Genomic DNA, 45,220 nt, shown 5'->3' with positions numbered 1-45,220 from the left:
TCGAACAGGGTAAATGGCTGCGGCAGGTCGTCACCGGCTACTTCAACGACCATGCGGTGCCGACCAACAGTCGGGCGCTCAGCGCCTTCCGCTTCTTCGTCATCGAACTCTGGAGACGCACGCTCCGGCGCCGCAGCCAGACCGATGGCATGAGGTGGGAGACGATCAGTCGCCTCGCCTGTGACTGCCTCCCCAGGCCCAACATCCGTCATCCTTGGCCGCGAGCACGCTTCGCCGTCACTCACCCGAGGTGGGAGCCGTATGCGGGAAAGCCGCACGTACGGATCTGTGCGGGGGGCGCTCAGCAATGAGCGTCCCTATCGCGACCGCTGCGCTCGCAATGACGATGTGGGAGCGGCCGCGCATCTAACTCCATTACCATCACCCCCGCGCAACCGCGAAGCGGTTGTCGCTGGAGGTGGCTGCTTCTTTAGCGGCCCTCGAAGGGCGACGGCCCGGCTGCATCGGGGGTTTGCATCCTTCGAGGTTCTCCATGCGGCGCGTTGCGCCCCATGGCTCGCACCTCAGAATGACGGGACTGGTACTGTTTGCGTCGCGAAAAGGCGCTATCCCGCTCCCGTCACGCAGTTCACCCACAGCACGACCGCCTTCGCATCCTGCGCCGGATTGGAAAACCGGTGCGGCCTCCGGCTTGCAAAGCGAAAGCTGTCCCCCATCTTCAGCGACCATGTCTCGCTGTCCACCGTCAGCATCATCTCGCCCTCGAGCACGAGGCCGGCTTCCTCGCCGTCGTGGGTGTAGAGCTCGTCTCCGGTGGAGCCGCCGGGCTCCAGGTGTACCAGGAACAAATTGAGCCGGTTGTCGGCGCCGGCCGGACTGAGCAATTGCTTGGAGACGCCCGTGCGCCAGAGTTTCAGCTCGGGCCGCTGCATGCCGCGCGTCACCACCTGATCGGATGTGCCGTCGCCGCTCGGGCTCGCGCCGAACAGCGCAGCGATGCCGACGCCGAGCACGTCGGCGAGCGTTGCCAGCACGCGGAGCGAGGGTGACGACAGGCCGCGCTCTATCTGGCTGAGGAAGCCGATCGAAAGCGAGGTGCGCTCTGCGACCGTTTCGAGCGAGAACCGCCTGACACGTCTGAGATCGCGGATGCGGCTGCCGACCGCGACGTCCATCGCGGGCTCGGCCGGCTTCGCGCTAGCCTTGGTCTTCGGCTTTCGCGCCGGCTTTGCGGCGGCCGGTTTGCGCATTCTCTTGCCACCGCTCACGTCAAACTGCTTCCTTCATGTGCATGAAAACCGCTTGCGTCAGCCGCCAAAGTGTGACCAAATTTTCATATTGGTGAAAATAGGCCGAAACGGCGTGGCCCGCAACGTCTGAGATCACGACACGCGCGAGTACCGCCACCGGCCGGACCCAAAGGGGGATGCGATGCCGTTGAAGCGTTTTGTTCAGGCCGCGGTCGCGGCGCTTGCGTTGTTCGCCATGGTGCCGGTTTCGGCGCAGCAGGTCCTGAAGGTCGGCTCGACGCCGACCGGCATTCCCTTCACCTTCCTCGATACCAAGACCAACACCATCCAGGGCATCATGGTCGATCTCATCACCGAGATCGGCAAGGATGCCGGTCTCAACGTGCAGATCGAGCCGATGCAGTTCTCGGCGCTGATCCCGTCGCTGACGTCGAGCAAGATCGACATCATTGCCGCCGCGATGTTCATCACGCCGCCGCGCAAAGAGGTCGTCGACTTCTCCGATCCGATCTACACCTACGGTGAAGGCCTGGTGGTGCCAAAGGGCGACACCAAGGCCTACGCCACGCAGGAAGATCTGAAAGGCGAGACCGTCGGCGCCCAGGTCGGCACCGCCTTCGTCGACGCGCTGAAGAAGTCCGGCCTGTTCGCCGACGTCAAGGCTTACGACACCATCCCCGACATCCTGCGCGACGTGAACACCGGCCGCCTCAAGGCCGGCTACGCCGACTACCCGATCGTCGCCTACAATCTGAAGCAAGGCGGCTTCCCCGAGGTGCGTCTGGTCGATGGCTACAAGCCGGTCACCGTCGGCTCGGTCGGCATCGGTGTGCGCAAGGGCGAGGCCGCGCTGCTCGGCAAGATCAACGCCTCGCTCGCCAAGCTCAAGGCCAACGGCACCATCGACAAGATCCTCGATAAATGGGGCCAGAAGGCGCAAGGCTAGTCGAAAGGGCTGATCGGTGAAGGCGGCCCGATGAAAGGCTTCTGGCACGACACCGTCGAGTTTTTCCCGATCCTGATGAACGGCGTCGCGCTGACGATCGTCGTCACCATCGGCTCGCTGCTGCTCTCGACAGTGCTGGGCCTGGTCTGGGCGATGATGCGGGTTTCCGGCATCAGGGTGCTGTCGACGATCAGCGCCAGCGTGATCAACGTCATCCGCGGCATTCCGATCATCGTGCTGCTGTTCTATCTCTATTTCGTGATGCCCGATCTCGGTGTCACGCTGTCGGCGTTGCAGGCCGCCATCCTCGGGCTCGGCATCGCGTACTCGGCCTACCAGGCGGAAAACTTCCGCGCGGGCATCGAGGCGATCGACAAGGGCCAGATCGAGGCGGCGCAGTCGATCGGCATGGGCTGGTGGCTCACCATGCGCCGCGTGGTGCTGCCGCAGGCGGTGCGTATCGTGCTGCCGCCCTATGGCAACGTCATGATCATGATGCTGAAGGATTCCTCGCAGGCCTCGACCATCACGGTGGCCGAGCTCGCGCTCCAGGGCAAGTTGATCGCGTCCTCGACCTTCAAGAACACCAACGTGTTCACGCTGGTGGCGCTGATGTATCTCACCATGAGCATCCCGCTGATCCTGCTGGTCCGCCACTTCGAAAAGCGGGCGGGCAAGAAATGATCGAGCTCACCGACGTCCACAAGAGCTTCGGCGCGAACGAAGTGCTCAAGGGCATCTCGGCCTCGGTGCAGAAGGGCGAGGTGGTCTGCATCGTCGGCCCGTCCGGCTCCGGGAAATCGACGATCCTGCGCTGCATCAACGGGCTAGAGAGCTATGACCGCGGCGCGATCAGCGTCGAGGGCTTGAAGGTCGACCGCGATGCGCCGTCGATCGTGTCGATCCGCACCCAGGTCTCGATGGTGTTCCAGCGCTTCAACCTGTTCCCGCATCGCACTGTCCTCGAAAACGTCGTCGAGGGTCCGCTTTATGTCAAGAAGGAGCCGCGCGGCGTTGCGCTCGAGCGTGGCCGGGCGCTGCTTGCGGAGGTGGGGCTTGCCGAGAAGGCCGACGCGCATCCGCCGCAGCTCTCTGGCGGCCAGCAGCAGCGCGTCGCGATCGCACGCGCGCTGGCGATGCAGCCCAAGGCGATCCTGTTCGACGAGCCGACTTCGGCACTCGATCCCGAGCTCGTCGGCGACGTTCTCGGCGTGATGCGCAAGCTCGCCGATGATGGCATGACCATGGTCGTCGTCACCCACGAGATGGGTTTTGCCCGCGATGTCGCCGACCGCGTGCTGTTTATCGACGGCGGCGTCATCGTCGAGCAGGGACAGGCCAAGGCCGTCCTCAATCAACCCCAGCATCCGCGGACGCAGGACTTTTTGCGCCGCGTGCTGCATCTGCTCTGAACGGTCCTTGCCATGAACGCGCCCGCCCGCCTGCCTCTGCCGCCGTCACTTTATGCCGCCACCGCCGTCGCGCCGGCCGCAACGCCGCCGCTCGATGCTGACAAGAACGTCTCCGTCGCGATCGTCGGCGGAGGCTTCACGGGCCTGTCCACCGCGCTGCATCTGGCCGAGCAGGGCGTCGAGGCCCTGGTGCTGGAGGCGCAGGAGCCGGGCTGGGGCGCATCCGGCAACAATGGCGGTCAGACCAATCCCGGCCTGAAGCACGATCCCGATCAGATCGAGGCCGACTTTGGCACCGATCTCGGCCGTCGCATCATCGATTTCGCCTACGGCACCACGAATTTCACTCACGAGCTGATCCGCCGCTACCAAATTCCCTGCGAGGCGCGGCAGAACGGCACGCTGCGCGCGGCCTATAACGAAGCGAGCGCGGCGGCGATCGACAAGACCACGCAGCAATGCATCCGCCGCGGCATGCCGGTGAAGCTGTTGAACCGCGACCAGTTGCGCGAGATGACCGGCACCGATCGCTATCTCTGCGCGATGTTCGACGCTCGCGGCGGCGATTTGCATCCTCTCAGTTACGCCCGCGGTCTTGCGCGCGCTGCGATCTCGGCAGGCGCGACCGTCCATGGCGAGACGCCGGCGCTGTCGCTTCGCCGCGACGGCAGCCGGTGGCGCATCGAGACGCCGGGTGCGGTCGTGCATGCGGAAAAGGTGCTGCTCGCCACCAACGGTTTTACCGACGATCTCTGGCCCGCGCTCCGCCGCACCATCGTTCCGGTGTTTTCCTCGATCGCCGCCACCGCGCCGCTCTCCGACGAGGTCGCCCGTTCGATCATGCCGACGCGCCCGGTTCTCTACGAGAGTGGTCACATCACGGTCTACTACCGCATCGATCAGCAGAACCGTCTCCTGATGGGCGGCCGCGGCCCGATGCGTTGGATCAGTGCGCCGTCCGACGTTGCCTATCTGATCCGCTACGCCGAGCGGCTATGGCCGCAGCTCAAAGGCGTTTCCTGGACCCACGGCTGGAATAGCCGGCTCGCCATCACCAGTGATCATTATCCGCACCTGCACGAGCCGGCCGAGAACATTTTGATCTCGCTCGGCTGCAACGGCCGCGGGGTTGCGCTCTCGACCGCGATGGGCGCCCAGCTCGCGCGCCGCCTGATCGGCGGTGCCAAGGCCGAGATCGACATGCCCGTCACCGGCATCAAGCCAATTCCGATGCACGCGTTCTGGCCGGTGGGCGTGACGACAGCGGTGTTCGCAGGTCGGGTCCGGGACCGGTTGGGTATCTAAACGCATTGCGCCGCCCTTGTCAGGGGCGGCGCTTTGTCGTTCCGATCCGAGATTTCAGCAGCGGCCCTGCTTCCACAGGCCGGGCGGGCAGCCCATGCCGCGCCAGCCGACTTTGCGCCCGTGGTACCATCCCGGCGGCGTGCCATGATAATGGCCCATCGCGTGGCCGTGACCATGCCCATGACCGCCGTGGCCACCTTTGGCAATAGCTGGGCCGGTAACCGCGAAGCCGGCCGCAATGATCAGCGACGCAGCGAGCGCAAGTTTCTTCATCATGTCCTCCACTGGGCGAGCGCACTTGTCCGTTCAATGAACGAACTGTGGACAGGTAAGTTCACTGCAAATGTGGAGAGAGCGTGACGCTCAGGCTTCCGCGACTGCATCAGCCCATGGCTGGAAGATCTCGACCGCGCCGGAGTTGACGTCGCCCTCGCGCATCACCACGCTCGGGCAGGCGAATTTCATCGGCAGCGCCTGCACCTGCGTCTCCTCATAGTCGAAGCGCGCCGCGAGTGCCTTGCGCGCGTCCGCGGGCAAGCGGCTATCCCCGATCACGACCGCGCCCTCGCTGGCGTCGATGCGCGGCTGGTGGATCGCGGTGTCGAGGTCCATGCCGAAATCCATCGCAAACGACGCCAGCTGCATCACCGCCGGCAGGATGCGGCGGCCGCCAGAGGCGCCGATCGCGAGGCGTCTGCCGTCCTTGGTTTCGGCAATCACGGGCGTGTAGTTGGTGAGACAGCGCTTGCCGGGGGCGAGCGAGTTGGTCGTGCCCGGCGTCGGGTCGAACCACATGATGCCGTTGTTCATGGGGATGCCAGTGTGCGGCGTCACATATTTCGAGCCGAAGGTCGAGAGCAGCGTCTGCGTCACCGCCGCCATGTTGCCGTGGCGGTCGACCATGGAGAAATGCGTGGTGCAGGCCGGCGCCAGATGTTCCGCGCCGAGCGAGCGCTTGCCGTCGGCGTCGCCCATGTCGCCCAGCCGCTGGCGATAGGCCGATTGCAGGGCAAGCGCGTATTCGGCATAGGTCGCCGCGTCCGGCGCGCCCGTGGGCTTCAGGTTCTGCTGCAACAGGCGTAGCGCATGCGCCAGCGTCGGGCCGGCCGTGAGCTCCGGCGTCGCAAACACCGTGCCGCCGCGATAGGGAATCGCCAGCGGCTCGCGCAGATGGGCGCGGAACGCGGCGAGATCCTCCACCGACAGCGACCCGCCGTCGGCGCTGATGTCGGATGCGATGCTTTTGGCGAGGTCGCCCTGGTAAAAATCACGCGGGCCGGCTGCGGCGAGATGCGCCAGCGTCGCTTTCAATTTCTCCTGCGGCAGCCGCGTCTCGGCCTTGATGCCCCACGGCGCGTTCGGAGGCAGGCCGTCCTTCAGGAAGATCTCTGCGCTGGCAGTATAGCGCCTGAGGTCGGCCGCGGTGCTGGCGATCATCAGCGTCGTCCACCAGTCGACCAGCAAGCCTTCGCCGGCGATTGTCGCTGCCGGTGTCAGTAAATCCTTCCACGGCAATTTGGCGTGGCGGCGATGCGCCTCCTCCATGCCGGCAACGACGCCGGGCACCGCGATCGAGCCGGGGCCGTGAATGTTGCGGTCGTCCTTCACCCGCGGCCAGGGAAACAGGTCGGAGGCCGCGCCTTTGCCGGCGAGCGGATAGTCGGCGACGCGCAGGCTCTGCGGCGCGCACATGCCGTAGTCGATCACCTCGTGGCGATTTTCCGTGGCGCGGTAGAGCACCATCGCACCGCCGCCGCCCATGCCGCTCATCCAGGGCTCGAGCGCGTTCAGCGCGAAAGTGGTCGCGACGATCGCGTCGACGCAATCGCCGCCGGCCGCCAGCACCTGCGCGCCGACCTCGGCCGCTCGCCGCGATTGCGCGGCGACGATACCGCTCTTGGCCTTGATTGCGGGTTTGCGGATGTATTGGGCGCGGCTGAACTGGTGGGGCATGATGTCTGTCGTGGCTTCGTTGCGTTGATGTCGGGCTCCGCGATCGGCGAAGCGCGCAGACAATGGCACATTGCGGCCAACGAGAACATCCAGAGGGAGAAGCGACATGGCTGGTGTGAAACAAGCGCGGGATGGCGCGGCTACAGAGCCGTCGAGACGGGCACTTTATCTTCGCGTCGTCATGGCCGGGCTTGTCCCGGCCATCCACGCGCTTTCGCGATTGCCGCGAGACGTGGATGCCCGTGACATCTGGCGCGAAGACGCGCTTCGCGCTTTTGCCCGGGCATGACAAGTTTGCGGGAGCAGTGCTAAAAAAGAGACGAAGCCGCAGCGCTCAGAGCGGGCGGTCCAGGCGGCTGGCCTGATGCTTGGCGCGCCATTTCGGGCCGGGGCCGCGCATGTAGTGAAGTTCGGGACGGTAGGGATTGCCTGCGGTCCGCACCAGCGCCTGCCATTTGGCGGCGACGAAGCTGAGGGGCTGGCGGAGCAGGCTCAATGAAGGGAGCGGCACGGCATCACCTTAATGTGGCTTGCCGAGCATGGCGGTGAAGGGGAGCTCGAAAATCTCTTCGCCATCATCGCCGTTGACATGGATCACCCAGTCGCGCCAGTCCTCGTTGCCCGGCGTCAGGATCATCGAGCGCATGATCTGGTCGGCGCGGTCGCGCGCCTCGGTCAGATTGGCGACAGCGGTGCCGTAGCGATCGACCAGCGTGCCTTCGGTGTTGGAGCAGTGGAAATACATCTGAACCATATACGCCTCCTGTAGAGAGCGGCTTGGACGGCAAACCGATACCATCCGAAACGACCGAAAGACATTCGGGCCAAGCCCGGTAAGGGAATCTACGGAGATTGGTCGGAACGAAGACCCTTGGAGGTTTAATCACAGCGGAGTGATGATCAACTGGACGGCGTCCTTGCAGCGTGGAACTCTGGACTTTCGACGGGAAAGTCCGGGGGACCGCCGTGAATCGCCTCATATTCTGTTGCGAGCGCCCAAGCCTGCGCGCTTGTGTCGCCGCCTTCATTGGAGCCTCGCTCTTTGGGATCCTGATCTGTCTCGCCTCGGTGGCGTCTTCGCAGCCGCTCCGCAAAAGCGGCTATGCGATCGGCACGGAAAGCTGCGGCAGCGGCGATCTCGGCTTTCCCAGGATCCCGATCGACATGAAGGCGGGGTTTTGCGCCGGTCTCGTCGCCAGCGAAGATGACCACCTCAAGTTTCCGCGTTCGATCATCCAGGTGCCCGGCCACGATCTGTTCGTGGTCGCCGACATGGGCGGCTGGGGCCACACCGACGGCCGGCTGCTGCTGCTCGATCCGCATGCCGCCGAGGGCAAGCGGTTCAAGGAGCTGCTGACTGCGATCGAGTATCCATTCGGCCTCGCGATCGGCCCGGACCGGAAGCTCTATGCCGCGACCGCGGAGACGATCTTCCGGTTCGATCCGCTTGCGGACAATCCGCGCGGCACGGTCGAGACCATCATCCGCCATCTGCCCGGCCGGCGGATCACGCTGCCCGATGGCACCAGGCTCGACGAGAGCGCGCATCCGCTCAAGCAATTCGTGTTCGACAGGAACGGGCGGCTGTTCGTCAATGTCGGATCGCACAGCGACGATTGCATCACGCCGGCGCCGATCACCCGCGCTTGCGCGGCGGCTGAAGGTGCCTCCGCGATGGCTGCGATCTGGCTGTTCACACCGCCTTCAGCCGGCGTCTTTGCGGCGTTGAAGCCGAACGATCCCGATCCGCCGCACGCGGTTTACGCGCGCGGCTTGCGCAATTCACTGGCGCTGGCGCTGCACCCGAATTTTCCCGATGCCGGCTACGCCTTCCTGCAAGGCGAGAACGGCCGCGACCTGCCTGATATCTTCAAGCCGAACGAAGAGCTCAACGTGATCGAGCAGGGCAGGCACTACGGCTGGCCCTATTGCTACGATCTGTCGACTTCGAGTCCCGAATTCAAACTCGTGCTGCAATCCGGGATCTACAAATCGCTCTGCACGGCCAATGCGCTGTACAAGGCGCCGTTCTCCCTGATGCCGCCGCACGGCGCGCCGCTGGCGATGCTGTATTATCACGGCGCCAAATTCCCGGAGCTGGAAGGCAAGCTCCTCGTTGGCCTCCACGGCTATCGTCCGACCGGCAGCCGCGTCCTCGTCTACGATGTCGACGATCACGGCTTTCCGAGGCCAAGCCCGGCGCCGGTGCGTTACCATGTCAGCTGCGCGGCCGATCCGACCCACAGTTTTCAGACCAATGCCGGCGAAGTCGCCGCCGCACCGTTCGAGGAGTTGATCGCCGGCTGGCACCGCGTCAACGGCGCGCGGCCGCTGGGCGCGCCGGTCGGCATGACGGTCGCGGAGGACGGCGCGATCTGGCTGGTCGAGGACAAGAACCAGACGGTGATCCGCATTGATCGCGCCGTGGGCGATGCCCCGGAGCCGCTGCCTTGCGACATGCGCAGCCAGGCGCTGATCGACGAGCTCGCGGCGTTCGTCGCAAGGGCCGCGCAGAACCGCATCCGGCTGACCACGCTGCGCAAGGGGCTGGTCGAAAAGCACTGCCTCGGCTGCCATTCCGATTTCGGCCTGAACGCCGGACAATCGGACGCCGAGAAGGACACCACCGTGCTGCGCTTCATGCTGTCGCAGGACGGCTGGATCTATCCGGGCGATCCCGCCTCCGGCAAGCTGCGCACGCGGCTGCGCGGCCTCGGCGCTGAGAAGCTGATGCCGCCCGGCGGCGCAAAATTGCCGAAGACCAAGCCCGGCTATGCCGGCCTGCTCGAGACAGCAGACCTGCTCGTTGCCAAAATGGTTCCGGGCATGCGGATGCGTATCAAGTCCGGCCCGCCGCAGCGAAAATTCTTCAGCAAGGCGAACAAGGAATGCGGCGAAATGCCGGCCGGCAAGGTCGTCGTCGTGACACAAAGGAGCGCTGTAGACAAACGTGGCTTCAGCCGCTTCTTCCGGCCGGCCGATCCCTATTTGAATGGCGAGTGCACCGACGACGATGGCTATTACATCCGGCAGGAATTTCTGGTGCCTGTGCAGTAGCGTCCTTCTCGTTCTTGCGGCGGCACCGGTCCGGGCCGAAACCAGGCTGTTCGAAAGCGTGCAGGTGACGCCGCCCGGCGAATACACCTTCGGCATCGAGGGGCCGGCCGTCGATGTCGAGGGCAACCTCTTCGTGGTCAACCTCGGTAAGCCCGGCACCATCGGCAGGCTGCCTCCGGGCGGCGCGGCTTCGCAGCAATTTTCGGCACTGCCCGAAGGCAGCGTCGGCAACGCCATCCGCTTCGATCGCAACGGCACCATGTTCATCGCCGACTACAAGAAGCACAACATCTTCGCGATCCCGAAGGGCGCCGCCGAGCCGGTCGTCTGGTTTCACTCCGACGAGATGAGCCAGCCCAACGACATCACGCTCGCCCGCGACGGCACGATCTATGCGAGTGATCCGAACTGGAAGGGCCGGGAAGGCCACATCTGGCGCATTGCCAAGGCCGCTGACGGATCGGTGCAGGGGCAGGTCATGGCGGCGCCGCGCGCGATGGGCACCACCAATGGCATTGATCTCAGCCCGGACGGCAAGACGCTCTACGTCGGCGAATCCAGCAGCGGCCAGATCTGGTCCTACGCGCTCAGCGGCAATGCGCTCATTGATGCAAAGCTGGTCAAGGCATTTCAACCCGATACCGTCGATGGTATCCGCACCGACGTCGCCGGCCGCCTCTACGTCGCGCGCATTCTCAAGGGCACGATCGCGCTGATGAAGAACAATGGTGCGGTCGAGCGCGAGATCGCGCTGAAGGGCAAGGAGCCGACCAACCTCGCCTTCGGCGGCAGCGACGGCAAGACTGTCTTCGTTACGCAGCGCCAGGGCGGCTTCATCGAGTCGTTCCGGACCGATCAGCCGGGCCGCGAGCACTGCCTTCAGCGCGAACGCTGCTGAACGCAAAGGACTCGAACTTGGTCTGCTTCCAGCGCGGAGCGGCGTGGCAGCAGCGGCACTCTTCTTGCTTGCATCTGGCCGCCGCGGGGATCAAGACATCCGTGGCACGTCAAAGAGCATGCGACCACGGAGTGTTGAGTGAAAGCCGTCCATACCGAACTGCACCGCAGCCACGATCCGCAATTCTTCCTGGTGCGCGGTGTCGTCAAGCGCACCACCGAGCAGCCCGAGCGCGCCGACCGGCTGCTCCAGGGGCTCAAGGACGGCAAGCATCAGCTGGTCGAGCCGACCAGGTTCGGGCAGGGGCCCCGCGCGCGCATTCACAGCCCGGAATATCTGTCGTTCCTGAGCGAAGCCTGGGACGCCTGGACCGCGCTCGGCGATTCCGGTCCCGAGATGATCGGCAACATTCATCCCGTGCGCCATGCCGCGACCTATCCCACCCACATCGTTGGCAAGCTCGGCTGGCACACCGCCGACACCGCGGCGCCGATCGGCCCGGGCACCTGGGCAGCGGCTTGCGCGGCGACCGACGTCGCCGTCACCGCGGCGCAGATGGTGATGGACGGGGAGGATGCGACCTACGCGCTCTGCCGTCCGCCCGGCCATCATGCCTATCGCGACATGGCCGGTGGCTTCTGCTTTCTCAACAACAGCGCGATCGCCGCTGCTCATCTGCGGACCAGGCATGAGCGCGTCGTGATCCTCGACGTCGACGTCCATCACGGCAACGGCACGCAAGGAATTTTCTACGCGCGATCTGACGTCTACACGGTATCAATCCACGCCGATCCCGTCGCGTATTATCCTTACGTGTGGGGCTATGCCCATGAGCGCGGCGAGGGGCCGGGCCTCGGCACCAATCTCAATATTCCCCTGGCCATCGGCACCGGCGACGACGGCTATATCCAGGCGATGGAGGTCGCGCGCAAGGCGATCGAGTCCTTTGCGCCCGGCGCGCTCGTCATCGCGCTCGGCCTCGATGCCTCCGAGCACGATCCGCTGAAGGGCCTCGCCGTCACCACGCCGGGCTTCCGCCGCATCGGCCAGGCGATTGCCCGGATGGGCTTGCCGACCGTGTTTGTGCAGGAGGGCGGCTATCTCTCGGATATTCTCGGTGCCAATTTAACCTCGGTGCTGGCGGGATTTGAGGAAGCGCGCTGATCTTCGCCTCTTCCCGCGTGCGGCAGGGCAATCGCATATGGGTGCACGATGGCGACATCGGCAGTGGGCTCCCTCTCCCGCTTGCGGGGGAGGGTTGGGGTGGGGGTGTCTCGGCGTCGGGATTGTCGAGATTGGGAAGGATATCCCGCCGTGGCGAGAGCCCTCACCCGCCGCGCTCTACGAGCGCGTCGGCCTCTCCCGCAAGCGGGAGAGGCGGAGCAAGCCCGTGGACAATGCTCGTGAAATCCATATGCGATAGCCCTGCCGCAAGCGGGGAGAGGGGAGACGACCTTCAAAACATCCCGCTCGCCGCGAGCGCCTTGCAGACGTGCTGCATCTCGGCCTCGTCGGCGACCATGTCCAGCATGATCGTGCTCAGGCCCTTCGCCGCGAAATCCTTGAGCCTCGCGCCGATCTCGGCGTAGCTGCCGACGAGGTAGGGGCAGTCCGCCTGGAAGGTCAGGAACGGCAACAGCCAGTAGCCGTTGTCCTGAAGCTCGCCGCCCTGACCGTCATAGAGATGCCGCTTCCAAACGGAGTCGGTGTTCTCCATCGTGAGCGTCAGCAGCTCGCGATCGTCAGGATTGTCGCGGAAGCGGCTCTTCGCCGCCTGCCGTGCAGCGTCGCGGCTCTCGCGGGCAAAGATGCCGAAATTCATTCCGGGCGCATTGAGGCCGCGATCGAGATCGGGCGGCAGCATCTGCATCTTGATGCAGCCGGTTTCCTTCGCCACGCGCTGCGCCGGCTCCGACTGGCCCGCGATCAGGAACTCCGGCATCAGCTCGGCCGGCAGGCGCGGCCGCAGCTGCAGGCTGCTTGCGCGATAGAACCGGCCGTCGAAATCGACCGGCCGCTGGCTCGACAGCAGCTGGCGCATCAGCGCGACGAATTCACCGAGGCGGACATAGCGTTCGGCATGCGACTGGTCGTCGCCCAGTCCCTGCAAGTCACTGACCGCGGTCCCCGTGATCATGTTGAGATAGATCTTGCGGCCGTAGAGCTGCGCGAAAGACGAGACGAACTTCGCCGCCGTGAACGGATGCATGTAGACGGGGTTGACAGCGATCAGCGGCGAGCTCCGCGTCGTCCCTGCCATGATGTGCTGGGCCATCGCCCAGGGCTCGACGAACACGTCGTTGCCTTCGAACAGCAGGATGCCTTCAAAACCGTTGCGGTCGGCAAATTGCGCGACCTGCATCAATTCGCCGACGTATTTTTTGGGGTCGCGGTTGCGCGAAATCGCGGGAAAGACGCGAAGCCGCGGGGGCATCATTCAGCCGCTTGCTGGAGAGGCCAGGCACGACGGCTGATGGGAAGGCCGCCGGCCGCACGCGAGCCGTCCGCGATCGCAAGGCGATGCGAGGGCGACGGCGAGCATAACTGGAAGCGCCAGCCCCGGGGATCGTCAGCGATATCGGGTTTGAAGCTGATCCCGATCGCCTCCTGCGATACCTGCATCGCGAACGCGTCGAGCGGAAGGTTGAGCCCAAAGCCCCGGGCCTTCAAATAGGCCTCCTTGAGCGTCCAGTAGTCGAAGAATCGCTCGATCGCGGCCGGCTCCGGCAGTTCGCGCAGGGTTTCGATCTCCTCCGGCGCAAAGAACCGAAGCGCGGTGGACAGCGGGGCCACCCGCCGCGACACGGTTTCGACGTCGACGCCGACCGCCTCGTGCCTGGATACGACGCAGGCGACGCAGCCGTCGGCGTGGGACAGGCTGAAATGCAGTGCGGTCGAGGTCGCAGGCGCTGCGACAAAGGGCCGCCCGTAGCGGCCGGTTGCGAACGACCAGTCGGCGGGTGCGACGTCCGGCGTAGCCTGCGAGAGCGCGAGGCGCAGCAAGGCGTGTGCGAAGATATATTGCCGCCGATGCCGCTCGAACATGAAAAGTTCGGCCCGCACCCGTTCCTCGATCGAGAGCAAGCGCCGGCACGCATCGACCACGCCGGGCGTGTCGATGCTCTCGATCAGTCCGACAAACAGTTCAATTCCGTCGTCTGCCATCAATAAGGCCCATGACGTCAGTCCGAGGCGCCACCCCCGGCTCTGACGAAAGAAATCAACTGAGCAAGAATCAACTGCGCGGACCAATTCTAGCGGTCCACCCGAGGCAGATTCGTGTCAATTGCTGGACGGTTTACGGACGCAAGCTTGTGCGAGCCCCCCAGCTCGACAGGCGTGCGGCCGTTCTCCGAAGATTCGTGCGGCGTCCCGGCCGACTAGTCTTACTTTTTCTTCTTGGCCTTCTTCTTCCCGCCGAGCATGGCCATGCTGGCATCGACGTCCTTCAGCGCAGACTGAAGCTTCTTCTTCTCGGCGGCGAGCAGCTTCTGGAGGGCCTTGCGGTCCTTGTCGCTCAACGAGGTGCCCTTGGTAAATTTGATGAAACCCATAACAAACTCCCCCGGTTGAAAATAATCGTCCAAATCAAAACGCGAGAATAATCTTGCGCGGCGAACGCCAAATAATCAAGATGCAACTTGTTCATTCACAGCTCTGGCGAGTGAACCAGTATTCGCCCGGTGCGAATTCAGGCTGCTCCAGCCGCCCTGCGATCGAGCAATCGCCCGAGCAACGTATTGGGCTGGGCGACCGCTGCCGCCAGCAGCGTGACGAGGTCCTCCATCCATTCGCCGACCAGCCGGCCGTCGAGCAGCTCGTGCTTGTAGTTGCACGAACCGGTAATTCCGGACGGGCGCTCCTTGAGCATCAGCGACAACCAGGTCTGGTCGATCGGCAGCACCGGCTGGCCCTCGCGCGCGAGATTTCCGATGGACCGCAGGGCGATGTCGGGCAGGTCGAGCGGCCGGCGCAGCGGATTTTGCAGCGTGAAATAGACCTGGAGCAGCGAAGCAGGATCGATCCCTTCTTGCTCCAGATGGTCGGCCAGGACGTTGAACGGCAGCTCTTGCCGCGCATGCGCCTCGAGCACGCTCTGGCGCACTCTGGCCAAGGCCTGCGCGAACGATAGGTCCTGCGTGATTTGGGTGCGGACGATCACCGTATTCTCGAACGGGCCGACGATGCGGTCGGTGTCCGGCTGGCTGCGATTGGCCATGGCGGTGGCGACTGAAATGTCAGTGCGACCGGTTCGCGCCAGCAGCAGTGTCTTCAGACCGGTGAGAAGGCACATGAATAGCGTGCCATTGTGCCGGCCGGCGAATGCCGTCAGCCGCGCGATCAGCTCGCGCTCAAGGCTGACCGGGTGATGCCCGGTGGACGCGCTTGCGCTTGATTCGCCGTCGAAGACGGGGGGCGCGCCGCGCAGGGTCTCCGTCCATTCGGCCGCCTGCCGGCGAGCCGCCTCCGTGCCGCACCACCAGCGCTGCCAGCGCGCGACGTTTGAAAACGCCAGCGGCAGCTTTGGCAGCGGCACCGATGGATATCCGGCCAGCGCAGCATAGCGGTTGGACAATTCCTCGAACATCACGCCGATCGACCAGCCGTCGGCTATCGCGTGGTGCAGCGTTAGCAGCAGCACGTGGTAGTCATCGTGGAGCCGCAACAGCCGGGCGCGCAACAGCGGCGCGCGCGTGGTGTCGATCGGGGTGTAGGTCTCCCGCTCGGTCAGGAGCTTGATTTTCCTGAGTTCGAGGGCCCTGCGCCGCTTGTTGTTGTGGGGGTGACCGTCGCCGATGGTCTCGACGGTCAGCACCCGGCGGAGCGTGCCCGGTGCGGCGATACGGGTGGCAGGCTCCTCGCCGTCCCAGCCGAAACTGGTTCGCAGCGATTCGTGGCGGCGCACGACATCATCGATCGCCTGCGCCAGGGCAGCCTCGTCGAGCGGCCCCTCAAGATGGAAAGCGAAAGGCAGGTTGAACAGCGGGAGGCCTGCCAGGTTCTGCTCGATTCGCAGCATCTGATCCTGCGCGATCGAGAGCGTGGGCGGACCGCCTTCGGCCAGCCGGGCGGCACTTGCCTGTGACGTGTGCGGCTTCGCCGCGACGGCCTCATCGACCCGCCGGGCAAGCTGTTCGATCGTCGGTGCCTCGAAAATGGTCTTGATCGGTAGCGATACGCCGAGTGCGCGAGCGACGCGCGCCATCACCTGACCCGCCAGCAGAGAATGGCCGCCGAGATCGAAGAAATTGTCGGTGACGCCGAGATTGTCGACCTTCAGCAGGTCGATCCAGATGTCGGACAGGACCTTTTCAGTGAAGCGGCGTGCCGGCACGGCGGCATCTGCCGCATAGGTTTCCTGTTGTGCGGGCGCCAGCAACGCCGACCGGTCGATCTTGCCATGGGCATTGAGCGGCATCTGCTCCAGGAACAGGAATGCGGACGGGATCGCATGGCCTGGCAGCCGGCTCTTGAGGAAATCGCGCAGCTCGCTGGCGTTGATCTGGCCACCTGCCTTGGGGACGATATGGGCGATCAGCCTGACATCGCCGCTCGTCTCGCGGCGCGGCTCGACGATTCCGGCGCGCACGGCAGGATGGCCGGCAAGCGCGTTCTCGATCTCCTTGAGCTCGATGCGGTAGCCGCGAACCTTGACCTGGTGGTCGGCGCGGCCGAGGCACTCGATCGTCCCGTCGGCGCGGCGGCGGGCGAGATCACCGGTCCGATACAGCCGGCGACCTGCCTGGCGCGCGAACGGATCGGGCAGGAAGCGCTGCCGGCTTTGCGCGGGATCGTTGATATAGCCGCGGCCGACGCCGGCGCCGGCGATGCAGAGCTCGCCGACCACACCGACCGGCAGCGGCTCCAGGTTCGCATCGAGCACGTAGAGCTGGGTGTTAGGGAGCGCCGCGCCGACCGGGACATTGGCGGTCGCCGCCGCCGGCGGCTTGGTCAGCCGATGCAGGGAGACGTCGTCGGAACATTCCGATGCGCCATAGGCGTTGATCAGCGGCACTTTTGGAAAGCGGACGAACCAGGCGCGGCAGAGGTCGACGGGCAGTGGCTCGCCGGTCGAGATCAGGAGGCGCAGCCCCGCAAAGGCGCGCTGGATGGCCGCCTCGTCGATGCGTTCGAGGATCACACGCAGCAGCGAAGGGACGATTTCGAGCACCGTGATACCCTCGCGTTCAATCTCCGCCGCGAGCAGGATGGGGTCCTGGACGATTGCGTTGCCACAGACATGGACGCGCGCGCCGACCATCGGGCCGGCGAGGAACTGCCAGACCGAGATCACGAAACTCTGCGGCGCGGTCTGCGCGATCACGTCCCTGGCCGAGAGGCGGAGCTCGGAAATGAGCGAGGCCAGATGGTTCGACAGGCCGCGCTGCTCGATCATGACGCCCTTCGGCGCGCCGGACGAGCCAGAGGTATAGATCAGATAGGCAAGGCTCGAGGCCGCGCGCCGTTCAGCATGCGCCGGTTTGGTCGATCCGAGCGCGATGGCGTCTTCGAGCTCGGCCACCGGGATACGTGTGAGCAGAGGCTCGAGCAGCGCGTCGACCATGGCGGACTGCGCGCGTCCGGTCAGTAGCATGCGGGCGCAGCTCGAGCCGAGGATGGTCGCGAGTCGCGCCGGCAGCTGGGCCGGATCGAGATTCAGAAAGGCCGCGCCCACCCGCTGGATCGCGATCATTGCGGCAAGCAGGTCGGGTCCGCGATCCGCAAGCAAGGCGACCACCGTCTCGGCGCCGACGCCCTCGCGCGCAAGCCAGCGCGCGATCGCCTGACTGCGACGGGCCAGTTCGCGATAGCTCAGGCAGGCGCGTCCGTCCGACACCGCCACGGCGTTCGGCGTCCGCTTGGCCTGGCGGTCGAAGCGTTCGCTTAAGTTGCCGCGCATGGTGAAATTGGCGCGAACGCCATGGCCCACAGTCAGCAAGTGCCGGCGTTCGGCCGCCGTCAGGAGTGGCAGGCGCGAGATGCGCTGCTCCGGATTGGCGATGACGGCCTTCAGCAGCGTCTTGAACTGAGCGGCCATGTCCTCGATCGTCGCAGCGTCGAACAAATCGGCGGCGTACTCGAAGAAGCCGGTGAAACGGCCGTCGGGCTCGACCAGCTCGAGCGTGATGTCGAAGCGTGCGACCTTTGGGTCGATTTCCAGCCGACGCGCCGACAGGCCGGGGAAGCGCGCGGCCTCGATCGACGCGTTCTGGAGGATGAACATGATCCGGAACAGCGGATTGCCGTCGCTCCGGCGCGCGACCTGCAACGCGCGCAGCACCTCCTCGATCGGGAGATCCTGGTTGCGGTAGGCATCGAGCGTGACCTGGCGGACCCGCCGCAACAACTCGCCGAAGGTCGGGTCGCCACCAAAATCGTTGCGCAGGATCAGCGTGTTGGCGAACAGCCCGATCAGGGGCTCGCTCTCGATCTGGTTGCGGTTCGCGATCAGCGAGCCCGTCGCCACGTCCTCATGTCCGGTGTGCCGGAACAGGAGGCACTGGAACACCGCGAGCAGCGTCATGAACGGCGTGACGCCCTGATCCTGGCTCAGCGATCTCAGATCGGTTGAGAGGGCCTTCGTAAATTCGAGATAATGACGGGCGCCGCGGCCGCTCCAGACCTCCGGCCTTGTGCGGTCGGTCCGCAGCGGCAGTGTCGTCATTCCGTTGAGTTGTGTCCGCCAGTAATCGAGCTGCTCCTTGGCCGCCGGCGTCTGCGCCCAGCCCTGCTGCCACAAGGCAAAGTCGCGGTACTGGAAGGACGGTGCTGGCAGTGCCGCCGCTCCGTGCTTGCGCGCGAGGGCATAATGGGCGGCAAGCTCCTCCCAGAACAGCCGTTGCGACCAGCCGTCGGTGACGAGGTGATGAACGTTGACCACCAGCGCATGGCTGTTCCTATCAAGCGAGAGCAGCGAGACCTTCAGAGGCGGCTCTCGCGCCAGATCGAACGGGTATTGCGCAAGCTCGAGCGCCTTGCGCCGGATCACCGCTGCCCGCTTGTCCGCTGGGCAAGGCTTGAGCTTGATCCGCTCGAATCGCGCTGCGGATCGAAGCACCCGCTGCACCGGCTCGCCGTGGCGTTCGACGAAGACCGAGCGCAGCACGTCGTGACGTTCGCAGAGTGCTGCGAGGCTCGCTTCAAGCGCGGCGGCGTCGACATGGCCCCTGAGCATGGCGACTTCGACGACATTATAATTGTAGCGCGTCGGATCGAGCCGCGAGAGCACATACATCCGCTGCTGCTGGAATGACAGCGGCGAGTCTGCTTCTGCGGCCTGACGCCAAGCTGGCAACATCGCTTCACGATGGGCCGCGGCAGTCTCGATCCGGGCTGCGAGCGCGGCCACCGTAGCGCAATCGAAAATGTCCTCGAACGAGAAGTCGACGTTGTAGCGCTCGCGCAGGCGCGAGCGCATTTGCGTCACCGCGAGCGAGTCTGCGCCGAGCGCAAAGACGTCTTGCTCGACGCCAACCTGCGACAACTCCAGCAGACTGGCCCAGATGTCCGCGAGCTGGGTCTCCAGCGCGCTACGCGGCAAGTGTGCCTCGTCGTCGTCCCTGGGCGTCGCGATCAGCTCGGCCAGCGCGTTGCGCTTGACCTTGCCGCTCGCGCCCTTGGGCAGCGCGGCCACGCTGCGGATCAGGCTCGGCACCTTGTAGGCCGCGAGCCGCTTTCGCGCGAACTGCCGCAACTGGTCCGAGCTCGCCTCCGAATTCGGCCGCAGCACCACGACGGCCGCGACGTTCTCGCCGAGCTTGTGGTGCGGGATGGCGAACACGCCGGCCTCCAGCACCGCCGGATGGCTGAGCAGGACCTCTTCCACCTCCAGGGGCGAGATCTTCTGCCCGCCGCGGTTGATGACGTCCTTGATGCGACCGACGATGAAGAGATAGCCGTCGGTATCGAGGTAGCCGAGATCGCCGGTCCGGAACCAGCCGTCGCGGAAGGCGATCTCTGTTGCCGCATCGTCATTATAGTAGCCGCGGCTCATGTTCGGCCCGCGCAGCGCGATTTCGCCATGCTGGCCAGCCGCAAGCGCGCGGCCTGCTTCGTCCATGATCGCAATCTCGGGGCCTGCGGGCCGGCCGACCGATCCGACCTTGCGCAGTTCGAACGGATTGGCTGCGATCTGCGAGGCCGCTTCCGTCATGCCGTAGGTCTCGAGCACGGGAACGCCGAACGTCGCCTCCAGCCCTTCGAGGATCGCGGGCGCCAGCGAGGACGAGGCCGAGCGGATCACGCGCAGCGACGATGACCGGACGCGGTCCGGGTCGGCTTCCGCCGCCGTCAGCAGCACGCGATGAATGGTCGGCACCGCCGTGTACCAGGTCGGCTGCAACTCCCGCATCCAGCCGAAGAAGGACGCCGCGTCAAAACCATTGGTGCAGATCACGCTCGAGCCCGCGGCGAGCGCGGTCACAAGGCCGGAGATCAGACCATGGGCGTGGAATAGCGGCAGCACGTTGAGCAGGCGATCGCGGGACGTGAGCGACAGCACGCGGCCGGCATTGGTGGCGGACAGGCAAACGTTGCGATGCGTCAGTGGCACCATTTTCGGCCGCGCGGCCGTGCCCGACGTTAGGAGGATGAACGCGTCGTCGTCGCCGCCCGAGACGCCGCTGGCATTCGCGGGTCCGATCGTTGGGCCAAGGAATTTGCAGCCGCCGAGATCGTTGTTCGGACCCGGCACGAAATCGATCACCGCAAGATCAAGCATCTTGGCGACGTCGCGGCTCGCTGAATTCATACCGGCCCGGGTGACCAGCGCGCTCAGCTTCAATTCGCTGAAATAGCGTTGCTGCTCGTCCGCGGTCAGGTCGGGATTGACGGGAACGCAGGCGCAGGCCGACGCGACCGCGATCAGCGCCATCGCACTGTCGGCCCCGCGTGGCAGCGCAACGGCGATGCGGTCCGCAGGACCGATCCCGAGTCCGCGCAGCGTGCGGACCAGATGCGCGCTCCTGCCACTGAGCTCGCCGTAGTTGAGCGGCGGCCGGCTAGGCGCGAGGAGGGCGGGCGCCGCTGGCGACTTTTGTGCGTAGAAATCGAGAAGGCCGCAGATATGGGCAAAGATCCCCGTTTCGGCGGTCGCGTTTGCCGATCCATCCTGCGACGCGGCTATGAGTTCCGACAAGTCCATTCCCTTTTGATCTGATTGAGCTATTCTTCCAAGAACGTAGGGAACGCGTCCAGTCCGAGGTGAAGTTTGGGCCCCAAAATCTGTGGTTGAGGGGCCTCAGAGCCCTTCGACGGAGTGATGGTCGGGCAGAAATCACCATGCTGGAGACAGAGCCGGGGACGGAAGGCGGGTTGAAGCGCTGGCTCGAAGGCATTGGTCTTGGCCAGTACAACGACCTGTTCGTGCAGCACCGCCTCGATCTCGACGTCGTGGCAGACCTGACCGAAGCCGATCTCGCCGAACTTGGACTGCCGCTTGGCGATCGCAAGCGGCTGCAGCGGGCGACGGCGGCGCTGTTTCAGGCCGAGACGGCGGAAGAGCCGCTTCCGCCGGCCCGTCCGCAAGCCCGGACGGAGGTCGGCGCCGAGCGGCGCCAGCTCACCACCATGTTCTGCGACATGGTGGATTCCACCTCGCTCTCGGTGCAGTTCGATCCGGAAGACGTGCGCGACATGATCGCGAGCTTCCGCGAAACCTGCGTCGGCGTGGTGAAGCATTATGAAGGCTTTGCCGCCCGTTTCGTCGGCGACGGCATTTTGGTCTATTTCGGCTATCCGACCGCGCATGAGGACGATGCCGAGCGCGCGGTGCGCGCCGGGCTCGAGATCGTCCGGGTGCTGTCGACCGCGCGCGCGGTCGAGCCGCGCGGCGCGCTCAGCCACGCGCCCGCCGTCCGCATCGGGATCGCGACCGGTCTCGTCGTGGTCGGCGATCTCGTGGGGCAGGGCACCGAGGAGCGCGACTCCGCAGTGGGCGAGACCGTCAACCTGGCCGCGCGCCTGCAAGGCCTGGCGCCGCCCAACGGGGTCGTGATCTCGTCTTCGACGCAATCGCTGCTGAGGGGCAAGTTCGACTACCGCAATCTCGGCGTCCACGCGCTGAAGGGCATCTCGGAAAAGGCGCAGGCTTGGCACGTGGTGCGCGCCTCGCGGGTGGAGACCCGCTTCGCCGCCGCGGCGGGCACGCGGCTGACACCGCTCGTCAACCGCGAAGAGGAGATCGCCCTGCTGATGGGGCGCTGGCAGCAGGTCAGGGACGGCAACGGCCAGGTCGTGGTCAAGTTCGGCGAGCCCGGCATCGGCAAGTCGCGCATCATCCAGGAAATCTTCGAGCGGATCGCGGGTGATCGGCACGGCCAGGTCTCGTTCCAGTGCTCGCCCTACTACACCTCCACGGCATTCTATCCGTTCGCCGAGCAGCTCAAATTCTCCCTCGGCCTCGACCGTGAGGATATGTCCGCGGTGGCGCTGACCAGCCTGGAGACCGCAGTCGCCGCCGCCCATGGCGACATCGAGCAGGTCACGCCGCTGTTTGCCGCACTGTTGTCGATCCCGACCGGAGATCGCTATCCGCCGCTCGACATGTCGCCGCAGCAGCAGAAGGATGCGACGGTCTCGGCACTTGTCAATCATTTCCTCGGCCTCGCGCGCGAGATGCCGCTGGTGATCGCTTTCGAGGACCTGCACTGGATCGATCCGACCTCCCGCGAGGTCATCGATCTCCTCGTCGACAGGGTGCAGAACCGGCCGATCCTCGTCATCATCACCGCGCGCTCCGAGTTTCAGCCGAGCTGGAACGCACATTCTCACATCACCACGCTGGTGCTGAACCGCCTGAGCCGGCAGTTGCGCACGACGATGGTCGAGCGCGTCGCAGGCAGGGAGCTTCCCAAGGAGGTCGTCGAGGAGATCATCGTCAAGACCGACGGCGTGCCGCTGTTCCTGGAGGAATTGACCAAGACCGTTCTGGAATCCAACCTCCTGACCGAGCGGCACGGGCGCTACGTGCTGTCGGGTCCGTGGCGGCAGCTCGCGATCCCCGCGACGCTGACGGACTCGCTGATGGCGCGGCTGGACCGGATGGGCCCGTTCAAGCGGATCGCTCAGATCGGCGCCACCATCGGCCGCGAGTTCTCCTACGAGACGCTGCACGCGGTTGCCAACACACCGCCGGAGCAGATCGAGGCGGCGCTCAATCATCTGGAGCAGGCGGGACTGATCATGCGCCGCGGCCATCCGCCGGACGCGCTTTATTCCTTCAAGCACGTGATGATCCAGAATGCCGCGCATGCCAGCCTGCTGCACAGCGAGCGGCGCAAGCTGCATTCCCGGATTGCCCAGGTGCTCGCCGAGATGTATCCGGAGAAGACCGAGCGCGAGCCGGAAATGCTCGCCCACCATCTGACCGAGTCGGGCCAGAGCGAGGGCGCCGCCAGCTTTTGGCTCAAGGCCGGCAAGCAGGCGGCCAAGAGCGGCGCCAATCTGGAAGCGATAGGCCATCTGCGGCGCGGCTTGGGCGTGGTGCAGGCCAATGCGCGCATGCAGGGCGCCGACGAGATGGAGCTCGAGCTGCGCATCGCGCTCGGCAACGCGCTGATCGCCGCCAAGGGCTATGCCGTGCAGGAGGTCGAGGAGAACTACATCCGCGCGCTTGAGCTCGGGCAGCAGCTCGACGACGAGGAGAAGGCCTTCGCCGCTACGCGCGGACTCTGGGTGTGTCATTTCATCCGCGCCGACCTGACGCGCGCGCACGATCTCAGCGTCGAGTTGTTGAAGTTCGCCAAGCGCGAGCGGCTGAACGAGCGTGCGCAGCCGGCGCAGCAGACCGGCTATCTGATCGAAGCGCACCGCGCCATCGCGATGACCATGCTTTATCGCGGCCGCTTTGCCGCCTCGCAGCATCATTTGCACCGCTGCATCAACCTCTACAGCCCAGATCTGCACTCCGACCTGATGGAGCGGCACGGCACCGATCCCGGCGTCGTCTCGCTGTCCTATCTCGGCTACCTCCTGTGGTTTCTCGGCCGGCCCGATGCGGCGCGTCAGCACAGCGAGCAGGCGATCGCGAACGCCGAGAAGATCCGCCATCCCTTCACGCTCGCTTTCGCGCTGGTGTTCGGCGCCTATCTTTGCCAGCATTTGCGCGATGTCGAGGGCACGCGCGACCACGCCAACCGCGCCATGATCATCGCCACCGAGCACAATTTCCTGCACTGGAAGCAGCAGGCGGCCATCCTGCGCGGCTGGGCGCTGGCCCAGCTCGGCGAAGCCGACGAGGGCCTCAGCCAGATGCGCTTCGGCCTCGACGAATACGAGGCGATGGATTCCTGGCTGGCCGGCTGCTGGTTCCGCTGTCTGCTTGCGGAGGCCTATGCCAAGGTCGGGATGCGCGATGCCGCCTTGCGCGCGCTCGACGGCGCGCTGGCAACCGCGAGGCGGACCGGCGATCATTCCTACCTTGCTGAGGTCTATCGCCTGCAAGGCGAGATCACTTTGTCGGACGGCGATCCGGCCTCGATGCAGGAGGCGGAAGACCTGTTCAGTCTCTCGCTGGAGACCGCCCGCAAGCAGGGCGCGCTGTCCTGGGAGCTGCGAACCGCCGTCAGCCTTGCGCGGCTATCGCGCGACACCGGCAAGCACCAGCATGCGAGCCTCCTGCTCGTGCCGATCGTCGCCAAGTTCAGCGAGGGCTTCTACACGCCGGACCTCAAGCAGGCGATGCAGCTGATCAACGAGATCGGCGCCGCCGCGCCCGTTCGTCAACGGCCCGATCCGGTGAGATGAGCGATCTTGTTGCCGCACGTGCGCGTTATGTCGAGCTGGTCGCGAAACGCGAACGGATATCCTCGCCGCGCCTGCTCGAAGCGCTCGCCGCCGTCCCGCGTGAGGATTTTCTGGCAAGGGGGCCTTGGCGCATCAAGAGCGAGGCGGCGCGCAGCTATCGGCTGACGCTCGACGCCGATCCCGTTCATCTCTACGACAATGTGCTGGTCGCAATCGATGCGCGCCGCAAGCTCGATACGGGATTGCCGAGCCTGTGGGCGCATTTCATCTGCGTGCTCGACATCCGCGAAAAGGACCGCGTGGTCCAGATCGGCTGCGGGCTTGGGTATTTCTCGGCAGTGCTGTCGAAGATGGTCGGCCCGAAAGGACTGGTGCTCGCGATCGAATGTGACGAGCGGCTTGCGGCCCGTGCTGCGAGTTACCTTCGTCCCTATCGAAACGTCGAGGTGGTGCATGGCGACGGATGCGCAGCGATCGAGCCGCCGGCAGACGTGATCATCGTGCATGCCGGCTTCTCGCATCCGCATCCATGCTGGCTGCAGTCGCTCCGGCCGCGCGGCCGTCTTCTGGTGCCGCTGACGCAGCGGGACCGCCAAGGCGCCGTCATCAAGATCACGCGCAAGGCCAAGGGCTTCGAGGCCGAGGCAGTGCAGCAGATCCGGATCTTTCCCGGTCAGGGCCGCGGCACGACTGCGCTCGACGACCGTGTCGCCGACTGGTGGCAGCGGGCGTCAGCCCTGGCACCACTGCGCTTCCGCGGCATCGAGCAGGGGTTGCCGGCGGATGGCTAATGCTCCGTTTCATTTTACCTTGATTGCGAATGCAAGTTTCCAACGCTTCTCGGTCGGGCTATGACTGCGGCCTAATGGCCATTTGAGCGCGCTTATGCATTCCGTTGCACTGCTGACCGCTAGCTATGCCAAGGATATCGAGCGCTTTTCGCTGCTCAGCGAGAGCATCGACACCTGGCTGACGGGATACACGCGGCATTATGTTCTCGTTAACGATGAGGACGTGCCGCTGTTCGAGCGGTTCCGCTCCGACAAGCGCGTCATCGTTCCGGCCTCGTGCTATTTGCCAAAATGGCTCTGGGCCTTGCCGCCGGCTCTCCAGTTCAGCAATCGGCGCATCTGGCTGTCCCTTCTGTCGTCGCCGGTCCATGGCTGGCATATCCAGCAGATCCTGAAAATCGCGGGTGTCCTCAATGCGCCCGAGCAGCGTGTCTGCATCCTGGACTCGGACAATCTGTTCTTCCGCGAATTCGACGTCGGCCAATATGCCGGGGCCGAGAAGACGCCGCTGTTCTTCACGCCGTGCGCCATCAGCGCCGACGCGCCGCTGCACGGCCTCTGGCTGCGCACGGTCGACCAATTGCTCGGCATCAACGACCGCGCTTTTCCAGCGGACGACTATGTCGGCAACGCGCTGGTCTGGGACAAGGACACTGCGCGTGCGATGACCGACACGATCAAGTCCGCGACGGGCGTGAACTGGGTTCTGGCGCTGTGCCGGAAGAAGAAGTTTTCGGAGTATCTGCTCTACGGCCACTTCGTCGCCAATTCGCCGAACCATCTGGCGGCCCATCGGGTGACGGAAGACAGCATCGCCGTCTCCCACTGGGAGGACACCCGCCTCGACCGCGCGGCGATCGAGACGTTGATGCGCGCCGCCTCGCCCGAGCAGGTCGCGCTCTGCATCCAGTCCTATTCGTCGACCTCAATCGACGACATTCGGGACGTGTTCCGCCTGAACTCACGCGACCGGCGCAGTCCGAGCCTGTCGCCCGAGCATTTGGGCGATGCGATCGAATTCGAGGCGCCGAAGACGCGCTAACATCTAACAAACTTGGTTTAGTCGGTCGGCTACGTTCACCTCTCCCGTAGGGAGAGGTCGGATCGCATCGAAGATGCGATCCGGGTGAGGGGTTCTGGTCTCACCGAATGCCGCGGCCCCTCACCCGGATTGCTTCGCAAAATGCGACCTCTCCCCGTTGGGGAGAGGTGAATTGAGCGCTGAGCTGCCTCAACATCCTTCGTGAACTTGCTGATGACGTCCATAAAGGGCTTCGGCTTGAACTCGCCGTCGAGCGGCAACGGACGGTTCGGCTGCTTGTCCTTGCGGGCGAAGGTGCCGTTGATCCAGCTATAGCGATCCGAGAGGCCCCAGGTCAGGATCGAACGCACCGGGCCGCTAGTCGAGATCGCGCTCAAGAGGTCGTCGACGCGCTTGGCGACGATGGCGTCGCGCTCCGCCGGATTGCCCGTCAGCTTCTGGTCGTCGACGTCGAGCTCGGTGACGAGAACCTCGAGTCCCCACGACCTCAGCTCGGTGACGAATTCGGCCAGCCCATGCGTGTCGATGTCGAGCTCGGCATGCAGGTGTGATTGCAGCCCCACGGCGTGAAGCGGAACGCCCTGGTCGAGCAGGTCCATAATGAGATTGCGGTAAGCGGCGCGCTTGGCGATGAACGAATCTTTGGCCGACTCGATGTCGTATTCGTTGATCGCAAGCTTCACGAACGGGTCGGCCGCGGCCGCGGTGCGGAACGCTAGCGCAATCCAGCGGTCGCCGAGGTGCTGCGTCCAGAACGTGTCGCGCCGGTCTTTTGGACTGCGCGGATTGTCCGGGATCGGCTCGTTGACCACGTCCCACGACGTCAGCTTGTCCTTGTAGTAGGAGACGACGGTGCCGATGTGGTCGACGAACGCGCGCTCGACGCCTTTCGCGTGCTTGATCTGCTTGGTCCAGTCCGGAATGTCGTGATACCAGGCGAGCGCGTGGCCGCGCATCGTCAGATCGTTCTGCCGGGCAAAATCCAGGATCGCATCCGCGCGCTCGAAGGCGAAGGTGTGTGCGTCCGGCCGCAGCATCGGCCATTTCAGCTCGAGCACCGGCACGATTTGGGTGCAATAGGTGCTGATGGCTTCGCCGAGCCGCGGATCGGCTTGCAGATCCCAGAGCGTGGCAGCGGCGCCAAAGCCCGGGCGGCGCTGGGCAAATTTTGACGCCGGCGCTGCGGACGCCGATGCGCCCGCCGCGAGCATCGCGGCGCTGCCGAGTAGAAAATCGCGTCTGTCGAGCTTGGTCACTTGCTGGTCACCTGGCTGCACGCGTTTCAGCGCGCGTGACGCTGCATCGCGGCTTCGGCGATCTCGTAATAATGAAGCGCGCACTTCTCGAGCGTCAGATTGTCCATCACATAGTCGCGAGGCGCGAATGCATCAGCGCGGGCGCGCGACCAGAAGTCACTCCAGCCGGACACGAAGCCATCTGCATCGCTGAAGGTCATGCCGCAGCGCTCGTCGAAATAGGGTACCGACGACACGCCGCCTTCGTATCTCACCTTCTGCGGAAAATACTCCGGATCCCGCCACGGCCCGCCGCGATCCCAGGCAAACACGGGGACGCCGCTCGACAACGCCTGCTGGCAGGCGATGCCCTGGCTCTCATGCTCGCAGAGAAAGATCATGCTGCGGCAGCGCGCCAGCGCCGCCTTGTAGTCGTCCTCCTTGTAGTGGCCGTAGCGGATCACCTCGACCGTGCGGCCGTCCGCCTCGAGATGCCTGCGGATCGGGTCGATCAGCTCGCTCTCGTAGCGGTCGTGCTCCCAGCGCACCTTGTCGTAGAGCAGCACGTCGACGCTTTTCTGCTCGGCGGGCGCGGGCGTCCACAGGTCGGTCTCGATGCCGACCGGCCAGGCCTCGACATGCGGCCAATACGGCCGGAACATATCGGCGTACCAGGTGCAGGGCACCAGGACGGCCTTCGTTTGCAGGTCCTTGAGACGCCCCGCTGCCTGCACCGGATGGTCGTACATGGCGACGCCGAGCAGGAGCGGGTTCTTCCAGGCGAACCAGTCGAGCACGAACGGCCGCCCGATGATGCAGGCGAGCTCCTCCGGGTGCTTGCGGATATAGCGGTAATCGTTCACCCGATAGCGAATGCCGATCCTGTCGAGGCCAGCACAGAGATTGAGGAGGACGCGCCGCTGGCCGCTGATCCACGGCTTGCCGAGCAGCATCCGCCGCAGCAGCGGCCGGATGTGGCGGTCGCCCGGAAACCAGCGATCGTCCTGCTCCTCGAAGAACAGGTTGAGCACCATCCGTTCGCGCTCGGTCGCGGTGGCCGCTGGAGCCAGGGGGGCGTCGGCCCCGCCGTCCAGCCGGGAGGCCGGGGTCACCCGTGTACGTTCGGCAACGTCCATGTCAGTCACGTCCACGCATTACAGAAGGCCGGGCGGCGTCTTTGAAATCATAGTTTCTTTTCGGTCGTTGCGGCGCCCCGTTCAAGAACAGGGCAAATTTAACGCTAACGCGCGAAACCGGCCGGGCCCGCTCCATTCGGGCGCCGATTTGCAGACTTATGTGGCTATCTTGAGGGATGAGGGATGCTGGGGCGCAGTCCGATCGCCACGCCAAAGTCCAACTGATTAACCGCCGCTCAAGCGCAAGGCTCAACCGCAAGGCCGCCGGTCCCATGCTCGCATGCTGAATCGCCATTTCTCCATCTACCTCGTGGCCTACATCCTGCCTGCGGCGGTGGGCTTCTTCGCGGTCACCGCCTACACACGGCTGCTGACGCCGGCGGAGTACGGCGTCTACGTCATCGGCATCAGCCTTGCCGGCATCCTGGGCGCGATCTTCTTCGCCTGGATCAAACTGTCGGTGTCACGCTATCAGGCGATGTCGGCGGAGGTGGATTTTCGCGGCACGGCGATGGTCGCCTTCGTCCTCACCGCCGCGGCCCTTTGCGCCGCGACCCCCCTGGTCTTCCTGTTCCGCAGCGACGTCAGCGTCGAGCTGCTGCTCGCCAGCATGTTCGTTGCGATCATGGCGAATGCGGTCGATGTCGGACAGGAGTTCGAGCGCGCCAAACTGCGGCCCTACCGGTTCGCCGCCATTTCGATCGTGCGCAGCGTGTCGAGCATCGGTTTCGGCCTGCTCGGCATCTGGCTTGGCTGGGGCGGCATGGGCCTGCTCGCGGCGTTTGGTCTGGGCTCGCTGACGGGCATCATCCTGAACCTTGCCGGAGATCGCACCAGGATCGCACGTTTTCAACGCAGCCAGTTCATGCAGCTGGTGCGTTACGGATTGCCTCTGACGCTGGCTGGTCTCTCCGTCGCGTTGTACTCGACGTGCGACCGGCTCATCGTCGCCTGGCTGCTCGGCAAGGATGCCGCTGGCATCTTTGGCGTGGCGGCAGATCTGCCGCGCCAGTTCATGGTCATGATCGCCTCCAGCGTCGCCGCGGCGACCGTGCCGCTGGTGTTCCGGACATTGTCTGAAAAGAATGACGCGGTGACGCGGGAGCGGCTGACCGAGAGCCTCGAACTGCTGCTCGTCGTCGTCGCGCCCGTTGCGGTCTGGCTTGCGCTCGCGGCGGACCAGGTCGCAGGCACGCTCGTCGGCGTCGATTTCCGAGCCGGCGTGTCGGCGCTGCTGCCGACCTTGGTGATCGCCCGCTTCTTCGGCATCGCCAACCAGTTCTACGTGCAGATCAGCTTTCAGCTTGCCGAGCGGCCCTTCATGCTGGCGGCGCAGTCGTTCCTCACGCTGGTCCTGAGCGTGGCGCTGATGCTCGTGCTGGTCGCAGGCTACGGCATCTACGGTGCGGCACTGGCGACGCTCGCGACCGAGGCGATCGGCCTCCTCGTCGCCGTCGTGCTGATGCACCGCGCCCATCCCGTGCCGTTCGACCTCAACCGGCTCGCCGGCATTGCCGCCTCCGCCGCCGCGATGGCGGCTGCAATCCTCGTTGCACGATCGCAAGCGAGCGGCACCGGCCTCGTCCCACTCATCATCGTCAGCCTCGCCGGCGGGCTGGCTTATGCCGCCGCTGCGTGGCTGTTCAACGTCGCGAATGTGCGGACGCTGTCGCTGCGCTTCCTGCGATCCTTCAACCGGAAGGCGCTAGGCGTTTAGCGCGCCTGTTGGGTGTGGCCCCGCCAACTGACGCCAGGGCGGCCATCGCAATCCGGACATTCTGCCGCAGCGAGAGGCCACCAGCCTCAGACCAGCCCCGGCCGCGAGCCGCCCTTCCGCCTGCGCGCGCCGTCGTATATGAGAGGTTTGTCGCCGGAACGGGCCGAATATCGCCACACAGGGAACGTAAGGCGGCTGTGATTTCTTAATCCAGAAATCGCAATCTGATACGTGACCGACACAAGCGCGGACTGGCATTTCGACCGAGGATGGCATGAAAGACCGATTGACGACGGCGCAATCCACCGTGGCGATGCGGCGTTGGGGGCCTCCCGGAATTCTGACATTGGCGGCAATGGTCGCCTTTGCAGCACTGACGCCGGCCGCCGCGGCGAAGCAGGCGCGCCAGCCTGTCGAGGCTGTGGCCCCGCGCGAGGCCGGCGAGCCGATTATGGCGATCGTGTCGATCAAGAGCCAGCAGGTCACGTTCTACGACGCCGACGGCTGGATCCTGCGCGCGCCGGTGTCGACCGGCACGACAGGGCGCGAGACGCCGGCGGGCGTCTTCGCCGTCATCGAGAAGGACAAGGACCACCACTCGACCATGTATGACGATGCCTGGATGCCGAACATGCAGCGCATCACCTGGAACGGCATCGCGCTGCATGGCGGGCCGCTGCCCGGTTATGCCGCCTCACATGGCTGCGTACGGATGCCCTTTGGGTTCGCGGAGGGTCTGTTCGACAAGACGCAGATCGGGATGCGGGTGATCATCTCGCCTGAGAACGCGGCCCCGGTCGATTTCTCTCATCCCGCGCTGTTCTTGCCGAAGCGGGAGGCCATTGCGGCAGCGCCGAACCGTATCGGCAAGCTATCCGCCGAGGCCGAGGAGGCGACCCGCGCTGCCGACGAGGCCAAAAAGGCTGCGGCAGCGGCAGCGAAAGAGGCCGCCTCGCTTCCCGCTTCGCTGCGCAAGCTGGAACAGCAAAAGGCCCGCGCCGACGCCGAGCTCGCCTTCGCCGACAAGTCTTTAGCGGCAGCAAAGACCGACCAGGCCATGGCGAAGGCTGATGAGCTCAGGCAGAAGGCGGCCGCCAAGGCGGCGGATGCAGCGACGCAGCTCGATTCCGCCAGGGCCGCGGCGCAGTCGAAGCGCGATGCCGTCGCTGCCACCAAGGATGTTGCGAAGGCGGCGGCAGCCAAGAAGGCCGACGCGGTCAAGGCGGCGACCGACGCAAAACTCGCGCTCGAGCCGGTTTCGGTCTACATCAGCCGCGCGACGCAGAAGCTTTACGTCCGGCGGAACACGCACAAGCCGGCGCCGGACGGCGGCGGCGAAGTGTTCGATACCAGCATCGAGGTCCCGATCGCGATCCGCAATCCCGACCAGCCGCTCGGCACGCATATCTTCACGGCGATGGCGAAGAACGATACAGGCTTGCGCTGGAGCGTGGTCACGATCGAAAACGGCGACGACGCCAAGAACGCGCTCGACCGGATCACCATCCCGCAGGAGGTGCTCGATCGGATCGCGCCGACCGCATTGCCGCGATCGTCGATCATCATCTCGGACGAGCCGCTCAGCAGCGAGACCAATTATCGCACCGAGTTCGTCGCGGTGTTGAGCAACCAGCCCCAGGGCGGCTTCATCACGCGCAAGCCGACCGCGCCGATGGACATTGCCAGCGATGACAGCTGGGACAATGGCGGCAATGGCTTCGGCTTCTTCTTCCAGCAGCGCGATCCGTATCCGCAGCCGGTCAATCCGCGCCGGCGCGGCCAGTACCAGTACTATCAGCCGGCGCAGCCGATGCCGCGGAGCTTCTGGTAGGACACCGACCGCCGCCCTTCAGCCACATGGATGTCTGGAGCGCAGGGGCGGAGGCAGATTCACTTAGCGCGCCGTTATCACCAGGGCCTGGATCTTGGCTTCGATCGGTCCGGATCCGTGACGCAGCCGGATCACCTCAGTGACGGCGTCGGTTGCGGCCTGAAGCCTGCTGGCGTCTCTTGCCTCGATCTCGGAACGCAGCGGTGTGCCCTGGCAATAGGCGAACGCAACCTGTTCGGCCGTTGGCGCGCGACTTAGCGCAGGTCTCGTTTCGATCGATATGTCGCGGAAGCCTGCGCCTTCGAGATCTGCCTTGATGACGGCCTTGTCGTGATAGCCGTGCGGCGTCCGGGCCATGAAGCGGGGCGGATCATCGGGAAACAGCTCGCCGAGCGCCATCGTTACCTCGTGCGCGAACACGTTCTCCTCGATACGGTCCCAGACGTTGAACAGGAACGTGCCGTTCGGCTTCAGGACGCGCTTTGTCTCCGCATACGCCTTGACGCGGTCCGGAAAGAACATGGCGCCGAACTGGCAGCAGACCACGTCGAATTCGGTGTCGTCGAACGGCAAGGCCGATGCATCGGCCTGGCGCCAGGAAATGCGGGGATCCCCAGCCTGGCGCTGCGCGGCGATTGCGAGCATCGGCTCGTTAAGGTCGGTCGCAACGTAGCGGAAGTCGTGAGGCAGTGCGGCGGCAACGGCGCGCGTTACCGCACCGGTGCCCGCGGCAGTCTCCAGCAGTGCCGATGGAGAGAGAGCCGCTACGCGCCTTGCGATATCGTCGGCGAAATCGGAGAAGATCAGCGGCACGAAATAGGTGTCGTAGATCCCGGGGATCGAGCCGGCGAAAACCTTATCGGCATCGGACATGGTCGCCTCGCTGAAGGTCCGGACTTTCAGCGACAGGATAGCACATGGCAGGCGAAAGCGGCGGTTGATCCGTACTATGTGCCGCTCATTGGCCGCAAACTCCTTGGAGCCGAGCCGCTATCGTTCGGTCGAGAGAGCCCGGCCGATCACATGGTCGAGCGAGACGCGCCCCGGCCCGTAGGCCATGATGCCGAGGGCCATCGCCGCCCAGGTGATGTGCACCGGCCAGCCGTCGGGCACGGTAAGTTCGACGATGATAGTCATGAACAATAGCCCGAGCGCGGCGAACCGCGTGCCAAGGCCGAGGATCAGAAGAATTGGAAACATGATCTCTCCGCAGCCCGACAGGAAGGCCATCATCGTCGGCGCGGGATAATGATAGGGGCCGCCGGGCAGGTGCAGCATGAATTCGTCGGTGAACAGCGTCACCGCGGTGTCGTTCAGCTTGAGGAAGCCGCCCCACTTGAGAATGCCGGAGCGCCAGAACGGCACGGCCAGTGCGAAGCGCAGCACCAACTGCACGATCGAGGGCGATGCGATGGTCTGCAGCAGATGATTGGCCTTGTCGATCAGGAGCGCGAGAGCCGGCAGGCTCCCGTCCGCCGACATGCGTTGATCCGCGATCATCCTGCGTCTCCAAAAGCAATCGAGGTGAATGCACCGGCTTCGATCAATCCGGCGATGTTCGAGGCGAGGTCGAAATCGGGCGACGCGTTCAGCGCCGACGCGGCAGCCTCGCCGAGCGGCCGGCCCGACATCAGACTGGCCGCGAAGACGGCGCCGCCGGGCGGAAGGTGCCGGACGACGACGTCGAATTCGGCGCGCGTGATCAATGCATCTTCCGGCGTCGAACCGTCGATGCGTTCGACCGGTGTGGTGTCGCGGTTGGCGGCGAATATCGTCACCGCCGAGAATTTCGAGCGCACGATTCCAGTGGCCGGGTGCGGGATCAAAACCAGGTCGGCCAGCCGTTCCGGCGCGATCGCAGCGAGCTGTGCCGGCGACAACGGCGCGGCGTCCCGGGCGTGGTAGGCGTCAAGCCAGCCACGTTCGATGCGGGCAACGTCGGCGAGCCAAGGCAGTTCCCGCGCATGCTCGTAGCTCTCGATGAACGCGGGAAAGTCGCGGCCATAGTCGAACAGCAGCGGCGAGGTCGGTGGGGACTTGCGGATGTGGCAGCGCGCCATGGCGCGGAAGAAATCGGGGCCGGTGATGCGCTGCACCGCCGGATAGATCGCGGCGAGCGCCTCAATCAGGCTGACCGTGACGTTGTTGCGGTAGACGTCGTAGCGCCGTCCGGCTGATCTGCCATCTCGGCCCGCGACGTCCGGCGGCGCAGGTCGCGTTGGATCGAGCAGCCCCCGCGCGAAAGCCGTGGCAAAAGTCTGGTTCTGCTCAAGCGGCATGACGGTCTGCCGGCAGCGTGCTGGATGCGCCACGGTCGAGGATCACCTGCGCGGCCGCGGCTTCCGCTTGCAGGACCGGCCAATCGGGAATCTTGCTATCCCATTCGATCAGCGTCGGCACCGGGCCGCGACGCCCGATGACGATTTCGAACAGCGTCCACACGGCGTCGGCGACCGGGCCGTCATGGCTGTCGATCAGGAGCAGCGCGCCGTCGTCGTCCGCCTGTACGGCATGTCCGGCGAGATGAATTTCCGCGACATGCGACAGCGGAAAGTCCGCCAGATAATCCAGGGCTGAAAATCCGTGATTGGCCGCGGAGACGAAGACGTTGTTGACGTCGAGCAGAAGCCCGCAGCCGGTGCGCTGCGCGACGCCGCGGATGAAGTCCGTCTCGCTCATGGTCGAGTCGCGGAACGCGACATAAGTCGACGGGTTCTCCAGCAGGATCGGGCGCCGGATCGCGTCCTGCACCTCATCGATGTGATCGCAGACGCAGCGCAGCGTCGCCTCCGTATATGGCAGCGGCAGAAGATCGTTGAAGAAGCTGGTCTCATGCGTGGACCAAGCCAGATGCTCGGAGACCAGTGCCGGCTGGTAGCGCGCGACCAGGCCGCGAAAGCGCGCCAGATGCGCCTTGTCGAGCGGCTGCGGGCCGCCGATCGACATGCAGACGCCGTGCAGCGAAAGCGGATGGTCGCGGCGGATGGCTTCCAGTGCGCGATGCGGCGGGCCGCCCGCGCCCATGTAGTTCTCGGCATGGACCTCGAAGAAGCCGCGCTGCCGGCCGGCTTCGAGGATGGCCGCAAGATGCTCGGGCTTGAAGCTCGTCCCGGCGACGCCGCCGATCGGAGCGGGAAAGCGGAGAGGCACGGCCGTGGACGCATTTGTCTTGGTTGCCATGGTCATCGTGCTCCTCCGCTCCCTGTTTGTCGTGATGTGCCGGCTAGCCGCGTTACACCGGCTTGAGCGAGCCCTTCTTGCCGTTCGGCAGCTCGATGCTGGTGCAGGTGCCGCCCTGCACGAACTTCCACGCGTTGCCCTGGAAGTCGGTGGTCGAGGTGCCCTGGCAGGTGGTGCCCGGTCCCGCCGCGCAATCGTTCTGGCCCTTCAGCGCGACGCCGAAGCATTTTTCCTTCTTGGCAGCCACCGCGGCATCCCCCTCGGCCTTGGTCAGCGGAGCGGCGACGGCCAGCGTCGCGAGCGCGGTGCTAACGGCGCCGGCAAGAACGAACGCAGTGACGGTATTCTTTGCAGACATCGAATATCTCCTCTCGGGATTGCATCGCCCTGTGGGCGATGAGCGCATCGTCTACTTCGTTCGTCCGCGGACAGCGTTACTGCGCAGGCCGCTCACGATTTCGTGAGACCGTTGGGTGCGGCGCACAGGTCGTACGCTTGGGTCCGGATTGGCAGGAAAGCGGTCGGGTAAATCCAATGCCTTGGCGCTATTGAGACCTTAGCCGGAGAGCATTGGAGGCCGCGGGCTTTGCCTGCGAGACGTAACGAACGCGGGCGGCGTCGCGTAGAACGATACCGGGTGGTTTGACCAGTTCCGGCTGGGCCGGAGAGCGGAAACAGCGATGAACGTCTTTCCCGGACGGCAGCTTGATGCGCTCGCCAGGTTGACGGTCAGCATCCGCCTTGCGGTGTCGGCGCTGGTGCTCACCGCAATCCTCCTCACCGCCGCGCTCTCGAGCCTGCTGTGGTGGCGCACGGCGGAGGCGACCAGCCGGCAACTCGCCTCGACGATCAACGAGCAGATCGTCGCCGCCGTCCGCAAGGAGGTCGCAGCCATCGTTGCTGAGGCGCACGCCGCGCACACCGCGATCCGCACGCTGTTCCTCCAGAACGTGCTCGACACCCGCGAAGCCGACAAGCGCGAGTTCGTGTTCCTGTCGCAATTGCAATCGCAGGCCACGATCTCCTGGGTCGCCTTCGGCTGGCCGGATGGCTCCTTCTTCGCCGCCCACAAGCTTGGCGACGGGCATCTGGAGATGATGGAGATCTCGCTCACGGATCACCCGGGCCAGCGCCGCGTCGACGAATATGACGTGGTGCCCGGCGATATCGAATTTGCCAGCCGCCGCTTCGAGCCGACCGGTTTCCGCGTCGCCGAGCGCAGCTGGTTCAAGACCGGCATCGCCGCAAGCGGTCCACAATGGTTCCGCGTGGCCGACCATCCGATCGGCGAGCGCCCGTCGATCGCCTTTGCCGGTCCCATCGACGTCTACCAGGAGCGCCAGGGCGTCCTTGCAATCATCATCGAATACACCAGGCTCGCGCGGTTTCTTTCCCAGCTCGAGGTTGGCCGCACCGGCGCCGCATTCATCCTGGACGACGGCTCCGAGCTCGTCGCCGCGCCCGACAAGGATGCCGACGAATTGCACGCTGCCCATGGCGAGCAGCAGCTGCTGCCGCTGGCGCAGATGGCGCTTGCGACTGCCGGCGGAAAGGGGCGCACGGAGGCGTGGCGAGGCCGGCTCACCGCGAACCACGCGGCTTATGAAGTCGCGCTGACGCCGCTGTCGTTTCCGGGCTGGTCGCTTGCGACGGTGATTCCCGAAGCCGAGTTCCTCGGACCAGTCGAGACGACGCTGCGGCGCCTGATCGTGGGTCTCGCTGTTGGCGCGGTGCTTGCGGCCGTGGCTTCGGCAATGCTCGCGCGGTCGGTGATCGCTGCGCCGCTCTCCCGCGTCGTCGGCGAGCTCCGTCATGTCGAGACCTTTGCGCTGGAGCAGGTGCGGCGTCACCCATCGCGGTTGAAGGAGATCGCGAGCCTGTCCGGCGCGATCGCCGAGATGGCGGCCGGCCTCTCCGCCTTCCGAAAGTTCATTCCGGCCGATCTCGTCCGCTCGCTGCTGCGCCAGGGCGTCGAAGCCAAGCCGGGCGGCGCCATCCAGGAGCTCAGCGTGATGTTCGTCGACATCGCCGGCTTCACCGGCCTGTCGGAGCGGATGGGCGATCGGGTCGTGCCGCTGCTCTCGCGCTATCTCGACCTCGCCTCGGAAGCCATCGTCGCCAATGGCGGCACCATCGATAAGTTCATCGGCGACGCCGTCATGGCGTTCTGGGGCGCGCCTCGGCCGCAGCGCGATCATGCGCTGTCATGCTGCCGTGCCGCGCTCGACTGCCAGAGGGCGATCGCGCAGTCCGGCCTTGCCGACGATCTCGGCCATGCCCTCCAGATCCGAATCGGCATCAATTCCGGTCGCATGCTGGTCGGCAATATCGGATCGGAGCTGCGCCTCAACTACACCGTGATCGGCGACGCCGTGAACGTCGCTAGCCGGCTCGAGGGCGCCAACAAGTCCTATGGCACCCAAATCCTGATCGGCGAGGCAACCGAACGCCTGGCTCGCGGCGCCATCCTCGCGCGCGAGATCGACAGCATCGCGGTGTACGGACGCGAAGAGGGACTCTCGGTCTACGAACTGATCGCGATTGCCGGGGAGGAAAGCAGCGAGGAGACCGGCTGGATCGCGCGCTACGAACAGGGCCTCGCCAACTATCGCGCACGCCGGTTTGCCGCGGCGCTGGCCGATTTCGAAGACGTGCTGAAGCAGTGCGGCCACGATCGGCCGGCCGAGCTGATGCGCGAGCGCTGCCGGCAATTGGCGGAGGCCGCGCCCGATGCGGCCTGGCGGCCGGTCGCCGCGCTGACGAAGTAGCCGCGCGAGTCGATATTCGGGAGCCGTTTGCGCGATCATGCCAAATGCCTTGGCAAAGCCGATCCGTCACGCGCATGATGCGCAGGCGCTATCGGGCCACACACCTTTCCGGACGGTCTCCAACACATGAAAACCACGCTGCTGACAGCTGAGAACTACACCTGCTCGCCGTGGAAGAACGGCGGCGGCGTCTTCACCGATATCGCGGATGCCCATCGCGCCGATGCGCCGGCGAAGGATTGGGACAGCCTGCTCTGGCGCTTCGCCTCGACGCCGATCGTGGCGCCCGGTCCCTTTTCATACATGCCCGGCATCGACCGCCTGCAGATGGTCGTCGGCGGGCGCGGGCTGGTGCTTAAAGGGCGCGACCGTGAATTCGACGAGCGCGAGCCGTTCACGACCGTGCGCTTCACCGGCGAGCTTGCGATCGTGACCGAGCTCGAGGCCGGTCCGGTCGAGGTCGTGAACCTGATGGCGCGGCGCGGTGCGGTCGAGATCGAGCTTTCTGCGCTTACCGAGCCCGGCGATCGGCGCTTGTCCGCCCGCACGCATCTCGTCTACGCGGCCTGCGGCGATTGCAGCATCCGTCTCGATGGTGCGGAGTTTGCGATTCCCGATAGATCTACGCTGAAGGTCGAACTGGCCAGGCCCTCGCAGCTCACGCTGGCCCTGGGCCTGGCGGTGCTCGGATCGATCGAGATCGTCGGCTAAGCCGCAATCCTGCCTGCTACGCGGTTAGCCCGGTGCGCACAATCCGTGCAGTTGGCTAGGTTGACGCCGTGGAGCCGGAGCACGATATGTCTCCCGATGCAGACCGCCGCCAAGAGGCCGGATATGAACGCGCCGCCGAACACCAATTCCGTCACCACGCCTCCCGGCGGCGACGTCGTCGACTGGCTGACCAACGGCACGCGCGACGAGCGCTTCATCGACAATATCTTCGCCGAGATGTGCATCCGGTTGCAGCAGGCCGGCATTCCTCTCAAGCGCTCGACGCTTCATGTCCTGATCCAGCACCCGCAATGGCTCGGCGCCCGCATCATGTGGTCCGACGGCATGCGCGAGGCGGAGATCGCGCGGGTCGACTACGATGTCAGGGAGCGCTCGGAATATATCGGCAGCCCGGCCAACGAGATCCACGACGGTGCAACCGAGCTGCGGGAAAATCTCGAACAGGATTCCTCGCTCGGCCGCAAGCACGCCATCTATGACGAGATGCGCGCGAAAGGCCTGACCGACTATGTGGCCTGGCCGCTCTACCATACGCTCGGCAAGCGGCACATCGTGACCTTCGCGACCGACCGCCCCGGCGGCTTTGACGACGTGCATATCGCGGGCTTGAAGCGCGTGTTGCCGGTGCTGGCGCTGGTCAGCGAGATCCGCGTCAAGAACCGGCTGGCGCGAACCCTGCTGGAAACCTATGTCGGCTCCCATGCCGGCGAGCTCATCCTGGCCGGCGCTACCCGCCGCGGCACCGGAACCACGGTGCGCGCCGCGATCATGATCTGCGATCTGCGCGATTTCACGAAGATCTCCGACAACTGGCCGCGCGACGATGTCATCGATCTCCTCAACGACTATTTCGACGCGATGTCCGAGCCGATCGCGCGCCATGGCGGGGAAATCCTGAAATTCATCGGCGACGGCCTGCTGGCTATTTTCCCGCTCAGCCAGCCCAACGCCTGCGCCAATCTGCTGCATGCCGTGACCGAAGCGCGCCAGGCCATGGTCGCCCTCAACGAAAGGAACAGTGCGACCAGCCGCGCGCCGCTGAACTACGGCATTGGCGTCCATGTCGGCGACGTCATGTACGGCAATATCGGATCCAGCACCCGGCTCGACTTCACGGTCATCGGCCCCGCCGTCAACATGGCCTCGCGGCTCGAAGCGCTCACCAAGCAATTGGGAAAGACGGTGCTGCTGTCGCGCGCGTTTGCCGAGCTGGTCGAGCGGGAGTTCGAGCTGGAGCGCGTCGGCGAATACGAGGTGCGCGGGTTCAGCGAAGCGATCGAGCTGTTTGCGTATCAGGGCTGAAGATGCGATCGGTCGTTGAGGCGCGAAGCGCGGCTCGGCCTGCTTGACGAACGGTTTCTGAAGTATCTGAAGTCGCTTCACGCCGCGCCGAGTCGCCTGGCGCAGACCTCGTGCGGCGAGGCGTGGCTTCTGGACTACAGCCAAATTGCACAGAGCCGACTAAGCCTAAGCTCCGTTTCAACGAGAACTTAGGAAACAAAAAATCATGAAGAAGCTTTTTGCGACACTGGCCGCGACCACGGCGCTGGTCTCCGCTGCGTCGGCAGCCGACCTTGCGGCGCATTACACCAAGGCGCCCGTGGCCGCGCCGATCACCGATTGGACCGGCGTCTATCTCGGCGTTTCGGCTGGCGGAGTCTGGGGCACAAACGAGTGGTCCTCTGACGAGTCCCCTCCTTATCGGCCGGGCTCCTACAACACCTCGGGCTGGACCGCCGGCGGCATCGTCGGTGCCAACATCCAGGTGCGCAACACGGTGCTCGGTGTGGAATTCGACGGCAACTGGGCCGACGTGTCTGGTTCCAAAGCCATCGGAACGCCGTTCAACGGCCTTGGCAACAATATCGCGTCGATCGACAACAAGATCGACTGGACGGCGCATGCGCGCGCTCGCCTCGGCTATTCGTTCGGCAACTGGCTGCCGTTCGTCGCCGGTGGTGCCGCGATTGCCGGCGTGCACGACAAGCTGAACCTCATTGCGCCCGTCGTGTTCAATGGCGCGGTCTATCCCGCCTACAGCAACAGCGCCACCCGCGTCGGCTTCACGGTCGGCGGCGGCATCGACTTCAAGGTGGCGCCGAACGTGATCGTTCGCGGCGAATATCTCTACGACAATTTCGGCAACACCACCGGTCGCCTCGGCGCGCCGACGTTCAACACCGAGGCCTTCACGCTTGACACGCACACGGTGCGTGCGGCCCTCATGTACAAGTTCGACTGAACCTTACCACTCGTTCCAGTCAACTTAAGCCCGGTCTCGTCAGAGGCCGGGCTCTTTTCATTGCGGGCAGGAGGCAATGACTGGCCCAGGACGCGCGCGATATCAGGGATCGCGATGCGAACAGAGGCGACAGCCGCCGGCAAATCTCCGGTCGGGAGTCCTGTTGCCAACGCAGGATTGTATGACTACGCTTTATCCCGGAGCATGATCCGGAAAAGTGCGCAGCGGTTTTCCGAGAAGATCATGCGCAAACAACACCTAAAGACGTTGCTGCGATCGGCCGCAAATTCATGCCAAAATTCCTTCGCATTGGCATCCACCAGTCGAACGTGTCCGGATACACGTCGAAGGCGTGGTGCGTGAGGCGGGTTGGCTCCGCGGTTTTCCTGAAATGGGGCGCCGTAGAGGTCCTTGGCGCCGGCGACGGACGGAAGGTCTACTGGACGCGTCTGCCGCAGGAGAAAACGATTCGTTGTGGCACCGCGCAGCGCGCCCAGGATTATGCAAAAGCCGCAATCGCGCGGCGGCGCAACCATCGCTATGAACCGCTGGCGGGACCCATTGCGAGCCGGCGGCAGTCCGCCGGCAGCAGCGCCGATCTCAAACAGGCGCTCGCCACGATCCTGATCGTCGATATCGTCCGCTCCACCGAGAAAGCAGCGAAGCTCGGCGATGCCCGCTGGTCGCAGGTGATGGGTCACTATTACGCCGCCGTCCGCAAGGAGCTGAAGAGCTCGCGCGGCAAGGAAGTCGTGACGACGGGGGACGGCCTGCTCGCGACTTTCAAGGCGCCGGCGGCCGGCATCAGTTGCGCCGCCGCGATCCAAAAGGCCGTGCGCACGCTGGGGCTCGAGATCAGGGTCGGGCTGCACGCGGGCGAATACAAGGTGAGTGGCGGCGAGGTGGTCGGTCTCGCCTTCCACATCGGCACGCGTGTTGCCGCCAAAGCGCGTGCCGGCGAAGTCCTGGTCTCGAGCGCGGTCAGGGACCTGGTTGTGTCGAAGTCCGAAATCCGCTTCAGGGATCACGGCGTGCATCAGCTCAAGGGCGTGCCGGAGCGATGGCGGCTGTACCGGGTGGAGGGTTGAGGGAGGGATGCAGCGTTGCGGCCCGCAGAGAAGCGATATGACGCGAAAGCGGGGGCGTTGCGTGTACTGTCTTCCGGCTTACGCCAGACAGCGGACGTAGGCACCGATGAGCATTGGACGACTTGAGCGAATGCGAGCAACCGCGCACGCGACCCATTTGCTCACGCATTTCGGGGCGCGAGCTCTCACGAGGCCGCAGCCGACCGCGAGCCACCAAGACGGTTGTACTCCGAGAGAAATCTGTCGTTTGGCAAATTGCTGTCGTCACTGCGCGCATATTCCGCTCTCAAGCCGTTGAGAAAGAACATTTCGTGCGCGCGTTCGTGCTTGGCCTCGATGGGACCGCGCGGCTCGAGTTCGAACAGTCCCTGGATGTGTCCGGCCACGGATTCCGAGACGTTGATCCGCCCCGCGACCCCAAACGCTTCCATCAACCACGCAGTGTTGACCGCATCGCCCCAAATGTCGAAAGTCAGCCTGCGGTTGCCCACGACACCGGAAATCACCGGTCCGGTATGGATGCCAATGCGCAATTGCAAGGCGTATTCCCCTTCGTATCGTGCCTTGAACTGATCGACTTTGGTTCGCATCTCCAGCGCAGCCAGGCAGGCATCGATCGAGTGCCGCCGGTCTGGCGAAAGCACGCCGGCAACCGCCATATAGGCGTCACCGATGGTCTTGACCTTTTCCAGACCATGGCGGGCGCCGATTTCATCGAGGGCCGTAAAATACTCATCGAGGAGATTGATGAGCCTCACCGGCTCGCTCCGTTCGGCCAGCAGCGTAAACCCCTGGATATCTGCAAACAGAATAGTTGCTGACCGGGTGTATTTGGGCCGAACCTTGCCGCTCCGCTTCAGTTCGTCCGCGATCGGCGCGGGCAAGACATTGCGGAGCAGCTCTTCGGTCCGCGCTTTCTCGGCAGCGGCTTTGAGATCCAGCTCACTGATGGTCTGCTCGTACTCGATCAGCTTCCTGCGGAGTTCCAATTGCGCCAGCACCTGATGCGACAGCCTGCGCAGCGATTCAGTCTGCTCGAAGGAAAGCTGGCGCGGTTCGAAATCCATCACGCAGAGCGTCCCGAGCGCATAGCCATCGTCCGTAATGAGCGGCATGCCGCAATAGAAGCGGCACGGCGGCTCCAGCGCGACCATCGGGCTGTTCTCAAACCGCGGGTCCTGCTTCAAATCGGGAACGACGAATAGGTCGGTACCGCAAATCGTCGTCGTGCAGACAGCATTGCCGCGCGGCGCGTCGGGCATCGCGGCCGGAAGTCCATATCTCGCCTTGAGCCAGCGCCGGTCATCATCGATGAAGCTGATATAGGCGACCGGGCAGCCACAGATTTGCGCCGCAAGCTCGGCGATTTCGTCGTAAACAGTTTCAGGCGCGCTATCGATGATGTTCAGCGCGCGCAGGGCAGCCAACCGATCAGTTTCGTTTGCGGGCGTCGGGAACGGCACAGCTGGTTTCCGCGACGGAAAACCTGGCCGGAAGCCTCCTCTGCAGGGAAAACGAACCCTGCCGCTCTCCGGCGGCCAGGTGGCGCTACTAGCGCCCATATTTGGGAAGGAGCCGCGGGTGCGACAAGTGGCGCTCTGCCAACCTGCGGGCACTGCGCGGTTTCCGGCAACTGTGGGTTCCGCCAGCGCGGCTCGATCGCGCCATTCTGCGGCCTTCCGAACTTGCTCGATTTATACGAGACAGCCAGTTCCACGATCCTGGCGCGCAAGTCGATGTGGGCCTCAGAGTCCCTTTTCCCAATATGGCACGCGCCCAATCCGTCGCGCCAAATGATCGACAAAGGCGCGCACTTTTGCGGACATCAGACGGTTGCTGGGATAGACGGCGTAGATCGCGCTCGCTGGTGGCTCACATCCCGGCAAGATGCGCGTCAACGTCCCGGACCGTAGCTCGTCTCCTACCGCCCAGCTCGGCAAGAGTGCGATGCCGAGGCCCCGCAAGGCCGCGATCCGCAGAATATCAGCGTTGTTGCTGCGCAGGAGCCCGCGAGCCGCAATCCTGTGCTCGCCCTTGGCGCTGACAAGACACCACTCATCACCCCACGGCATAACATTACAGTTGCTTTGTTTGCAGACTTCTGAATCCATGGGCAACCATGATTCGAATGTCGTGGGCGCGGGCCGCGTCGGTTGAGGAGACGCTTGCGTTGTGGGCGGCGTCGCTTCGAGAGATCAAGCAGCGGATACGTCCGTTGTTCACGCAAGAGCGTGTGGCGACGAATGCAGGCCTGTTCCTGGAAGGTCTGCTCGGAGATGAGCAGCGCAAGACCGGTTGGATGCGCGCGGAGGCGGCTGGCGATCCTGGCCCGTGGCGTCAGCAGGCGATCCTGGGTCGCGGGGATTGGGACGCTGATGCCCTGCGCGACATCGTCCGGGACTATGTCATCGAGCACTTGGCGGATGACGATGCGGTGCTGGTGATCGACGAGACCGGCTTTCTCAAGCAGGGTAAGGCCTCGTGCGGAGTGGCGCGGCAATACACTGGTTCGGCAGGGAAGATCACGAACTGCCAGATCGGCGTCTTCGCTACCTACGTTTCGCGTCATGGTCATGCGTTCATCGATCGCGCGTTGTATCTTCCGAAGGAATGGACCGACGATCCAGATCGTCTGGAAGCCGCATACGTGCCTGCCGATGTCGGCTTTGCGACCAAACCAAAGCTTGCGACGAGAATGATCGCACGTGCGATAGCCGCGTCTGTACCATTCAAGTGGGTTGCCGGTGATACGGTCTACGGTGTTGGCGACATCGAACAGCAACTACGGCGGGCAGGCAAAGGCTACGTGCTTGGGGTCAGCAGCGCTCATGTGTTTCGATCCTGGGGCAAGCGACCGCCGGTCGCCGGTACGGCCGCGGACCTCGCCCGGACGCGGCGCCCGTCCGACTGGAAGCGCCTGTCGGCGGGAG

General features: G+C 64.9%; 36 protein-coding genes and 1 pseudogene. 19 read left to right on the top strand and 18 right to left on the bottom strand.

Going from position 1 to position 45,220, the window contains the following annotated elements; translation table 11 throughout:
* Nucleotides 1–311 (top strand): annotated as a pseudogene (locus tag IVA82_RS08970) (hypothetical protein); the annotation flags it as partial.
* A 255-nt stretch (nucleotides 312–566) separates the two neighbouring features.
* Here the strand turns inward: IVA82_RS08970 and IVA82_RS08965 are convergent.
* Nucleotides 567–1,211, bottom strand: coding sequence for an XRE family transcriptional regulator (locus IVA82_RS08965; protein ID WP_247384245.1), 645 nt, complete (start codon nucleotides 1,209–1,211; stop codon nucleotides 567–569).
* Between the two features lie 181 nt (nucleotides 1,212–1,392).
* Here IVA82_RS08965 and IVA82_RS08960 point away from each other — a divergent pair, with 181 nt between their 5' ends.
* The 4 genes from IVA82_RS08960 to IVA82_RS08945 are packed head-to-tail and all read left to right on the top strand — an operon-like array spanning nucleotide 1,393 to nucleotide 4,874.
* On the top strand, nucleotides 1,393–2,157 hold the full coding sequence (locus tag IVA82_RS08960) for an ABC transporter substrate-binding protein (RefSeq protein WP_247384244.1): 765 nt from the start codon (nucleotides 1,393–1,395) through the stop codon (nucleotides 2,155–2,157).
* Nucleotides 2,158–2,187: 30 nt separating this feature from the next.
* Nucleotides 2,188–2,841 (top strand): amino acid ABC transporter permease, encoded by a 654-nt coding sequence (locus IVA82_RS08955; protein WP_247384243.1) that lies wholly within the window; start codon nucleotides 2,188–2,190, stop codon nucleotides 2,839–2,841.
* Entirely contained in the window at nucleotides 2,838–3,569 is a 732-nt protein-coding gene (locus tag IVA82_RS08950) for an amino acid ABC transporter ATP-binding protein (RefSeq protein ID WP_247384242.1), read from the top strand. The genes IVA82_RS08955 and IVA82_RS08950 overlap by 4 nt, the downstream gene beginning before the upstream one ends.
* 12 nt (nucleotides 3,570–3,581) lie before the next feature.
* A complete protein-coding gene (locus tag IVA82_RS08945) occupies nucleotides 3,582–4,874 on the top strand; it encodes an FAD-binding oxidoreductase (protein WP_247384241.1) in 1,293 nt (430 codons plus the stop codon).
* A gap of 54 nt (nucleotides 4,875–4,928) precedes the next feature.
* Here IVA82_RS08945 and IVA82_RS08940 read toward each other — a convergent pair whose 3' ends face one another.
* The 4 genes from IVA82_RS08940 to IVA82_RS08925 all read right to left on the bottom strand — a co-directional run bounded on the left by IVA82_RS08940 (nucleotide 4,929) and on the right by IVA82_RS08925 (nucleotide 7,581).
* Nucleotides 4,929–5,147, bottom strand: a complete 219-nt coding sequence (locus IVA82_RS08940) for a hypothetical protein (protein WP_247384240.1) — start codon at nucleotides 5,145–5,147, stop codon at nucleotides 4,929–4,931.
* Nucleotides 5,148–5,237: 90 nt separating this feature from the next.
* Nucleotides 5,238–6,827 (bottom strand): gamma-glutamyltransferase, encoded by a 1,590-nt coding sequence (locus tag IVA82_RS08935; RefSeq protein WP_247384239.1) that lies wholly within the window; start codon nucleotides 6,825–6,827, stop codon nucleotides 5,238–5,240.
* Nucleotides 6,828–7,161: 334 nt separating this feature from the next.
* On the bottom strand, nucleotides 7,162–7,338 hold the full coding sequence (locus IVA82_RS08930; protein WP_247384238.1) for a hypothetical protein: 177 nt from the start codon (nucleotides 7,336–7,338) through the stop codon (nucleotides 7,162–7,164).
* Between the two features lie 9 nt (nucleotides 7,339–7,347).
* Nucleotides 7,348–7,581: a hypothetical protein gene (locus IVA82_RS08925; protein WP_247384237.1), complete on the bottom strand. Its 234-nt coding sequence runs from the start codon at nucleotides 7,579–7,581 to the stop codon at nucleotides 7,348–7,350.
* Nucleotides 7,582–7,793: 212 nt separating this feature from the next.
* On the opposite strand from IVA82_RS08925, the gene IVA82_RS08920 reads away from it, so the two are divergent.
* The 3 genes from IVA82_RS08920 (at nucleotide 7,794) to IVA82_RS08910 (ending at nucleotide 11,946) form a co-directional block, all read left to right on the top strand.
* Nucleotides 7,794–9,884, top strand: coding sequence for a PQQ-dependent sugar dehydrogenase (locus tag IVA82_RS08920; protein ID WP_247384236.1), 2,091 nt, complete (start codon nucleotides 7,794–7,796; stop codon nucleotides 9,882–9,884).
* Entirely contained in the window at nucleotides 9,841–10,782 is a 942-nt protein-coding gene (locus tag IVA82_RS08915; protein WP_247384235.1) for an SMP-30/gluconolactonase/LRE family protein, read from the top strand. The genes IVA82_RS08920 and IVA82_RS08915 overlap by 44 nt, the downstream gene beginning before the upstream one ends.
* Before the next feature lie 138 nt (nucleotides 10,783–10,920).
* Nucleotides 10,921–11,946: a histone deacetylase family protein gene (locus IVA82_RS08910; protein WP_247384233.1), complete on the top strand. Its 1,026-nt coding sequence runs from the start codon at nucleotides 10,921–10,923 to the stop codon at nucleotides 11,944–11,946.
* A 292-nt stretch (nucleotides 11,947–12,238) separates the two neighbouring features.
* Here IVA82_RS08910 and IVA82_RS08905 read toward each other — a convergent pair whose 3' ends face one another.
* The 4 genes from IVA82_RS08905 to IVA82_RS08890 form a co-directional block, all read right to left on the bottom strand.
* Complete coding sequence (locus IVA82_RS08905; protein ID WP_247384231.1) at nucleotides 12,239–13,219, bottom strand: LLM class flavin-dependent oxidoreductase; 981 nt, start codon at nucleotides 13,217–13,219, stop codon at nucleotides 12,239–12,241.
* Nucleotides 13,216–13,947: a 4'-phosphopantetheinyl transferase superfamily protein gene (locus IVA82_RS08900; RefSeq protein ID WP_247384228.1), complete on the bottom strand. Its 732-nt coding sequence runs from the start codon at nucleotides 13,945–13,947 to the stop codon at nucleotides 13,216–13,218. The genes IVA82_RS08905 and IVA82_RS08900 overlap by 4 nt, the downstream gene beginning before the upstream one ends.
* Nucleotides 13,948–14,168: 221 nt before the next feature.
* On the bottom strand, nucleotides 14,169–14,336 hold the full coding sequence (locus IVA82_RS08895; protein ID WP_187435872.1) for a hypothetical protein: 168 nt from the start codon (nucleotides 14,334–14,336) through the stop codon (nucleotides 14,169–14,171).
* 137 nt (nucleotides 14,337–14,473) lie between these two features.
* Nucleotides 14,474–20,926: a non-ribosomal peptide synthetase gene (locus IVA82_RS08890; protein ID WP_247384227.1), complete on the bottom strand. Its 6,453-nt coding sequence runs from the start codon at nucleotides 20,924–20,926 to the stop codon at nucleotides 14,474–14,476.
* 137 nt (nucleotides 20,927–21,063) lie between these two features.
* On the opposite strand from IVA82_RS08890, the gene IVA82_RS08885 reads away from it, so the two are divergent.
* The 3 genes from IVA82_RS08885 (at nucleotide 21,064) to IVA82_RS08875 (ending at nucleotide 26,361) form a co-directional block, all read left to right on the top strand.
* Complete coding sequence (locus IVA82_RS08885) at nucleotides 21,064–24,528, top strand: AAA family ATPase (RefSeq protein WP_247384225.1); 3,465 nt, start codon at nucleotides 21,064–21,066, stop codon at nucleotides 24,526–24,528.
* Nucleotides 24,525–25,319, top strand: coding sequence for an rRNA adenine N-6-methyltransferase family protein (locus IVA82_RS08880; RefSeq protein ID WP_247384223.1), 795 nt, complete (start codon nucleotides 24,525–24,527; stop codon nucleotides 25,317–25,319). Before IVA82_RS08885 ends, IVA82_RS08880 begins: the two co-directional genes overlap by 4 nt.
* A gap of 94 nt (nucleotides 25,320–25,413) precedes the next feature.
* Nucleotides 25,414–26,361 carry a DUF6492 family protein gene (locus IVA82_RS08875; protein ID WP_247384221.1) on the top strand — a complete coding sequence of 316 codons (948 nt, stop codon included), beginning with the start codon at nucleotides 25,414–25,416 and terminating at the stop codon, nucleotides 26,359–26,361.
* A 35-nt stretch (nucleotides 26,362–26,396) separates the two neighbouring features.
* On the opposite strand, the gene IVA82_RS08870 is transcribed toward IVA82_RS08875, so the two are convergent.
* Together IVA82_RS08870 and IVA82_RS08865 are read right to left on the bottom strand one after the other, a co-directional pair.
* The gene (locus IVA82_RS08870) at nucleotides 26,397–27,617 is read right to left on the bottom strand and encodes an endo-1,4-beta-xylanase (protein WP_247493255.1); all 1,221 of its coding nucleotides are present in this window, start codon (nucleotides 27,615–27,617) and stop codon (nucleotides 26,397–26,399) included.
* A 26-nt stretch (nucleotides 27,618–27,643) separates the two neighbouring features.
* Nucleotides 27,644–28,732: a glycosyltransferase family 1 protein gene (locus IVA82_RS08865; protein WP_247384219.1), complete on the bottom strand. Its 1,089-nt coding sequence runs from the start codon at nucleotides 28,730–28,732 to the stop codon at nucleotides 27,644–27,646.
* Nucleotides 28,733–29,012: 280 nt separating this feature from the next.
* On the opposite strand from IVA82_RS08865, the gene IVA82_RS08860 reads away from it, so the two are divergent.
* Together IVA82_RS08860 and IVA82_RS08855 are read left to right on the top strand one after the other, a co-directional pair.
* Nucleotides 29,013–30,449 carry an oligosaccharide flippase family protein gene (locus IVA82_RS08860; RefSeq protein WP_247384218.1) on the top strand — a complete coding sequence of 479 codons (1,437 nt, stop codon included), beginning with the start codon at nucleotides 29,013–29,015 and terminating at the stop codon, nucleotides 30,447–30,449.
* Nucleotides 30,450–30,723: 274 nt separating this feature from the next.
* Nucleotides 30,724–32,280, top strand: coding sequence for a L,D-transpeptidase (locus IVA82_RS08855; RefSeq protein ID WP_247384217.1), 1,557 nt, complete (start codon nucleotides 30,724–30,726; stop codon nucleotides 32,278–32,280).
* A gap of 63 nt (nucleotides 32,281–32,343) precedes the next feature.
* Here the strand turns inward: IVA82_RS08855 and IVA82_RS08850 are convergent, their stop codons facing one another.
* The 5 genes from IVA82_RS08850 to IVA82_RS08830 all read right to left on the bottom strand — a co-directional run bounded on the left by IVA82_RS08850 (nucleotide 32,344) and on the right by IVA82_RS08830 (nucleotide 35,818).
* Nucleotides 32,344–33,153, bottom strand: a complete 810-nt coding sequence (locus IVA82_RS08850; RefSeq protein WP_247384216.1) for a class I SAM-dependent methyltransferase — start codon at nucleotides 33,151–33,153, stop codon at nucleotides 32,344–32,346.
* A 117-nt stretch (nucleotides 33,154–33,270) separates the two neighbouring features.
* A complete protein-coding gene (locus tag IVA82_RS08845) occupies nucleotides 33,271–33,780 on the bottom strand; it encodes a DoxX family protein (RefSeq protein WP_247384215.1) in 510 nt (169 codons plus the stop codon).
* Entirely contained in the window at nucleotides 33,777–34,559 is a 783-nt protein-coding gene (locus IVA82_RS08840; protein WP_247384214.1) for a DNA-binding domain-containing protein, read from the bottom strand. Before IVA82_RS08840 ends, IVA82_RS08845 begins: the two co-directional genes overlap by 4 nt.
* Nucleotides 34,549–35,460 carry a DUF692 domain-containing protein gene (locus IVA82_RS08835; RefSeq protein WP_247384213.1) on the bottom strand — a complete coding sequence of 304 codons (912 nt, stop codon included), beginning with the start codon at nucleotides 35,458–35,460 and terminating at the stop codon, nucleotides 34,549–34,551. Before IVA82_RS08835 ends, IVA82_RS08840 begins: the two co-directional genes overlap by 11 nt.
* 52 nt (nucleotides 35,461–35,512) lie before the next feature.
* Nucleotides 35,513–35,818, bottom strand: a complete 306-nt coding sequence (locus tag IVA82_RS08830) for a DUF2282 domain-containing protein (RefSeq protein WP_247384211.1) — start codon at nucleotides 35,816–35,818, stop codon at nucleotides 35,513–35,515.
* A 322-nt stretch (nucleotides 35,819–36,140) separates the two neighbouring features.
* Between IVA82_RS08830 and IVA82_RS08825 the strand changes: the two genes are divergently transcribed.
* The 5 genes from IVA82_RS08825 to IVA82_RS08805 all read left to right on the top strand — a co-directional run bounded on the left by IVA82_RS08825 (nucleotide 36,141) and on the right by IVA82_RS08805 (nucleotide 42,290).
* Nucleotides 36,141–38,228 carry an adenylate/guanylate cyclase domain-containing protein gene (locus tag IVA82_RS08825; protein ID WP_247384210.1) on the top strand — a complete coding sequence of 696 codons (2,088 nt, stop codon included), beginning with the start codon at nucleotides 36,141–36,143 and terminating at the stop codon, nucleotides 38,226–38,228.
* 126 nt (nucleotides 38,229–38,354) lie between these two features.
* Nucleotides 38,355–38,939, top strand: a complete 585-nt coding sequence (locus IVA82_RS08820) for a HutD family protein (protein ID WP_247384209.1) — start codon at nucleotides 38,355–38,357, stop codon at nucleotides 38,937–38,939.
* A 123-nt stretch (nucleotides 38,940–39,062) separates the two neighbouring features.
* Nucleotides 39,063–40,262 (top strand): adenylate/guanylate cyclase domain-containing protein, encoded by a 1,200-nt coding sequence (locus IVA82_RS08815; RefSeq protein ID WP_247384208.1) that lies wholly within the window; start codon nucleotides 39,063–39,065, stop codon nucleotides 40,260–40,262.
* Nucleotides 40,263–40,467: 205 nt separating this feature from the next.
* The gene (locus tag IVA82_RS08810; RefSeq protein ID WP_247493254.1) at nucleotides 40,468–41,202 is read left to right on the top strand and encodes an outer membrane beta-barrel protein; all 735 of its coding nucleotides are present in this window, start codon (nucleotides 40,468–40,470) and stop codon (nucleotides 41,200–41,202) included.
* 290 nt (nucleotides 41,203–41,492) lie between these two features.
* Nucleotides 41,493–42,290 carry an adenylate/guanylate cyclase domain-containing protein gene (locus IVA82_RS08805; protein WP_247384206.1) on the top strand — a complete coding sequence of 266 codons (798 nt, stop codon included), beginning with the start codon at nucleotides 41,493–41,495 and terminating at the stop codon, nucleotides 42,288–42,290.
* Between the two features lie 185 nt (nucleotides 42,291–42,475).
* Here IVA82_RS08805 and IVA82_RS08800 read toward each other — a convergent pair whose 3' ends face one another.
* Nucleotides 42,476–43,717 (bottom strand): adenylate/guanylate cyclase domain-containing protein, encoded by a 1,242-nt coding sequence (locus IVA82_RS08800; protein WP_247384205.1) that lies wholly within the window; start codon nucleotides 43,715–43,717, stop codon nucleotides 42,476–42,478.
* 318 nt (nucleotides 43,718–44,035) lie between these two features.
* Entirely contained in the window at nucleotides 44,036–44,401 is a 366-nt protein-coding gene (locus IVA82_RS08795) for a LysR substrate-binding domain-containing protein (protein ID WP_247384204.1), read from the bottom strand.
* 8 nt (nucleotides 44,402–44,409) lie between these two features.
* Between IVA82_RS08795 and IVA82_RS08790 the strand changes: the two genes are divergently transcribed.
* On the top strand, nucleotides 44,410–45,220 hold an 811-nt coding region (locus IVA82_RS08790), incomplete at its 3' end, for an IS701 family transposase (protein ID WP_247493253.1).

The organism is Bradyrhizobium sp. 142 (assembly GCF_023074015.1).
Classification (GTDB): Bacteria; Pseudomonadota; Alphaproteobacteria; order Rhizobiales; family Xanthobacteraceae; genus Bradyrhizobium.
Note: the sequence above shows the minus strand (reverse complement) of the source record. Positions and strands in the feature narration are given on the sequence as shown.

Bases quoted from the DNA above. Each gene is read 5' to 3' on its own strand.
- IVA82_RS08825 (WP_247384210.1), top strand. From the start codon at position 36,141: ATGAACGTCTTTCCCGGACGGCAGCTTGATGCGCTCGCCAGGTTGACG.
- IVA82_RS08900 (WP_247384228.1), bottom strand. From the start codon at position 13,947: ATGGCAGACGACGGAATTGAACTGTTTGTCGGACTGATCGAGAGCATC.
- IVA82_RS08840 (WP_247384214.1), bottom strand. From the start codon at position 34,559: ATGCCGCTTGAGCAGAACCAGACTTTTGCCACGGCTTTCGCGCGGGGG.
- IVA82_RS08850 (WP_247384216.1), bottom strand. From the start codon at position 33,153: ATGTCCGATGCCGATAAGGTTTTCGCCGGCTCGATCCCCGGGATCTAC.
- IVA82_RS08915 (WP_247384235.1), top strand. From the start codon at position 9,841: ATGGCTATTACATCCGGCAGGAATTTCTGGTGCCTGTGCAGTAGCGTC.
- IVA82_RS08895 (WP_187435872.1), bottom strand. From the start codon at position 14,336: ATGGGTTTCATCAAATTTACCAAGGGCACCTCGTTGAGCGACAAGGAC.
- IVA82_RS08805 (WP_247384206.1), top strand. From the start codon at position 41,493: ATGCCAAAATTCCTTCGCATTGGCATCCACCAGTCGAACGTGTCCGGA.
- IVA82_RS08940 (WP_247384240.1), bottom strand. From the start codon at position 5,147: ATGAAGAAACTTGCGCTCGCTGCGTCGCTGATCATTGCGGCCGGCTTC.
- IVA82_RS08835 (WP_247384213.1), bottom strand. From the start codon at position 35,460: ATGGCAACCAAGACAAATGCGTCCACGGCCGTGCCTCTCCGCTTTCCC.
- IVA82_RS08860 (WP_247384218.1), top strand. From the start codon at position 29,013: ATGCTGAATCGCCATTTCTCCATCTACCTCGTGGCCTACATCCTGCCT.
- IVA82_RS08810 (WP_247493254.1), top strand. From the start codon at position 40,468: ATGAAGAAGCTTTTTGCGACACTGGCCGCGACCACGGCGCTGGTCTCC.
- IVA82_RS08925 (WP_247384237.1), bottom strand. From the start codon at position 7,581: ATGGTTCAGATGTATTTCCACTGCTCCAACACCGAAGGCACGCTGGTC.
- IVA82_RS08830 (WP_247384211.1), bottom strand. From the start codon at position 35,818: ATGTCTGCAAAGAATACCGTCACTGCGTTCGTTCTTGCCGGCGCCGTT.
- IVA82_RS08880 (WP_247384223.1), top strand. From the start codon at position 24,525: ATGAGCGATCTTGTTGCCGCACGTGCGCGTTATGTCGAGCTGGTCGCG.
- IVA82_RS08815 (WP_247384208.1), top strand. From the start codon at position 39,063: ATGAACGCGCCGCCGAACACCAATTCCGTCACCACGCCTCCCGGCGGC.
- IVA82_RS08820 (WP_247384209.1), top strand. From the start codon at position 38,355: ATGAAAACCACGCTGCTGACAGCTGAGAACTACACCTGCTCGCCGTGG.
- IVA82_RS08865 (WP_247384219.1), bottom strand. From the start codon at position 28,732: ATGGACGTTGCCGAACGTACACGGGTGACCCCGGCCTCCCGGCTGGAC.
- IVA82_RS08845 (WP_247384215.1), bottom strand. From the start codon at position 33,780: ATGATCGCGGATCAACGCATGTCGGCGGACGGGAGCCTGCCGGCTCTC.
- IVA82_RS08905 (WP_247384231.1), bottom strand. From the start codon at position 13,219: ATGATGCCCCCGCGGCTTCGCGTCTTTCCCGCGATTTCGCGCAACCGC.
- IVA82_RS08955 (WP_247384243.1), top strand. From the start codon at position 2,188: ATGAAAGGCTTCTGGCACGACACCGTCGAGTTTTTCCCGATCCTGATG.
- IVA82_RS08960 (WP_247384244.1), top strand. From the start codon at position 1,393: ATGCCGTTGAAGCGTTTTGTTCAGGCCGCGGTCGCGGCGCTTGCGTTG.
- IVA82_RS08875 (WP_247384221.1), top strand. From the start codon at position 25,414: ATGCATTCCGTTGCACTGCTGACCGCTAGCTATGCCAAGGATATCGAG.
- IVA82_RS08935 (WP_247384239.1), bottom strand. From the start codon at position 6,827: ATGCCCCACCAGTTCAGCCGCGCCCAATACATCCGCAAACCCGCAATC.
- IVA82_RS08855 (WP_247384217.1), top strand. From the start codon at position 30,724: ATGAAAGACCGATTGACGACGGCGCAATCCACCGTGGCGATGCGGCGT.
- IVA82_RS08885 (WP_247384225.1), top strand. From the start codon at position 21,064: ATGCTGGAGACAGAGCCGGGGACGGAAGGCGGGTTGAAGCGCTGGCTC.
- IVA82_RS08795 (WP_247384204.1), bottom strand. From the start codon at position 44,401: ATGGATTCAGAAGTCTGCAAACAAAGCAACTGTAATGTTATGCCGTGG.
- IVA82_RS08965 (WP_247384245.1), bottom strand. From the start codon at position 1,211: ATGCGCAAACCGGCCGCCGCAAAGCCGGCGCGAAAGCCGAAGACCAAG.
- IVA82_RS08890 (WP_247384227.1), bottom strand. From the start codon at position 20,926: ATGGACTTGTCGGAACTCATAGCCGCGTCGCAGGATGGATCGGCAAAC.
- IVA82_RS08950 (WP_247384242.1), top strand. From the start codon at position 2,838: ATGATCGAGCTCACCGACGTCCACAAGAGCTTCGGCGCGAACGAAGTG.
- IVA82_RS08945 (WP_247384241.1), top strand. From the start codon at position 3,582: ATGAACGCGCCCGCCCGCCTGCCTCTGCCGCCGTCACTTTATGCCGCC.